Annotated in this window: 49 protein-coding genes and 1 tRNA gene (2 of these 50 running past the window's edge); 23 read left to right on the forward strand and 27 right to left on the reverse strand. The window is 70.8% G+C overall.

Features of this window, described 5'->3' with window-relative positions:
• The 4 genes from kdpA to ACQPXS_RS25690 form a co-directional block, all read left to right on the forward strand.
• Positions 1-927: the 3' portion of a potassium-transporting ATPase subunit KdpA gene (gene kdpA, locus ACQPXS_RS25675; protein WP_433451611.1), read on the forward strand. The gene continues 738 nt to the left of window position 1, outside the view; the window shows 927 of its 1665 coding nt (coding positions 739-1665); the start codon falls outside the window, past its left edge; it ends in the stop codon at positions 925-927.
• Entirely contained in the window at positions 924-3050 is a 2127-nt protein-coding gene (gene kdpB, locus ACQPXS_RS25680) for a potassium-transporting ATPase subunit KdpB (RefSeq protein ID WP_433451612.1), read from the forward strand. The genes kdpA and kdpB overlap by 4 nt, the downstream gene beginning before the upstream one ends.
• Positions 3051-3074: 24 nt before the next feature.
• Entirely contained in the window at positions 3075-3782 is a 708-nt protein-coding gene (locus ACQPXS_RS25685) for a potassium-transporting ATPase subunit C (RefSeq protein WP_433451613.1), read from the forward strand.
• A gap of 79 nt (positions 3783-3861) precedes the next feature.
• Positions 3862-4545, forward strand: coding sequence for a response regulator (locus tag ACQPXS_RS25690; protein ID WP_433451615.1), 684 nt, complete (start codon positions 3862-3864; stop codon positions 4543-4545).
• A gap of 135 nt (positions 4546-4680) precedes the next feature.
• On the opposite strand, the gene ACQPXS_RS25695 is transcribed toward ACQPXS_RS25690, so the two are convergent.
• Positions 4681-5247: a universal stress protein gene (locus ACQPXS_RS25695; RefSeq protein WP_433451616.1), complete on the reverse strand. Its 567-nt coding sequence runs from the start codon at positions 5245-5247 to the stop codon at positions 4681-4683.
• Positions 5248-5523: 276 nt separating this feature from the next.
• Between ACQPXS_RS25695 and ACQPXS_RS25700 the strand changes: the two genes are divergently transcribed.
• The 3 genes from ACQPXS_RS25700 to ACQPXS_RS25710 all read left to right on the forward strand — a co-directional run bounded on the left by ACQPXS_RS25700 (position 5524) and on the right by ACQPXS_RS25710 (position 8393).
• Positions 5524-5850 carry an SAV_915 family protein gene (locus ACQPXS_RS25700; RefSeq protein WP_433451618.1) on the forward strand — a complete coding sequence of 109 codons (327 nt, stop codon included), beginning with the start codon at positions 5524-5526 and terminating at the stop codon, positions 5848-5850.
• Positions 5851-5865: 15 nt separating this feature from the next.
• A complete protein-coding gene (gene lysA, locus ACQPXS_RS25705) occupies positions 5866-7191 on the forward strand; it encodes a diaminopimelate decarboxylase (RefSeq protein ID WP_433451620.1) in 1326 nt (441 codons plus the stop codon).
• Between the two features lie 77 nt (positions 7192-7268).
• Positions 7269-8393, forward strand: coding sequence for an MFS transporter (locus ACQPXS_RS25710; RefSeq protein WP_433455938.1), 1125 nt, complete (start codon positions 7269-7271; stop codon positions 8391-8393).
• Between the two features lie 58 nt (positions 8394-8451).
• Here ACQPXS_RS25710 and ACQPXS_RS25715 read toward each other — a convergent pair whose 3' ends face one another.
• The 3 genes from ACQPXS_RS25715 to ACQPXS_RS25725 all read right to left on the reverse strand — a co-directional run bounded on the left by ACQPXS_RS25715 (position 8452) and on the right by ACQPXS_RS25725 (position 11094).
• Entirely contained in the window at positions 8452-9396 is a 945-nt protein-coding gene (locus tag ACQPXS_RS25715) for a hypothetical protein (protein ID WP_433451621.1), read from the reverse strand.
• A gap of 96 nt (positions 9397-9492) precedes the next feature.
• On the reverse strand, positions 9493-10032 hold the full coding sequence (locus ACQPXS_RS25720) for a hypothetical protein (protein WP_433451622.1): 540 nt from the start codon (positions 10030-10032) through the stop codon (positions 9493-9495).
• 87 nt (positions 10033-10119) lie between these two features.
• Positions 10120-11094 (reverse strand): hypothetical protein, encoded by a 975-nt coding sequence (locus ACQPXS_RS25725; RefSeq protein ID WP_433451623.1) that lies wholly within the window; start codon positions 11092-11094, stop codon positions 10120-10122.
• A gap of 199 nt (positions 11095-11293) precedes the next feature.
• Between ACQPXS_RS25725 and ACQPXS_RS25730 the strand changes: the two genes are divergently transcribed.
• The gene (locus tag ACQPXS_RS25730) at positions 11294-11566 is read left to right on the forward strand and encodes a heavy-metal-associated domain-containing protein (protein ID WP_433451624.1); all 273 of its coding nucleotides are present in this window, start codon (positions 11294-11296) and stop codon (positions 11564-11566) included.
• 105 nt (positions 11567-11671) lie between these two features.
• Positions 11672-13936 carry a heavy metal translocating P-type ATPase gene (locus tag ACQPXS_RS25735; RefSeq protein ID WP_433451626.1) on the forward strand — a complete coding sequence of 755 codons (2265 nt, stop codon included), beginning with the start codon at positions 11672-11674 and terminating at the stop codon, positions 13934-13936.
• A gap of 131 nt (positions 13937-14067) precedes the next feature.
• Here the strand turns inward: ACQPXS_RS25735 and ACQPXS_RS25740 are convergent, their stop codons facing one another.
• Positions 14068-16722, reverse strand: a complete 2655-nt coding sequence (locus ACQPXS_RS25740; RefSeq protein ID WP_433451627.1) for a WD40/YVTN/BNR-like repeat-containing protein — start codon at positions 16720-16722, stop codon at positions 14068-14070.
• Between the two features lie 293 nt (positions 16723-17015).
• Positions 17016-17417: a hypothetical protein gene (locus ACQPXS_RS25745; RefSeq protein WP_433451629.1), complete on the reverse strand. Its 402-nt coding sequence runs from the start codon at positions 17415-17417 to the stop codon at positions 17016-17018.
• On the opposite strand from ACQPXS_RS25745, the gene folE reads away from it, so the two are divergent.
• Positions 17416-18072, forward strand: a complete 657-nt coding sequence (gene folE / locus ACQPXS_RS25750; protein WP_433451631.1) for a GTP cyclohydrolase I FolE — start codon at positions 17416-17418, stop codon at positions 18070-18072. The two genes, ACQPXS_RS25745 and folE, sit on opposite strands and share 2 nt — an antisense overlap.
• Before the next feature lie 148 nt (positions 18073-18220).
• Here the strand turns inward: folE and ACQPXS_RS25755 are convergent, their stop codons facing one another.
• The 8 genes from ACQPXS_RS25755 to ACQPXS_RS25790 form a co-directional block, all read right to left on the reverse strand.
• Positions 18221-19057 (reverse strand): hypothetical protein, encoded by an 837-nt coding sequence (locus tag ACQPXS_RS25755; RefSeq protein WP_433451632.1) that lies wholly within the window; start codon positions 19055-19057, stop codon positions 18221-18223.
• A 116-nt stretch (positions 19058-19173) separates the two neighbouring features.
• Positions 19174-21024: an alpha/beta hydrolase gene (locus tag ACQPXS_RS25760; RefSeq protein WP_433451633.1), complete on the reverse strand. Its 1851-nt coding sequence runs from the start codon at positions 21022-21024 to the stop codon at positions 19174-19176.
• 9 nt (positions 21025-21033) lie between these two features.
• Positions 21034-21486 carry a hypothetical protein gene (locus ACQPXS_RS25765; protein ID WP_433451634.1) on the reverse strand — a complete coding sequence of 151 codons (453 nt, stop codon included), beginning with the start codon at positions 21484-21486 and terminating at the stop codon, positions 21034-21036.
• A gap of 146 nt (positions 21487-21632) precedes the next feature.
• Complete coding sequence (mycP, locus tag ACQPXS_RS25770) at positions 21633-22997, reverse strand: type VII secretion-associated serine protease mycosin (RefSeq protein WP_433451636.1); 1365 nt, start codon at positions 22995-22997, stop codon at positions 21633-21635.
• Between the two features lie 1714 nt (positions 22998-24711).
• The gene (locus tag ACQPXS_RS25775) at positions 24712-25182 is read right to left on the reverse strand and encodes a hypothetical protein (protein WP_433451637.1); all 471 of its coding nucleotides are present in this window, start codon (positions 25180-25182) and stop codon (positions 24712-24714) included.
• A gap of 616 nt (positions 25183-25798) precedes the next feature.
• Positions 25799-25872 (reverse strand) — tRNA-Pro (locus ACQPXS_RS25780).
• 65 nt (positions 25873-25937) lie between these two features.
• Positions 25938-26714, reverse strand: a complete 777-nt coding sequence (locus ACQPXS_RS25785) for a Pr6Pr family membrane protein (protein ID WP_433451638.1) — start codon at positions 26712-26714, stop codon at positions 25938-25940.
• A 182-nt stretch (positions 26715-26896) separates the two neighbouring features.
• On the reverse strand, positions 26897-27823 hold the full coding sequence (locus tag ACQPXS_RS25790) for a metallophosphoesterase (RefSeq protein WP_433451639.1): 927 nt from the start codon (positions 27821-27823) through the stop codon (positions 26897-26899).
• A gap of 133 nt (positions 27824-27956) precedes the next feature.
• Here ACQPXS_RS25790 and ACQPXS_RS25795 point away from each other — a divergent pair, with 133 nt between their 5' ends.
• A complete protein-coding gene (locus tag ACQPXS_RS25795) occupies positions 27957-28424 on the forward strand; it encodes a GatB/YqeY domain-containing protein (protein WP_433451640.1) in 468 nt (155 codons plus the stop codon).
• A 139-nt stretch (positions 28425-28563) separates the two neighbouring features.
• Here the strand turns inward: ACQPXS_RS25795 and ACQPXS_RS25800 are convergent, their stop codons facing one another.
• The gene (locus ACQPXS_RS25800) at positions 28564-30894 is read right to left on the reverse strand and encodes a transglycosylase domain-containing protein (protein ID WP_433451642.1); all 2331 of its coding nucleotides are present in this window, start codon (positions 30892-30894) and stop codon (positions 28564-28566) included.
• Positions 30895-31387: 493 nt separating this feature from the next.
• Between ACQPXS_RS25800 and wblA the strand changes: the two genes are divergently transcribed.
• A complete protein-coding gene (gene wblA / locus ACQPXS_RS25805) occupies positions 31388-31726 on the forward strand; it encodes a transcriptional regulator WblA (protein ID WP_018547931.1) in 339 nt (112 codons plus the stop codon).
• 496 nt (positions 31727-32222) lie between these two features.
• Here wblA and ACQPXS_RS25810 read toward each other — a convergent pair whose 3' ends face one another.
• A complete protein-coding gene (locus tag ACQPXS_RS25810) occupies positions 32223-33626 on the reverse strand; it encodes an ArsA family ATPase (RefSeq protein WP_433451644.1) in 1404 nt (467 codons plus the stop codon).
• Entirely contained in the window at positions 33623-34600 is a 978-nt protein-coding gene (locus ACQPXS_RS25815; protein ID WP_433451645.1) for an ArsA family ATPase, read from the reverse strand. The genes ACQPXS_RS25810 and ACQPXS_RS25815 overlap by 4 nt, the downstream gene beginning before the upstream one ends.
• 161 nt (positions 34601-34761) lie before the next feature.
• On the opposite strand from ACQPXS_RS25815, the gene ACQPXS_RS25820 reads away from it, so the two are divergent.
• The 4 genes from ACQPXS_RS25820 to ACQPXS_RS25835 all read left to right on the forward strand — a co-directional run bounded on the left by ACQPXS_RS25820 (position 34762) and on the right by ACQPXS_RS25835 (position 37176).
• Positions 34762-34926 carry a DUF4177 domain-containing protein gene (locus ACQPXS_RS25820; protein ID WP_136744038.1) on the forward strand — a complete coding sequence of 55 codons (165 nt, stop codon included), beginning with the start codon at positions 34762-34764 and terminating at the stop codon, positions 34924-34926.
• Positions 34923-35387, forward strand: a complete 465-nt coding sequence (locus ACQPXS_RS25825) for a RidA family protein (protein WP_228624160.1) — start codon at positions 34923-34925, stop codon at positions 35385-35387. The genes ACQPXS_RS25820 and ACQPXS_RS25825 overlap by 4 nt, the downstream gene beginning before the upstream one ends.
• Before the next feature lie 77 nt (positions 35388-35464).
• The gene (locus ACQPXS_RS25830) at positions 35465-36349 is read left to right on the forward strand and encodes an NUDIX hydrolase (protein WP_433451647.1); all 885 of its coding nucleotides are present in this window, start codon (positions 35465-35467) and stop codon (positions 36347-36349) included.
• Positions 36346-37176, forward strand: coding sequence for an MBL fold metallo-hydrolase (locus ACQPXS_RS25835; RefSeq protein ID WP_433451648.1), 831 nt, complete (start codon positions 36346-36348; stop codon positions 37174-37176). Before ACQPXS_RS25830 ends, ACQPXS_RS25835 begins: the two co-directional genes overlap by 4 nt.
• Positions 37177-37180: 4 nt before the next feature.
• On the opposite strand, the gene ACQPXS_RS25840 is transcribed toward ACQPXS_RS25835, so the two are convergent.
• Both ACQPXS_RS25840 and ACQPXS_RS25845 read right to left on the reverse strand, forming a co-directional pair.
• Entirely contained in the window at positions 37181-38002 is an 822-nt protein-coding gene (locus ACQPXS_RS25840) for a nucleotidyltransferase (protein WP_433451649.1), read from the reverse strand.
• Positions 38003-38152: 150 nt separating this feature from the next.
• Positions 38153-38827: a Crp/Fnr family transcriptional regulator gene (locus ACQPXS_RS25845; protein WP_351618669.1), complete on the reverse strand. Its 675-nt coding sequence runs from the start codon at positions 38825-38827 to the stop codon at positions 38153-38155.
• Positions 38828-39103: 276 nt separating this feature from the next.
• Here ACQPXS_RS25845 and nth point away from each other — a divergent pair, with 276 nt between their 5' ends.
• The 3 genes from nth (at position 39104) to ACQPXS_RS25860 (ending at position 42198) form a co-directional block, all read left to right on the forward strand.
• A complete protein-coding gene (gene nth / locus ACQPXS_RS25850) occupies positions 39104-40132 on the forward strand; it encodes an endonuclease III (protein ID WP_433451650.1) in 1029 nt (342 codons plus the stop codon).
• Between the two features lie 54 nt (positions 40133-40186).
• On the forward strand, positions 40187-40882 hold the full coding sequence (locus ACQPXS_RS25855) for an NUDIX hydrolase (RefSeq protein ID WP_351807606.1): 696 nt from the start codon (positions 40187-40189) through the stop codon (positions 40880-40882).
• A gap of 116 nt (positions 40883-40998) precedes the next feature.
• The gene (locus tag ACQPXS_RS25860; protein WP_433451652.1) at positions 40999-42198 is read left to right on the forward strand and encodes a MarP family serine protease; all 1200 of its coding nucleotides are present in this window, start codon (positions 40999-41001) and stop codon (positions 42196-42198) included.
• Positions 42199-42241: 43 nt separating this feature from the next.
• Here ACQPXS_RS25860 and ACQPXS_RS25865 read toward each other — a convergent pair whose 3' ends face one another.
• From ACQPXS_RS25865 to ACQPXS_RS25890, 6 genes are all read right to left on the reverse strand, one after another.
• Positions 42242-42421 carry a hypothetical protein gene (locus tag ACQPXS_RS25865; protein WP_351807608.1) on the reverse strand — a complete coding sequence of 60 codons (180 nt, stop codon included), beginning with the start codon at positions 42419-42421 and terminating at the stop codon, positions 42242-42244.
• A gap of 201 nt (positions 42422-42622) precedes the next feature.
• The gene (locus ACQPXS_RS25870; RefSeq protein ID WP_433451653.1) at positions 42623-43543 is read right to left on the reverse strand and encodes an alpha/beta fold hydrolase; all 921 of its coding nucleotides are present in this window, start codon (positions 43541-43543) and stop codon (positions 42623-42625) included.
• Positions 43540-44028 carry a phage holin family protein gene (locus ACQPXS_RS25875; RefSeq protein WP_433455940.1) on the reverse strand — a complete coding sequence of 163 codons (489 nt, stop codon included), beginning with the start codon at positions 44026-44028 and terminating at the stop codon, positions 43540-43542. The genes ACQPXS_RS25870 and ACQPXS_RS25875 overlap by 4 nt, the downstream gene beginning before the upstream one ends.
• Positions 44029-44173: 145 nt before the next feature.
• Positions 44174-45616 (reverse strand): Na+/H+ antiporter NhaA, encoded by a 1443-nt coding sequence (gene nhaA / locus ACQPXS_RS25880; protein ID WP_433455942.1) that lies wholly within the window; start codon positions 45614-45616, stop codon positions 44174-44176.
• A gap of 187 nt (positions 45617-45803) precedes the next feature.
• Complete coding sequence (gene acs, locus ACQPXS_RS25885) at positions 45804-47759, reverse strand: acetate--CoA ligase (RefSeq protein WP_433451654.1); 1956 nt, start codon at positions 47757-47759, stop codon at positions 45804-45806.
• A 116-nt stretch (positions 47760-47875) separates the two neighbouring features.
• Positions 47876-50317 (reverse strand): SulP family inorganic anion transporter, encoded by a 2442-nt coding sequence (locus tag ACQPXS_RS25890; protein ID WP_433451655.1) that lies wholly within the window; start codon positions 50315-50317, stop codon positions 47876-47878.
• A 264-nt stretch (positions 50318-50581) separates the two neighbouring features.
• Here ACQPXS_RS25890 and ACQPXS_RS25895 point away from each other — a divergent pair, with 264 nt between their 5' ends.
• Complete coding sequence (locus ACQPXS_RS25895; protein ID WP_433451656.1) at positions 50582-51865, forward strand: hypothetical protein; 1284 nt, start codon at positions 50582-50584, stop codon at positions 51863-51865.
• A gap of 63 nt (positions 51866-51928) precedes the next feature.
• On the opposite strand, the gene ACQPXS_RS25900 is transcribed toward ACQPXS_RS25895, so the two are convergent.
• The gene (locus tag ACQPXS_RS25900; RefSeq protein WP_433451657.1) at positions 51929-52921 is read right to left on the reverse strand and encodes an ATP-binding protein; all 993 of its coding nucleotides are present in this window, start codon (positions 52919-52921) and stop codon (positions 51929-51931) included.
• A 101-nt stretch (positions 52922-53022) separates the two neighbouring features.
• Between ACQPXS_RS25900 and ACQPXS_RS25905 the strand changes: the two genes are divergently transcribed.
• Positions 53023-53847 (forward strand): oxidoreductase, encoded by an 825-nt coding sequence (locus tag ACQPXS_RS25905; RefSeq protein WP_433451658.1) that lies wholly within the window; start codon positions 53023-53025, stop codon positions 53845-53847.
• A gap of 376 nt (positions 53848-54223) precedes the next feature.
• On the opposite strand, the gene ACQPXS_RS25910 is transcribed toward ACQPXS_RS25905, so the two are convergent.
• Positions 54224-55054: an HAD family hydrolase gene (locus ACQPXS_RS25910; protein ID WP_390683501.1), complete on the reverse strand. Its 831-nt coding sequence runs from the start codon at positions 55052-55054 to the stop codon at positions 54224-54226.
• 591 nt (positions 55055-55645) lie between these two features.
• Here ACQPXS_RS25910 and ssd point away from each other — a divergent pair.
• Both ssd and ACQPXS_RS25920 read left to right on the forward strand, forming a co-directional pair.
• Positions 55646-56752: a septum site-determining protein Ssd gene (gene ssd / locus ACQPXS_RS25915; protein WP_433451660.1), complete on the forward strand. Its 1107-nt coding sequence runs from the start codon at positions 55646-55648 to the stop codon at positions 56750-56752.
• On the forward strand, positions 56749-56779 hold the start of the coding sequence (locus ACQPXS_RS25920; protein ID WP_390683503.1) for a TadA family conjugal transfer-associated ATPase. It continues 1169 nt past the right edge of the window; 31 of the gene's 1200 nt are visible here — the first part of the coding sequence; its start codon is at positions 56749-56751; the stop codon falls past the right edge of the window. Before ssd ends, ACQPXS_RS25920 begins: the two co-directional genes overlap by 4 nt.

The following is a 56779-nucleotide window of genomic DNA, read 5'->3' on the forward strand; positions in this document are numbered from 1 at the left end:
ACGCCCTTCACCAACCTCTTCGAGATCTTCCTGCTCCTGGTCATCCCGTTCTCGCTGACCCGCACCTTCGGCGTGATGGTCGGCTCGGTGAAGCAGGGTTACGCGATCCTCGCCACGATGTTCACCATCTGGCTGGGCTTCGTCGCCCTGATGATGTGGACCGAGTTCGCCCACCACGGCCCGGCGCTCCAGGCCGCTGGCGGCGCGATGGAGGGCAAAGAGGTCCGCTTCGGCATCGGCGGCTCCTCGATCTTCGCGGTGTCGACCACGCTCACCTCCACCGGTGCGGTGGACTCCTTCCACTCCTCCTTCACCGGCCTCGGCGGCGGCATCACCATGCTGAGCATGATGCTGGGCGAGATCGCTCCCGGCGGTACCGGCTCCGGCCTCTACGGCATCCTGATCATGGCGGTCATCGCGGTGTTCATCGCCGGTCTGATGGTCGGCCGTACGCCCGAGTACCTGGGCAAGAAGATCGGTGGCCGCGAGATGAAGCTCGCCGCCTGCTACATCCTCATCACCCCCGCCCTGGTGCTGGTGTTCACGGCCGCCTCCATGGCCCTGCCGACCCCGCCGCACTCGATGCTCAACCCGGGCGCGCACGGGTTCTCCGAGGTGCTGTACGCGTTCACCTCGGCGGCGAACAACAACGGTTCGGCCTTCGCCGGTCTGAACGCGAACACCGACTGGTACAACACCATGACCGGGCTCGCGATGCTGCTCGGGCGCTTCCTGCCGATGGTGTTCGTGCTGGCGCTGGCCGGCTCGCTCGCCGAGCAGCAGCCGGTGCCGGCGACCGCGGGCACCCTGCGCACCGAGAAGCCGCTGTTCACCGGCCTGCTGGTGGGCGCGATCCTGATCATCACCGGTCTGACCTACTTCCCGGCGCTGGCGCTGGGTCCGCTGGCCGAGGGGCTGGCGTCATGACGACCGACATCAAGAAGCACGAGGACTCCATGTCCACTCCCACCCTTGCGCCCCACCAGGACGCACCCACCGGGCACAAGCCCGCCGAGGGCCGTGTCGGAGCGGGCCTCTTCGAACCCAAGGCGCTGGTCAAGTCCCTGCCGGACGCCCTCCGCAAGCTCGACCCGCGGGTGATGGTCAAGTCCCCCGTGATGTTCGTGGTGTGGATCGGCTCCGTCCTGACCACGGTCTTCTCCTTCAAGGACCCGACCGATTGGTTCGGCTGGACCATCAGCGCCTGGCTGTGGCTGACCGTGGTCTTCGCCAACCTGGCGGAGGCGGTCGCCGAGGGCCGCGGCAAGGCGCAGGCCGACACCCTGCGCAAGGCCAAGACCGACACCGTCGCCCGCCGGCTGCTGACGGACGGCTCCGAGGAGCAGGTCCCCGGCACCGCGCTGACCATCGGCGACCTGGTGGTCTGCGAGGCCGGTGACGTCATCCCCGGTGACGGCGACGTCGTCGAGGGCGTCGCCTCGGTGGACGAGTCGGCGATCACCGGCGAGTCCGCCCCGGTCATCCGCGAGTCCGGCGGTGACCGCAGCGCCGTCACGGGCGGTACGAAGGTCCTGTCCGACCGGATCGTCATCAAGATCACGACGAAGCCCGGCGAGACCTTCATCGACCGGATGATCAACCTGGTCGAGGGCGCCGCCCGGCAGAAGACGCCCAACGAGATCGCGCTGAACATCCTGCTCGCCTCGCTGACCATCGTCTTCCTGCTCGCGGTGGCCACCCTGCCGCCGTTCGCGGACTACGCGGGCACGCACCTGACCATGGTCGTGCTGGTCGCCCTGCTGGTCTGCCTGATCCCGACCACGATCGGCGCCCTGCTCTCCGCGATCGGCATCGCGGGCATGGACCGCCTGGTGCAGCGCAACGTGCTCGCGATGTCGGGTCGTGCGGTCGAGGCCGCCGGTGACGTCTCCACGCTGCTGCTGGACAAGACCGGCACCATCACCCTCGGCAACCGCCAGGCCGCCGAGTTCGTGCCGGTCAAGGGCACCACCGAGGCGGAGGTCGCGGACGCGGCCCAGCTGTCCTCGCTGGCCGACGAGACCCCCGAGGGCCGCTCGATCGTCGTCCTGGCGAAGGAGAGGTACGGGCTGCGCGAGCGCCACCAGGGCGAGCTGGCCGGCGCCGAGTGGATCGAGTTCACCGCCCAGACCCGTATGTCGGGTGTGGACGTCGACGGCCGGAAGATCCGCAAGGGCGCCACCGCCTCGGTCATCGCCTGGGTCGAGGAGCGGGGCGGCACGGTCGCCGAGGACGCGGACGGCATGGCCGGCCGCATCTCCGAGGCCGGTGGCACCCCGCTGCTGGTCGCCGTCCACGACGACAGGGGCGCCCGCGTGCTGGGTGTCATCCACTTGAAGGACGTCGTCAAGGAGGGCATGCGGGAGCGCTTCGAGGAGCTGCGCCGCATGGGCATCAAGACGGTCATGATCACGGGTGACAACCCGCTGACCGCGAAGGCGATCGCCGAGGAGGCGGGCGTCGACGACTTCCTCGCGGAGGCCACTCCCGAGGACAAGATGGCCCTCATCAAGCGGGAGCAGGCCGGCGGCAAGCTGGTCGCGATGACCGGTGACGGCACCAACGACGCCCCGGCGCTCGCGCAGGCGGACGTCGGCGTGGCGATGAACACCGGCACGTCGGCCGCCAAGGAGGCCGGCAACATGGTCGACCTCGACTCCAACCCGACCAAGCTGATCGAGATCGTCGAGATCGGCAAGCAGCTGCTGATCACGCGCGGTGCGCTGACCACCTTCTCCATCGCCAATGACGTCGCGAAGTACTTCGCGATCATTCCGGCGCTGTTCGCGGCGGTCTACCCGGGCCTGGACAAGCTGAACATCATGCAGCTGTCCTCGCCCGACTCCGCGATCCTGTCGGCCGTCGTCTTCAACGCGCTGATCATCATCGCGCTGGTGCCGCTGTCCCTGAAGGGCGTGCAGTACAAGCCGGTCAGCGCCGACAGGATGCTTCGCCGCAACCTCGGGATCTACGGCATCGGCGGACTGATCGCGCCCTTCATCGGCATCAAGATCATCGACATGCTCATCTCCCTCATCCCCGGGCTGTGACCATTCAAAGGCGTGCTGATCACCATGAACAACTCCGTAACGAACACCGTCCGGTTGCTCGGGGCGGGCCTCAGGGCCCTCCTCGTGCTGACTCTGGTGACCGGCGTCATCTACCCGCTGGTCGTCACCGGCATCGCGCAGGGGCTGTTCGGCGACAAGGCGAACGGCTCCGAGATCAAGGCGGACGGCAAGGTCGTCGGCTCGTCCCTGATCGGGCAGTCCTACAACCTGCCGCTGAAGAAGGGGCAGCAGACGCCGGACCCGGACCTGAAGTGGTTCCAGGGCCGCCCGGCCAACGGCCTCGGCAGCAACAGCGTCAACACCCGGTACAAGCTGCTGCTGTCGGGGGCGACCAACCTCGCCGCCGACAGCGGCGCGGTGAAGGGCACGTGCCCGGCCAAGCCCGAGGAAGGCACGCTCTGCGCCCAGGTGCTCGCCGCCAAGGCCGCGGTCGTCAAGGACAACTCCGTGCCCGGCTACACCGTGAAGCCGTCCGACGTCCCCGCCGACGCCGTCACCTCCTCCGGCTCCGGCCTGGACCCGGCCATCTCCCCCGAGTACGCCGAACTCCAGGTGCACCGGGTCGCCGAGAAGAACGGGCTGCCGGTCGCCTCCGTGGAGAAGCTGGTGAAGGACCACACCCAGGGCCGCACCCTCGGCTTCATCGGCGAGCCGCAGGTGAACGTCCTCGAACTCAACATCGCGCTCAAGGACCTCGCGGCGAAGAAGTGACGGCCTTACGCGATTCGCGACGGGAGCCGGCACCCCGGGGTGCCGGCTCCCGCAGGCATGACAGGAAGGGCACACACCCATGACCAGGGTGCTCGTGGTGGAGGACGACCCGCAGCTGGTACGGGCCCTCGTCATCAACTTGCAGGCACGTCACTACGGCGTGGACGCCGCCCCCGACGGGGCCACGGCCCTTCGTCTCGCCGCCGCGCGTCAGCCCGACGTGGTGCTGCTGGACCTCGGTCTGCCCGACATGGACGGCGTCGACGTCATCAAAGGCGTACGCGGCTGGAGCCGGGTGCCGATCCTGGTCCTGTCCGCCCGGCAGGCGTCCGACGAGAAGGTGGCCGCACTCGACGCCGGCGCCGACGACTACATCACCAAGCCGTTCAGCATGGACGAACTCCTGGCCCGGCTGCGCGCCGCCGTCCGCCGCACCGAGGAGACGCCGCTGGTCCCCGAGACGACCCTGGTCGAGACGGAGCACTTCACCCTGGACCTGCTCGCCAAGAAGGCCGTACGGGACGGGCGGGACGTACGGCTGACCCCGACCGAGTGGCACCTGCTGGAGATCCTGGTCACCAACCCGGGACGGCTCATCACCCAGAAACAGCTGCTCCAGGAGGTCTGGGGCGTCTCGCAGGGCAACAAGACCAACTACCTGCGCGTCTACATGGCCCAGCTGCGCCGCAAGTTGGAGACGGACCCCGCCCACCCCCGCTATCTGATCACCGAGCCCGGCATGGGCTACCGCTTCGAGGGATGACATGGCACGCGGAAAGCGGCCGACGCGGGTGCCGCGCCGCAGGGGGCGGCCCGGCCTACGCCGTCGTCCGGGGGGCGCCGAGGCGGTGGGCGGCAAGCTGGGTTCGTTCGACACGGCCACCCGCCCCCGGCGCCCTCAGACCTCCGGCGGCACCGAGCGCAACTCCCGCTCCAGGTCTCCCGTGTTCAGCCGCAGCCGCCAGACGTTCCGGCGGTGTACCGACGCCAGGTCCGCCTGCAGCGGTGACGGCGGGACCGCGAGGACGGGGCACGTGGCGTGGGCGAGGCAGTGGCGGCCGACCGACGGCCACAGGGCGCGACGCAGCCGGCCCCGCCGGCCGGCGCCGATCACGAGCAGGTCGCCGGCCCGGCCGGCGGTCCGCACCAGCGCCGGTCCGGGTGCGCCCCGGACGACGAGCGCCTGGCCCGGCAGCCCGGTGTCCGTGCCGCCGAACATCTCGCGCAGGGCCTCGATCAGCCGCTCGCGCGCCAGCCGCTCCCACTCCTCGGCCATGTGGGCCGAGGCCGGGAACCTGCGGGAGACGACGTCCCCCTCCGGCGGCTCCCACGCCAGCACCGGCCAGAGTTCGGCTCCCCGGCTCCTTGCCTCGTACGCGGCCCGGCCCAGGGCGGTGGCTCCGCCCAGCGAGCCGCTGACTCCCACCACGACCCGGGCGGCCGAAGGCGGGCGGTTCTCGGACATCGGATCCTCCTCGGCATTTCCCGCCATGAGACCTCGCCGGGGAGCCCGCGAACAGGGCGTACGCCTGTTCTTGACGCCGTTCTGACGACCGCTCCGATGGCTTCCCACCAGCGGCGTCAGCGTGCCGTCAAGGCCGGCCGGATCGCCGTCAGCGTCACGTCAGGGCCCTTCCCGCACCCCCGCCGCCCGGGCATACCGTCGACACCGAGCCCCGGTCCGCCTCCCCGCTTCCGGGGCCTTCCAGAACCTCGCCCGCCGCCTTCCGGGAGGCACCCCATGACAGAACTCCGCTACGACGAAGACCCCGAGCCCTCCGATCCGTTCCCGGCCGGACCCCTGTACGTGCCGGTCCGGCCGGGGCCCTTCGGATACGCGGCCCGGATCTTCCGGACGCCGCTCGGCGACCGTACGGCCGTCGGCTTCACCTCCGAGCACCGCCTGGCCGCCACCCTCGGCGCCGGTCAGGCGTGGATCCGTCTCGCCGAGCCCGCCCTGCGCGCCCTGACCGCGCCGCTGGGTGTCACCGTCCTCACGGTGGACCCCCAGTTCACCGCGCCCGCTCCCGGCCCGGTGTCCGTCCCCGCGCCCGTTTTCGCAGCCTGAGAGGGGAGGACGACGATGACCACGGTCCACGAACCCGCCACCGCCGCCGACCTGTTGGTGTGGCCCGCGTCCACCGCCGAGCCGGCCCCAGGCGGCCTCGCCGTGGGAGGCGTGCCGCTCGCCGAGGTCGCCGACCGCTTCGGCACCCCCGTCTACGTCCTGGACGAGGCCGAGGTCCGCGACCGCTGCCGCACCTACCGGGACGCCTTCCCGGACGCCGAAGTGCTGTACGCGGCCAAGGCGTTCCTGTGCCGGGCCATGGCCCACTGGATGGACGAGGAGGGCCTCGGCCTGGACGTCTGCTCCGCCGGTGAGCTCGAACTCGCCGTCACCACCGGCTTCCCGCCCGAGCGGATCGTGCTGCACGGCAACGCCAAGTCCCCGCGCGACCTGGACGCCGCGCTGCGGCTCGGCGTGGGCCGGATCGTCATCGACAGCCCCGCCGAGATCGCGCGGCTCGCCGCCGCCGTCGGGCCGGACGGCCACCAGAAGGTCATGGTCCGGGTCGTCCCCGGGGTCAGCGCGGGTGGCCACGAGAAGATCCGCACCGGCACCGACGACCAGAAGTTCGGCCTGTCCATCTCCGACGGCCACGCCCAGCACGCGATCGCCCGCATACTCGACCAGCCGCAACTGGAACTCACCGGCCTCCACTGCCACTTGGGTTCACAGATCGTCGGTGTCAAGCCGTACCTCGTCGCCGTACGGCGCATGGTCGGGCTGATGGCCCGCCTGCACGAGCAGCACGGGCTGGTCCTGCCGGAACTCGATCTCGGTGGCGGCCACGGCATCGCCTACCGCCCCGGCGAGGCGGCGCTGGACCTGACCGCACTGGCCCGCAAGGTACGCGCGGAACTCGCCGGCTCCTGCGCGGCGGCCGGGCTCCCCGTACCGCGCCTGATCATCGAGCCGGGACGGGCGATCGCGGGTCCGGCCGGGATCGCCGTGTACCGCGTCCTGTCCGTGAAGCACACGGGCGGCCACGTCTTCGTGGCGGTCGACGGCGGCATGAGCGACAACCCGCGCCCGGCCCTGTACGGCGTCCGGTACGCGCCCCGCCTGATCGGCCGGCCCAGCACGGCGGACCGCGCCCGGGTCACCGTGGTGGGCCGGCACTGCGAGGCCGGCGACGTCCTGGCCGCCGACGCCGAACTGCCCGCCGACACCCGTCCCGGGGACCTGCTCGCCGTACCGGTGGCCGGTGCCTACCACCTGTCCATGGCCTCCGGCTACAACCTGGTCGGCCGCCCGCCCGTGGTCGCCGTACGCGACGGCCACGCCCGGCTCCTGGTCCGCCGCGAGTCCCTGGAGGACCTCCGCAGCCGCGACGTGGGCCTGTAACCCGGCCTGCTACGTTCGCCGGTGTGGTGAACCTGCGCAGAACCGGGGCGGAGGCCGCGCCGGCTTCGGCCCGGCGGATGTGGCCGCTGTACGCGGCCGGGTTCACCACGGCCTTCGGGGCGCACGGCATCGCCGCCAACCTCGGCGGTCACGCCCGGGGCGCGGTCACCTCCGTGCTGGTGCTGGGCGGGCTGCTCGCCCTGTACGACGGCGCCGAGGTGCTCCTCAAGCCGGTGTTCGGCACCCTCGCCGACCGGATCGGCGCCCGCCCGGTGCTGCTCGGCGGGCTGGCCGCCTTCGCCGCGGCGTCCGCGCTGTACGTCGTCGCGGACGACCCCGGCCGGCTCTGGGCCGCCCGGCTCGGGCAGGGAGCCGCGGCCTCCGCCTTCTCCCCGTCCGCCTCCGCACTGGTCGCCCGGCTCAACCCGGCGGCGAAACACGGGCGGGCCTTCGGCAGCTACGGCTTCTGCAAGTCCGTCGGCTACACCCTCGGTCCGCTCCTCGGCGGCGTCCTGGTGTGGGCCGGGGGCCTGCGGCTGCTGTTCGCCGTCCTGGCGGTGCTGGGCGCCGCGGTCGCCGTCTGGGCCGCGCTCGCCGTGCCCGTCGTACCCCCGCTGCCGAAGGCCCGGCAGACCGTGCTGGACCTGGCCCGCCGGCTCGCCGACCCGGCCTTCCTCGCCCCGACGTCCGCGCTCGCGGCGGCGACCGCCGCGCTGTCGGTCGGGGTCGGTTTCCTGCCGGTCTCCGGCCGGGCCGCCGGGCTGGGCACGGTCGCGACCGGCGCGGCGGTGTCGCTGCTCGCCGGCTGTGCGGCCGTGGTCCAGCCGCGTGCGGGGCGGGCCCTGGACGACGGGCGGCTCACCGCTCGCTCCGGTCTGGCGGCAGGGCTGCTGGTCACCGCCGTGGGCCTGGCCTGCGCCATGCTGCCGGGCCTGCCGGGCATCCTCACCGGAGCCGCCCTCATCGGCATCGGCACGGGTCTCGTCACCCCGCTCGGGTTCGCCGCGCTGGCCTCGTCGACGCCGCCAGAACGGCTGGGGCAGACCATGGGGGCGGCGGAACTCGGGCGTGAACTGGGGGATGCGGGCGGGCCGTTGCTGGTGGCGGCGGTCGCTTCCGGCGCCTCGCTGAACCATGGCTTCGGCGCGCTGGGGGTTCTCGTGGGCCTGGGGGCCCTGGTGGCGTTCCTCCATCGGGGCTGAGGACGGGCACCGCCTGCCGGCGAGGCCTCGGCGCCTGGGCGCCGAGGCCTCGCGGCCGTCAGCCGACGTGCAGGGTGAGGGACGCGGTGTGCAGCTTGCCGCCGGTCTGGAACTGGAGGAACATCCGCCAGTTTCCGGACTGGGCGAACTCGGCGTGGAAGCCCAGCGTCGGCCCGCCGTGGTCGCCGTCGACCTCGGTCTCCGGGTGGAGGTGGGCGAAGGCGAGGTCACCCTGGTGGAAGGCGGTCAGGTGGGCGTAGGTGTCGAGGTACGGCTGGAGGTCGGTGACCGGCTTGCCGTCCTTGGTGACGGTGGCGGTCAGCTGGTGCGCCATGCCCGCCATCGGATCGCCCTTCACCGACACGGTGTAGCCGTCGACGGTGGCGGTGCCGGACGCCTTCGGCAGGGGCGCGGCCATCGCCATGCCGGACACCTTCACGGTGCGGCTGAGCACGAAGCCCTTGCCCTTGCCGGCGCCGCTGTCCGGGGTGAAGGAGGCGTACAGCCGCCAGGTGCCAGGCTGCAGCGCGGCCAGCGGCACGGTCCAGGTGCCGTCCTGGGCCATGGTGGGGTGCAGGTGCTGGAAGCCGGTGAGGTCGGAGCGGATGGCGTAGAAGTGCATCCGCTTGGTCTGGTCGACGGCGAAGCCGGTGACCGGCTTGCCGTCCGGTCCGGTGATGGCGAAGCGGTACGCGATCGCCTTGCCGGCGGGGACGGTGGCGGCCGAGGAGGCCATCTTGTAGCCGTCCTTGGCGGCGGCCAGACCGTTGCCGGCGGACACGGGCTCCATGCCGGGCATGGACGCCATGTCGTCGCCCGGGGCCGAGGCCGAGGCCGAGGCGGAGACGGAGGCGGAGGTGGACGGCGTGGCGCTGTGGTCCATGCCGGACATGCCGGAGTCGGAGCCGGAGTCGGAGCCGCAGGCGGCGAGGGTCAGGGTGAGCGCCGCGGTGGCAGCGGCCGCCGCGAGGGCGCGACGGGAGGTGCGGAAACGCTGGGACATGGCTGTGTCTTTCCAGGTGGGCGCCGTGAGGCGGCGCGGCTGAACGTGGGGGAGCCGTGCGGGACCGCGGCGACGAGCCGGATCCCGGAGGTCTCGTCACGTCCGGGCGACGCACACCTGGAGCAGGAGTCGGCGCCCGCCGGCCGGTGGACCCCGGCGCCGGGTGCCGTCGGAACCCGGCCGGGTCCACGGCAGCAGGACGGCGGCCGGGAACACGAGCCCGATCGCGGCGAGCGGTGGCGCCGGGATCCCGGACCGGGGCGTCGTGGCCAGGCACAACGCGCCCCGCATGGCCTCGTCCGCGCGGGGGGTGGCCTTGGCGGCCGCGGCCGCCGGATGGCCGGTGGAGTGCGCGGCGGGTATCGCGGGTGCCGAGCGCATCTCGTCCGCGTGTGCGGCGACCTTGCCGCCCGTCGCCTCGACATGGCCGGCGGGGTGCGCGGCCATCGGCGCGTCTGCCGAGCTCATGACGGCGGCGTCGGTGGTCGGCATGGCCCCGTGGCAGCCGCCGGCGGCCGCTGCCGGGCCGCCGTGCATCAGGAACAGCCCGAGCAGGACGGCGACCAGAACGGAGGCCCGCACCGACTGACGGATGCGGGCCCCGGCCGTGCCGGCGGCGGGCTGCGCGAGAATCACGGCTCCACCTTACGGGGACGTACGAGCGGGCACGCGGGCAGCGGTCCGAACGGGGGAGGACGGGCCGGAGCGGTGGCTCGGCGCTGTTCAGTGGCCGTGCCCGGCGTGGTCTGAGGGCACCGGGGTGGCCGTTCCGGCGGCTTCCGGCCGCTGGGAGGGCCCGGCGGCCCGGACGGTGAACGCGGCGGTGTGGACCGCGCCGCCGTGCTTGAAGTCGAGGAACAGCCGGTAGGTGCCCGCGCTGGGCGCCGTGGCGGTGAACGGGATGTCCGGCCCCGCCTCGGTCGTGCCGTCGCCCACCTCGCCGCCCGGGTGTACGTGGAGGTACGCCAGGTCGCCCGCGCGCAGGGCCACCAGATGGCCGTAGGCCCCGAGGTAGGGCTGGAGGTCGCGCACCGGCCTGCCGTTCCTGCGCACGGTCAGCGTCAGCTCGCTGGCCTTGGCGGGTTCCAGACGGCCGCGGAGGGTCACCTCGTATCCGTCGACCTCCGCCGTGGTGCCGGGGGCGGGGAGCGCGGCGGGCTCGTACGACCCCGACGCGGTGAGGTCGGTGCCGAGGGTGAGCCCTTCGCCGCCGCGGGGCGTGAAGTCGGCGAAGACCCGGTAGGCACCGGCCTTGGGCAGCGTGACGGGTGCCGACCAGGTGCCGTCGGCCGCGCGGGTCGGGTGCAGATGCCGGTAGAGGGTCAGGTCGCGCGAGGCGATGATCAGGTGCAGTTCCTTGGTGTGCTCCCGCTGGTAGGCGGTGAGCGGGCGTCCGGTCGCGTCCTGTACGACCGTGAACCGCAGGTCGGTCGCCCTGCCCGCCGCGACGGCCGGGGTCTTCAGGGCGAGGGTGTAGCCCCGCTCGGACGTCTGGAGTCCTCCGGGGAGTGCCATGGACGGGTCGCCTGCGCCGTGGTGTCCGCCGTGACCGTCCCCGTCGTGCCCGCCGTGCGTCTCGTGTGCCGCGCGGTCGGGAGCGGGTGAGATCGCGCCGACGCCGCTGCCCACGCCGTAGGCGGTGCCGAAGGTGGCGGCGAGCGCGGCGGCAAAGACGGTGATCTTCAGTCCGGTGTTCATGGCCCCTCCTCGTCCGTTGGCCGCCCGGGTGGGCTGCTCGATGCACTTCAAAATACCCCTAGGGGGTATGAAGCAAGCCGAGGATTCCCTTGCGCCGGATACGGGTGGGGGGTATACATGGAGCCGCTGAAGGATACCCCCATCGGGTATCCGGCCAGGTGTCCGAGATCGATATCGCGACCGATACGAGGAGAAGCCCATGTCCGGCTGCTGCACGCCCGAGGGAACCTGCCACACCGCCGCCCAGACCAAGACCGTCTACAAGGTGGACGGCGTCGGCAGCGCCCACTGCCAGGGCGTCGTCACCAAGGCCGTGGGCGCGTTGGACGACGTCATAGACGTGGAGGTCGAGATCGGCACGGGACTCGTCACCGTGACCACCGCCGCCGCCCCCGACGAGGCGTTCGACGCGCTGCTCGCCGAGACCGTGGACGAGGCCGGCTACGACTACGCCGGCCGCGTCGACGCCTGACCGGCCGCCACCGGGCGGGGGCCGCCACCGGAACCGGCCCCCGCCCTCGCCCCCCCGCCCCGCGAACTCACACCCGCCGCGTCCACGAGCTGCGAGGAGCAGAGAATGACCACCACCACACCCGGTGCCGCCGAGGTCGAACTCGCGATCGGCGGCATGACCTGCGCCTCCTGCGCCGCCCGCATCGAGAAGAAGCTCAACCGCATGGACGGCGTCGAGGCCACCGTCAACTACGCCACCGAGAAGGCCAAGGTCACCTTCCGCGAGGACATCGCGGTCGCCGACCTGATCGCCACCGTCGAGGCCACCGGTTACACCGCACGCGAGCCCGAACCCGTCCGCACCGAGCCGGAGCCGGGCGGCGGCCCCGCGGCGCGGGAGGCCGACGAGCTGCGGCCGCTGCGGCAGCGGCTGACCACCGCGGTGGTGCTCGCCGTGCCGGTGATCGCGATGGCGATGGTCCCGGCGCTGCAGTTCGAGTACTGGCAGTGGCTGTCGCTGACGCTGGCGGCGCCCGTGGTGACGTATGCCGCCTGGCCCTTCCACCGGGCCGCCTGGACCAATGCCCGGCACGGCGCCGCGACCATGGACACGCTGATCTCGGTCGGTACGTCGGCCGCGTTCCTGTGGTCGCTGTGGGCCCTGTTCTTCGGCACGGCCGGCATGCCCGGCATGCGGCACCCCTTCGAGCTGACCATCGCCCGCAGTGACGGCGCCGGGAACATCTACCTGGAGGCCGCGGCCGGCGTGACCGCGTTCATCCTGGCCGGCCGGTACTTCGAGGCCCGCTCCAAGCGCAAGGCGGGCGCGGCGCTCAGGGCCCTGCTGGAGCTGGGCGCCAAGGAGGTCACGGTACTGCGCGGCGGGAGCGAAGTACTCGTGCCCGTCGCCGAGTTGAAGGCCGGAGACCGCTTCCTCGTCCGCCCCGGGGAGAAGATCGCCACCGACGGTACGGTCGTCGAGGGCTCGTCCGCCGTGGACGCCTCGATGCTCACCGGAGAGTCCGTGCCGGTCGAGGTGGGGGTCGGGGACACCGTCACCGGGGCGACCCTGAACGCGGGCGGACGGCTGGTCGTGGAGGCCACCCGGGTCGGCGCGGACACCCAACTCGCGCGGATGGCCCGGCTGGTGGAGGACGCGCAGAACGGCAAGGCGGCGGCCCAGCGGCTCGCCGACCGGATCTCCGGCGTCTTCGTCCCCGTCGTCATCGGCCTGGCCCTCGCCACCCTCGGCTTCTGGCTCGGCAACGGGGCGGGCCTGACCGCGGCCTTCACCGCCGCCGTCGCCGTACTGATCATCGCCTGCCCCTGCGCCCTGGGCCTGGCCACGCCGACCGCGCTGATGGTCGGCACCGGGCGCGGTGCCCAGCTCGGCATCCTCATCAAGGGTCCGGAGGTGCTGGAGAGCACCCGCAAGGCCGACACCATCGTCCTGGACAAGACCGGCACCGTCACCACCGGCCGGATGACCCTGCTGGCCGTGCACACGGCGGACGGCACGGCCGAGACCGACGTCCTGCGCCTGGCGGGCGCCCTGGAGCAGCCCTCCGAGCACCCGATCGCCCAGGCCGTCGCCGCCGGTGCCGCCGCCCGCGTCGGCACCCTGCCCACCCCGGAGGACTTCGCCAACGTGCCCGGCCTCGGCGTGCAGGGCGTCGTCGACGGACACGCCGTCCTGGTCGGCCGCGAGCAGCTGCTCGCGGACTGGGCCATGACCCTGCCGCAGCACCTCCGGCGCGCGAAGGCGGAGGCCGAGGCGGCCGGCCGTACGGCCATCACGGTGGCCTGGGACGGCGAGGCCCGCGCGGTCCTGGAGGTCGCGGACGCGGTGAAGGAGACCAGCCCCGAGGCGATCCGCCGCCTGCGCGCCCTGGGCCTGACCCCGATCCTCCTCACCGGCGACAACCAGGCCGTCGCCGAGGCGGTGGCCGCCGAGGTGGGCATCGACCCCGAGCACGTGATCGCCGAGGTGCTGCCGCAGGACAAGGTGGACGTGGTCAAGCGCCTTCAGGGCGAGGGCCGTTCGGTGGCCATGGTCGGCGACGGCGTCAACGACGCGGCCGCACTGGCCCAGGCCGACCTGGGCCTGGCCATGGGCACCGGCACCGACGCCGCGATCGAGGCCGGCGATCTGACCCTGGTCCGCGGCGACCTGCGGGTCGCGGCCGACGCCATCCGGCTCGCCCGCAAGACCCTCGGCACCATCCGCTCCAACCTGTTCTGGGCCTTCGCCTACAACATCGCCGCCCTCCCGCTCGCCGCGGCCGGCCTCCTCAACCCGGTGATCGCGGGCGCGGCCATGGCCTTCTCCTCGGTCTTCGTCGTCGGCAACAGCCTGCGCCTGCGCCGCTTCCGCGCGACCGGCCAGTGAGCGATCGGCCGGCCCCCACGTATCCGCAGCGGATGCGCACGCCGCCCGGCCAGGGAGGTCGTGAGGCGCCGGCCCACACGGAAGGGGCCCCGGACCGACCGGTCCGGGGCCCCTTCGCGCTGTCGACGGTGTTACGGCGTCCGGGTCTTCCAGATGCCGCGGCCGTGCGTGGCCACGTACACCTGGCTGCCGTCCGGGCTCGGCGAGAGGTAGACCGCCGGCGCGGTGGGCAAGTTCGTGCCCAGGCTCGCCCAGTGGCCCGCCGAGGTGCTGGTGAACACGCCCAGGTCGGTGGCGACCACCAGGGTGCCGCTCTTGGTGATCAGCGCCGCGTTGGCCGGGGCGTCCGGGAAGGAGTCCGAGGCGGCGGGGTCACCGCTGACGTCCGTCCAGGTCGTGCCGCCGTCGGTGGTCTTCCAGACGTGGCCGTAGCCGGCGCCGGGACCCTCGTTCCAGTGCCGCGAGAAGCCGTTGACCACCGCGTAGACCGTCTTGCCGGAGGCGTCGGACGGGGCGATGGCCAGAGAGGAGATGTAGCGGTTGGGGAAGGCGGCGGGCAGGCTCACCTGGTGCCAGGCGCCGCCGTAGTTGGTGGCGATGCCCCGCCCGAAGGTGCCGTCGACCTTGGAGCACGGTCCGCACCAGGCCGCCCACGTCACGTGGTTGCGGCTGGCGACCGCCGAGGCGGAGTGGCCGGCGCCCAGGTCGTACAGCTTGGTCCAGTCGGCGCCGGAGGTGCTGCTCCAGGTCTTGGTGTTGCCCCAGACGTACTGGCCGCCCGCGACCCACAGGCCGTTCGGGTCGGTCTCGTCCGCGCTGAACGGGGCGATGAAGCGGGCTCCCGGGTCGCCGGGCGCGATGTCCGTGATCACGTCCTCGGCGCCGTCGTCGCTCGCGGTGTAGCCGCAGTTGTTCGTGATCTGCAGCGCCAGGTCGACGTACTCGCCGACGGTCTGGCAGCCGTTGTCCGGGTTGACCAGCTGGTCGCCGCCGTCACCGCCGAACGGGGAGACCATCTCGCCGTTCGGGTTGAGCTGCTGCCCCTGGTAGGTGGCGCCCTTGGGGGCGAGCAGCGAGACGCCGTTGTCCTGCAGGCCGCCCCAGACGGCGTCGCCGCTGCCGTCGGTCATCTTCCCCGCGCGCACCGAGTAGTACTGCAGGTCGCGCAGGGTGCCGGACTCGTTGAGGTTGCGCCAGCCGGCGGTGGTCTGCGTGGTCGGACGGGCGTAGGCGCCGCCGTCGTTGCCGACGAACACCTCCGGCGTGCTGCCCTTCCACTGCGAGAAGGCGAGGGCGTGCTGGTCGGAGTGCATCACGTCGCCGTCGCAGGAGTTCTCCGCCGGGTCGTACGAGTAGCACTTCATGCCGAAGTTCCAGTACCGGCCGACCGCCTTCCAGGTGGCGCCGCCGTCGCGGGACTCGAACATCTCCTCGAGGCCCAGGTAGACGTGGTTCGGGTCGTTCGGGTCGACCGCGATGACCTGGTCGTACCAGGCCTGGGAGCCGGGCTGGTAGCCGCTGCCGATCTCGTTGACCTTCATCGCGGAACCGCTCGCCGACAGCGACGAGGGGGTCGCGATCTGCTTGAACGAGCCGTCGGCGTTGCCGCTCTGGCTTACGTACACGCCCGCGAGGACCGAGTACACGCCGGAACCGGACGCCTTGTTGAGGAGCTTGGGGGACTCCATCGAGACGTACAGCCTGCTGCCGTCGGCCGCGTACGCGAAGGCGGCGTTGCCGATCTCGGCGGGGTTGATGGCGCCGGTCGGGTTGGCGCGCTTCCAGGTGGTGCCGGCGTCCTCGGAGTAGTAGAAGCCGTTGTAGGCGGCGCCGCTGCGCCAGGCCACGTTGGCCAGCAGCTTCCTGCCGTCGCTGCCGGGCTGCACGGCGATGTCGTTGGCGATGTCGGCGTAGTGGCTGTCCACCCCGCAGGCCACGCCGCTGATGCCGATGCCCGCGCAGGGAGCGAGGACCTTGGACCAGGCGGCGTCCTGCCCGGCCGACAGCGGGCGCCGGAAGACGCCGTGCGAGGAGGCCGCGAAGACGTACCCGGCGGCCTTGTCGAAGGTGAGGGTGTGGATGGAGCTGGAGTCCAGCTCGGTGCCGCCCACCTTGTCGCTCTCGCCGAAGGAGCCGGTGACCGGGTCCGCGAGCCGGTAGACGCCGCTGCCCAGGTAGTTGTCGGAGGCGGTGGTCGCCTCGCCGGTGGCCAGCCACAGCGAGCCGTCGGGCGCGACCGCGAGGGCGCCCACGGACAGGGCGGGCAGCCGGTCGGCGATCGGCGTCCAGGTCTTCCCGTCGTCGGTGGACCGGAACACACCGCCGCCCGCGGCACCCGCGTACACGACCCCCTGGTGCGTCGGATCGGTGGCCAGGGCGGCGATGCGTCCGGCCGAATGTCCCGCGCCGCCACCGGAGTTGGAGGCAGACTGGTCGCGGTAGTGCAGGGCGTCCTCGTTGTACGGCGAGGTGGTGACCTCGCTCCAACTGCCGGACGCGACCGGCATGTTCTTGATGTGGGCCCATGCGCCGGCGTAGGCGCCCGGGGCGATCTGCCCGCTGGGCGAGAGCCTCGGCTCGTTGAACGAGTCGATGGACTCCATCAGTTCGTGGGACTCCTCGCCCGCCACGTCATGGCGGCCGGACCCCGAGTCGCTGTCCATTCCGTACGCGGCGACGGGTCCCGTCCCCGCTATCAGGAGCGCGGCGGCGACGACGGCGAACGCCGACCGACCCCCGCCCTCCGTCCCGCGGCGCGATCTGCGCCGTGCGGCATACACACGCATGGACTGTCTCCGGCTTCTTCGGCGTAAGTGGCAGCCGCCCCTACGGCCGCACTTGATCTCCTACTGCCGAGCGCCGGAACCGTACCTCCGCGCCGTGCCTCAACCCCAGAGGTTTACAGCGACTTTACAGCCCAACAAACGTAACGATTGTTAAAAACCGCCTCGTTCGCCCTCTCGCCTCTCGCGAGCGGCAGCACGCGCTCATTACGTGCAGCGCAGCGGCCCGCGTCTCCGTTACCGCCGCGGGCCGGCCCGCCGCACCGGAGCCGACGGGGCAGGCGGCCGGTGCGCCATCAGCGGTCCTGAGCCGCCTGGTCACCCGGATCGTCGTCGCCGCTCGGAGTCAGCCGCACGCAGCATTCCCCCGGCACGGGAGCGAGGACGGCCTGGAGCCCGTTGACCTTGAGACCGCCCAGGTAGCCGGCGAGGAAGGCGTGGTTCATCCGGCACACCAGGTCGGGGGCCTTCGCGGCCAGCGGGTGGAAGGGGCAGTTGCGCAGCCGGAGTTGGGTGGGGGTGTCCCGGACGGGTTCGTAGCCGTACCGGTCCAGCAGCCGCTCGCAGGCGGTCAGCCCGCGCTCGGGGCCCAGGCGGCCCGGGCGGGTCTCCTCCCGCGCGGCCTCGCCCAGCCGCCGGCCGCGGTCACCCTCGTCCTGGTCCTGCTCTCCGCCCTGGGTGTCGGGGGCAGCTGACATGACCGAGCGCCCCCACCGCAGCACGGCCCGCACAGACCCGCGCGCCGAGGAAGAAACGGCACCCGTACGGCCCGCCCTGCGGGTCGTCCACGAATCCGAAGGCATCGACCTGGCCGCCGCCGAGGCCGCGGCCGGCCAGTTCCTCAACGCCCTCAGCATCTCCACCGCCTCCGAGAGCCTGCGCGGCACACCGGGCCGGATGGCCCGCGCGTACGCCGAACTGTTCAGTCCGCGCCCCTTCGACCTCACCACCTTCCCCAACGACGAGGGCTACGACGAACTCGTCCTGGCCCGCCGCATACCGGTCCGGACCGTCTGTGAGCACCACCTGCTGCCGATCGTCGGCACCGCCCACGTCGGCTACCTGCCCGGCGCCCGCATCCTGGGCCTGTCCAAGCTGGCCCGCGTCGTCGAACACTTCGCCTGCCGCCCCCAGGTCCAGGAACGCCTGACCAAACAGGTCGCCGACTGGCTGCAGACACACCTGGAACCCAAGGGCGTCGGCGTGGTCATCGAGGCCGAACACGCCTGCATGACCCTGCGCGGCGTCCAGGCCACCGGCTCCAGCACCATGACCTCCACCCTGCTCGGCCTGCTGCGCTCCGACGCCCGAACCCGCAGCGAGTTCCTCGGCCTGACCGGAGCGACCTCATGACCGACGTGGCCGGGAGCCGCCCGAGGCGCGGGCCGGCGGGAGGGCGACGGCAGAAGATCCTCCTCCGAACTCGGCGTGACACTCGGCCCGGTCGAAGCACTCCGTGCGTGTGCGCTCGTTCCGAAAGCCGCCTCTCACCGTTGGTGATTCAGATCCTGGCGGACCGCCCGGGTGCGACCGGCGTCGTCACCGCGACGCGCAATGCGCCAGTGGTCGACGGGGCGACCTGGGCCACGCTCTCGTCCTCGACGTTACGTGCGATGAGTGCGGGAACGCCGGCTTCTGCCAGGACTTGACGCACGGTCCAGCCCGCACTCTCGAAGTAGGTCCGCCCGCGTGCCATCGCTTGAGCCGTCTCCTCCTCCGAGAGCGGCTGCGTCGACCAGGCATGGTGGACATAGGCGCCCTCGGCGTCCTGGTAGGCGCTGATTCCGTCTCCCCCCTGGCCTGGGGCGTGTCGTACGTGGAGTGCGTCGTAGATCCGGCTGGAGTGGGCGAGAGCCAGATGCTCGGCGTGTTCGTCGACCTGCGTGCGCTGGAAGGCTGTGGAGTCGGCCGTGGACTGATCACTGGCATTGCGCGAGAAGCACGGTGAGGTCACACCGATGGAGGCGAGCCCTTCGCCTGTGGTTCGGTTCACCACGCCGGTGATGGCGTCCATCCAGAAGTCATCGGGTTCGGTGCGCATGTTCACGTGGGGGAACGGTTTGGACCAGTCCGCATCCGACGACTGGAACTTGTAGCCCAGTTTCACCCAGGCGTCCCTGGCCTGCCGCACCAGCGTCTTGGCTTTGCTGCCCGGCACCCCAGTCAGCTTGTACGCGATACTGACCTGCAACCGGTCATCAGGACCGCCGTCGTCCCTGGCAATACAGGCCCCCACGGGCGCGGGGCCGATACGCTCGAGTTTCGGTTTCGGTGACATACCGTCCACCGCCTGGTGAATGATTTCCTCTGCGCGCTTGGTTGCCTGCTGCTCGTTCATCGCGACATGCTTCGGCGTTGTGGCGCCGTCTCCTTTCCCACCCCCGTGTGCCCCGCACGCCGTAACAGCAATCAGTGCGGTCAGCAGTGTCCCGATCGACATCAGGTTTCGCAGCTTCACGGGGTTCCTCCGGTTACGATCTCCGCCATATTGTCCAGGGAATCGCCCTCCCAGTATTGGGAGTGAGCGGGCATGCCTTCCAAATGCCAGCCCGGTAGATGTCCGTTGCCAACTTTGAAGGTATGCCCACCAAATTCGTCCGATGTCGGATCGGTCCCATACATGGCTGAGTGGTCGTCGAAGAGGCGCCTGTATGCGTTCGGATTCAGGGGGGCCAACACTCCGGCCTGCGGCGGGGCCATATTCACCAGGTCGTTCTGAGCGGTTGCCGCCCAGACGTGATCTGCGGGAATGTTCAGGTCCTTGGCATGATTGACTCCGGTGCCCGGGCTTCCGACCAGGATCGCGTTGTCCACCGGCAGGTCCGGGTGGTCGCGCATGGTCTCGCCGGCCACGAGGGAGCCGTAACTGTGGCCCAGGAGGGTCGAATTCGCGTGGCCTCCGTGGTGGGCTGTTTCGAGACCAGTCAGAAAGTTGCTCAGCGGCTCGCGGGCGTTGTCGGCCCAACTCGTCTTGTAAGTCGCATCAGGTGCGAGACTCTGCGGGGCGTCGTAGCCGAGCCAAAGGATCGATGCGGTCGAATGTGCAAAGTCCATTCGTGCCGCTTTACCCTGGAGTGCTTCGGTCCTCGAAATGAGACCATCGACACCACTCAGCTTCGACGTGGTTCCCGGCACATACGTCACCACATTATCGGCGGTGTCCGGATTTCCAATGGATACAACCGCATGCCCGATATTCTTGTTGTCGAATCCTAGTAGGTAAGGTCGAGTCCCCTCGTCCCCGGTGAAGTTTTCATAGCGTTTCTGGATCGCGTCCATGCCGTCGATCCGACCCTGCAATTCCTTGCGCTCCGCTTCCCATTTCTGCCATGCGGCTTCGCTTTCAGGGGTCCTGACTTGGACATCCACCTCCTCACCCGTGTTGGGGTTGAGTTGGTGAATGGTCTGAAAGCGGGCGGGTTCCTTGGCCATCCAGGCGTCCAGTTCGACCTGTGCGGTGCCTCGGGTCTCGGCAAGCACGGTTCGGTTCGCCTCATCACGCACGGCGGCGGGAAGGCCGTCCATCCACCCGATCGAGTCAGGGTGGACGGCCACGTAGTCGGCGCGCTGCTCGTCGGTAAGGTGCTCCCACCACTGCGCGTTTTGCTCGGGAGTGCCGTGCTTGGGCGGTTCCTTGATCGAATGCAGGTAGTCCTCGGCTCCCTGGAGAACGCCTGCGGTGTCCTTCTTGACGTCGACCCAGTCCCGGTCGGAGACGGTCAGGTCGTCGTCGGCCTTCAGCGCCCGCAGCTTCGGCGCCCACTTCTCGTCGGCCGCCGTGGCTTCCTTGAGCGCGTCGGCGATGCGGTCGGCGTACTCCTGTGCGTATCGGGCGTTGGGGTTGGGGTTGAATCTGGCCGCTTGGCGGCCGATCGCCTCCGCGGCCGGGTCCCCGATCAGGGCGGTCATGGTGCCGCCTTCCGGGATTCTGCCGTCGGTCTTCTCGCCGGCCGAAGGGTAGGTGACCGAGCCGTCGGAGTTCACGGTGAAGTTCTTGGCGTGCGCGTCCTCGACCGCAGCGTCCAACTTCCTTTTGGCCGCCTCCATGTCATACGCGAATCCGTCAAGCGCCGTGCTGATCACGCCGCATTCGACCTGCGTGTAGTGGAAGTTCTTGGCCAACTCCTGTAACTGGCCGTCAGCCGCAGTCGCGGCCTCCCCCTCGTTGGCAGACTTCATGGCAACGAGGATCTGCAGGTCGATGCGGTCCTTGGCCGCGCTGGCCATGCCGCTCACCGCACGGAACCCGTTCGCCGCATCTGAGTACTCGGACGGCTTCAGGGCCTTCAGCGTCGTGTAGTCCATGAGATCCGATCACCGGCCCTTTGGCTGACCGCCGACCGCGGGCGTGTCCTTGTACTCCGTCTTCAGCTTCGCGATCTCGGCGCTGATGGCTTCGTCCGTCCTGAGTTGGTCGTCGCCCACCTTCTCCAGCAGACCGGACAGCTTCTCGCAGCGTCCGCTCACGTTCCCGACGTAACGCTCCCAGGATGTGTGGACCTCTCGCTGGGCAGCGGCGGTCAGGCACCCGGAGTCCTTGCCGAGGCCCTTCTGAGCGTCCTCCAGTTTCGCCAGCGCCTTGCTGATGTTGTCCCGCAGGCCGCCGACGTCGGCACCTGCCTTGGACCACGCGGCCTTGTCGGACCTGAGTTTGCCGGGCACGGCGCCTCCCCCACCCACGGGGTCAGCCAAGTGGTCGATCTGCATCCGACCGGTGCTCCGTTCTGCCGCGTCGGCTTTGAGCTGCTCCCACTCGTCCCACGCCATGCGTGGCCCCTTCCCGTTTCTCGTCGTACGTGACCGAGATGCTGTGAACGCGCGATCGCAACGCTGTGGTGGTCGAGAAGCACGGTAGCGACGCCGCACGTCGTGCCCCATCCGCATCGGCCACCAGCCTGTCTGAGTACGCGTACTCAAACGGCACCCGGTCCTCGATCGGACGGGGGGAGGCTGTTCGGTGGAACCGGGGGTGCGTACGGTGGGGGCGTGGACCCCGGGGCCGCGTAGTGCGATTGGCCGGGTGCTGGGAGGGGCGTAGGGAGCGGTGCTGTGGTCGACCGACGCCTGTGGGCGAGGGCGGTAACCGTGATCGCGGCTCCGAGGAGTACGACAGCTCCGACGCCCAGCGCGATCCAGAGGGTGTCGGCATCGGATGAGGCGGATGCCACAGCTGAGTTGTCGTTCCTTGCCGGCGCGGCGGCGCTTGCGGTCTGGGACGCCTTCGGAGACGTGGGCTTCGATGCCACATCCTTGAGGTCCGGGAGTGGATACACGTTGGCGGGGCCCGGGTCGCCGGGGTTTTGGAGGGCGATTCGTGGACGGACGATGCCGTAGCCGATGGAGTCGTTGCGCTTGGCGCCGTCCGTGGGAGCGCCGATGGTATTGAGCATGACGCGGAGGACCTGGTTGTTGGTCCAGTCAGGGTGTTTGGACCAGATCAGGGCGGCGCTGGCGGAGGCGACAGCAGTGGCGTCGCTGGTGCCATCGGTCTTGCAGAAACCCGTTGTGCTGGTGCAGGCGGCGACCATGTCATCGCCAGGAGCGGACATGTCCACCTGAGGACCGTACTGGGACCATGAGGTACGCCGGAGGTCCTTACCCACCGCGGCCACGCCGACGACACCGGGCGTCGCTGCGGGGTACTCGACCGGATTTCCCTTGTCGCCGCTGTTGCCGACGCCCGCGAAGATCAACGTGCCTTTCCCCAAGGCGTACTTGACCGCGGCGGTTACGTCGGGCGAGCCCCCCTCGGCTGCCATCGAGATGTTGATGACCTGTGCACCCACGTCTGCGGCGGAGCGGATCGCCTTCGGGAGCACCTGGTTGAACTGCTCGATGGACGCTGCTTCGTTGGCCGCTGTTGTGGATTTCGGCATACGTACCGGAAGGATCTTGGCCCCCGGCGCGAGCCCGAACGTGCCGTCTCCGCCGTCAGCCGCCCCGGTCCCGGCGATGAGACCAGCCATGCCCGTTCCGTGACCGTCGTAGTCGGTGTGCTCGTCTCCAGGCTGGCCTTCGGCGAAGTCCTTCCCGCGCAGGACGCGCCCCTTCAGGTCAGCGTTGTCCGCGTCCACTCCGGTGTCGATCACGGCAACCGTGATGCCTTTGCCGGTGCTCGTGCGCCACATGTCCTCCGCCTTCATGGCGTCGAGGAACCACTGGTGCGCGCGCATCCCTTCGGCATGTGCCGGCTGGCCCGCAGCGCCTACTAGGAGGAGGCCCAGTACGGCTGATGCTGCGGCCTTGCAGCGCCCCAGTCGGGTCCTCTGGAAGAGCATGGGCTTTCCTTCGCTGTTCGCGGACGATCATTCGGCGGGCGGACGAGCGGAACGGCGGTCGTCCGCCCGATTCCGCTGCTCCTTTGCCTGGCGGCCGCCAGGGGTGGCCGCGGGGCTGGGCAGTCGGTCAGAAGGTGCTGAAGACGTCTCGCGCGACGTCGCACTGGCGCTGCTGTTGCCTGACCGCTTGGAGGTGGGCGCACCACCAGTGATGCCCCTTCGCACAGGAACTCCCGAGTTCAGGGAGCCATTGGCGTTTCCCACGGCTGGCGGGCGACCCGTGCGAGACGAGTACTGCGTGGTGCCACCGACGACTCCTCTGTTGGGAGACGCGGTGCGACCACCAGGGATCCCGGCCGCGCGACCAACTGGCTGGGGCGCAGGGCCACCGCTGCCTGTCGTAGGACAACCCACTGGGCCGCGGGCAGCCGCAGTCGGGCCCTCCGTACCCACCACTGTTCCCCGAGGGACGGCCCCTGTCGACCGAGCCGTAGGAAGCACGGTCGGCCGGCCCCCGACAATGCCGTTGCCGTCGCCGCTCGGCACTCGTCCGGGATTCGGCGTCACGACTTCCTCGCCTGGCGCCAGGGGCGTCCGTCCGGGAATCGCCCGTCGCCCCGGCCTTGCCGGACCGGATGGCGTTCCTCCTCGTTGCAGAGGACCAGTTACGTCTCTACCCGGCGTCACCGAGCCGGGTACCGGCCTGACCGGCCCCACCGGACCCGCAGATCTTCTGCTGCTGCTCCCGAACGCAGGGGGAATGATCGCAGGCTGCGCTGGAGCCGGGGCGTCGGCCCGACCGACGTCAGGGAGACCATTAGCCGGGACCACCGGCGTGTGCGACGCATGGGGCAGCGTGCCCACGGAGTCGATGCCCATCCGGAAAGGTGGCTCGGTCTCGCTCAGCCGAGGATGCTGCGACAAGCTCGCGTGATCGTGCGAGGTCGCCGACCGCGATACGGAGCCGGAGTTCGAGTGCGTTGCCGGTCCCTGGTCGGCTGCATACGAGGACAGACCAGTCGCCGCGGGAACATGAGCGAAGCCGTTTCTCGCCGGGCCGACGACGCTGCTGTCCCGGCCCACGGTGAGGGATCCTGACGGCGGCACGATCGCTTTCGGCGGCGGCGGAAACTCCGGCCGTTCCAGCCTGTTCATCTGCGTGGCCGACCATGCGTAGGTCTGCCCCAGCTTCCGCATCTGCGCCGCCGCCTCCAGGCGGACCTTCTCCTGGTGTGCCGTCAGCGCAGCAAGCTCGCTCTTGGACTTGGCGCTGACCGCGGTCGCGTCCGGGTCGTTGTGCGCCGCGTTCGCAGCGTCCAGATTCGCCTGGGTGCCCTTGGTATCACGCGGAATGGATGCCTGCGCCTGCTTGATCGCCGCGGAAGTCTCCCTCAGCCACTTTCCAGCGCCTTCGCAGAAGTCACCAAGCCGCAGAGTGGAGTTGGCCATGTCGGCAGACCAGGTGCGGAACGCGTGGGCGCCCTCGCCCTTCCATTCGACCCACTGCGGGCGGACCTTGAGTTCCTCGGCGATTTTGCGGATTTCATCGGCGGCCACGGCGAGCCGGTCCGCAGCGGCCTGCACCGTGCCGGCGTCGGCCTGGTCGAGCCACTCCAGCATCTGCTCGTGGCTCATGTCCTCGAAGGATGTACCGCCGCCGGGTCCCTTGCTAGGCATCAGGACTCCCCCGTCCCCGTCCGCTCCCCCAGATCCATCAGATCGAGCCGCCCGCGTCACCACCCGTCGGCGCCGGCTGCCGCGTTTGCGTCCCGTTCCGGCCGTCGTGGTGCTCGCTCGGCCCCTCAGGGTCGTAACTGCCGCCGAAGAACTTCGTCGTCTCCGCGCTGATCGCCGCCATACGGTCGCGGACGTCCAGGTCGACGTTCTGGTAGCCCTTGTGCGAGGCCATGACCGCGATGCCCATGCCCTCCATGGAGTCCGACAGCAGCTTCGACAGCGTCTCCAGCTCGCTGATCACCGTCTCGTACGCCCTGAAGAGCCCGGCCGCCTCCGCCCACGCACCGGCCCCGCCCCCGAACTGATGGCGTACGAGTTGCTCATGCCCGATCTTGTCCGGACCTGCCTGTGAACCCTTCAGGTCGTGGATCAGGGCGTCGAGGCGCGTCTGGAACGTGGTGAAGGACGAAAGTTCCGTGGTCACATCGGCGACGACGTCACGTGCCACGTCGAACAGACCGGACACCCACGACGACGTGCCTGACGCCGACCCGCTATCGCTCGGCAACAAAACGCTCCCCCGCATCGTCAGAACAACCGGACGCCCGAACTCGCACCAACAACTCTAGCTACTGTCAGTGACACTCAATGGTCGGACCGTAGTGAGGAGTGGCCGAGAAAAGTCCCTCCACGCAGGACCGCTCCGCCCGCTGACGGGAGGCCGGAGACTCGTCAGGCACGTCACCACCCAACACCCCGGCGTGATGAAGCACATGAGCGCTTGTACTCAGATGCGGGCGTTCGGCCATTCTGAATGGCCGATACCCGACAGTGGGTGGCGCAGAGGTGACCTCGACCGAGTCCGTAGCGCGGCTGGTCCGCTAACTGCGATGGAGCGTCGAGATCAGCGCGATCCGGCGTGTGTACATGATCTGGGTACACCTTTATGTGCCGTGCCGACCAGCTCGCTACTCACTCCTGCACCGCGACACGCAGGGTGCCTAGGTCGGCCCCGCGGGATGGGGATACGCCGCCGAGCGGTAGTCACCCAGATAGACGTGCAAACAGAAACAGGCGAGGCACCTACCCGATGTTGGTAGGTGCCTCGCCTGGTGTTTCGGCTGTCGGGGTGGCGGGATTTGAACCCACGACCTCTTCGTCCCGAACGAAGCGCGCTGCCAAGCTGCGCTACACCCCGATGTCGCTGCTCTCGCGGCGACGACGTTTACTTTAGCCCACTGGTGGCTGTAGACGAAATCCGGTTTAGACGCGGCGGCGGACCGGGGTCGGGCGGGTGTGGTCCAGGGCCACGAGGAGGACGGCCAGGGCGTACATGGCGAGGCCCAGGAGGAGAGCGTTGGCCAGGGCGCTGCGGTAGCCGTGGGTGGCCGCGTCCAGGAAGGGATAGAGGTAGCGGGCGGGGTTCGTGGGGGTGAGGCAGGCCCCTCGGATCAAGTAGAAGGCCAGGTAGGCCAGAGGGTAGAGGAGCCAGGCGGCCGCCTGGCGCAGGTGCAGGCGGGCCGCGGGTGTCAGCAGCAGCCAGTCCAGCACGGCCGCCGCCGGCGTCAGCGTGTGCAGGATCTGGAGCGTCGCCCACGAGCCGTGCCAGCGCTCCGGAACCGTCGTCGCGCCGGTCATGGAGAACGGGGGCGTCGTGTGGGCCAGCAGCAGGTGGTAGGCGAGCGCCGAGATCAGGATGTAGAGCAGTGTGGCGCCTGTCACGGCGGAGGGGAGGGGGCGGCGGGCGCGCCAGGCCCTCGATGCCGACATGAGCATGGTGATGCTCAGCAGGATGCCCGCCTGGATGCCGAAGTAGCTCAGGACGCGGTCCGGGGTGCCCAGCAGGATCTCCAGGGCCACGCCGCCCGCCGCCGCCAGGGCGGTCAGGAGGCGGAACAGCGCGGCCATGGGGCGGCGGACCGGCGCCACCACGGCCGTGGCGGGGACGGGGGACGGCAGCAGGATGGGCGGGCCCGGGACCGCGGGCAGGTCCGGAATGTCCCTGGGTATCGGGGGTATCGGGGGGATCGAGGCGGTCATGGCCTCACGCTAGGAGCGGGGGAGGAGAGCGGCTATTCGACCTAGTCCGGGTGGGTTACGGCACCGGTCCCCGGCCCCAGTTCCCGGCCCTGGCCCCAGTCCCAGTTCCGGCCCCCGCCCCAGCGCCACACTGTGCGTCCCGGCCGGCCCTCCCCAGCCAACCCCGGTCCCCCCAGAACCCCCTACTCCCGCCCCACCAACGTCAGCAACGTCGCCTCCGGCGGACACGCGAACCGCACCGGTGTGTAGCGGTTCGTGCCGCAGCCCGCCGAGACGTGGAGGTAGGAGGTGTGGCCGTCCGCCGTGTGGGTGGACAGGCCCTTCACCCGGTCCGTGTCCAGGTCGCAGTTGGTGACCAGCGCGCCGTAGAAGGGGATGCACAGCTGGCCGCCGTGCGTGTGGCCGGCCAGGATCAGGGGGTAGCCGTCCGCCGCGTACGCGTCCAGCACCCGCAGGTACGGCGCGTGCACCACGCCCATCGAGAAGTCGTACGTCTGTGTGGGGCCGCCGGCCACCCGGGCGTAGCGGTCGCGCTTGATGTGGGGGTCGTCGAGGCCCGTCAGCTCGATCGAGGCGCCCTCGACCTTCAGGACACCGCGGGTGTTCGTCAGGTTCAGCCACCCGGCCTCGTCGAATCCGTCGCGCAGGTCCTCCCACGGGTTGTGGATGACGCCGACGGCCGGCGGGTTGCCGTTCAGGCCGTGCCTGCCGCTCGTCTTCTCCAGCAAGTAGCGGGCGGGGTTGCGGAGTCTGGGGCCGTAGTAGTCGTTGGAGCCGAAGACGTACGCGCCCGGGAACTCCATCAGCGGGCCCAGGGCGTCCAGGACCTCGGGGACGCCCTCGGGGTCCGACAGGTTGTCGCCCGTGTTGATCACGAAGTCCGGGCGCAGGCCCGCCAGCGACTGCAGCCACCGCTGCTTCTTGCGCTGGCCGCTCACCATGTGGATGTCGGAGACCTGGAGCACGCGCAGCGGACGTATGCCCGGCGGGAGGACCGGGACCGTCACCCGTCGGAGGCGGAAGGAGCGGGCCTCGAAGCCCGCCGCGTACGCCAGACCGGCGGCGCCGGCCGCCATGATTCCCAGGGGTACTCCGTATCGCGCGCGCATGCGTCCATCGTGTCAGACGGGGACACCGACGAGACGGGGCGTCTGTCGATCGACGGGCGTTCGCCTTGACTCAACGGGCGTTCCCCTTAAATCAACGGGCGTTCACGGCAGCACACCTGCGACAATCGACCCCATGACCACCACGCTCAAGTCGAAGCTGCACGACGACCTCAACGCCGCGATCAAGGAGCGCGACGAGCTGCGCTCCTCGACGCTCCGGCTGACGCTCGCCGCGATCACCAAGGAGGAGGTCGCGGGCAAGGAGAAGCGGGAGCTCTCCGACGACGAGGTCCTCAATGTGATCACCCGCGAGGCGAAGAAGCGCCGGGAGGCGGCCGATGCCTTCGCGCAGGGCGGTCGTCCCGAGTCGGCCGAGCGGGAGAAGGCGGAGGGCGAGGTGCTCGCCGAGTACCTGCCCAAGCAGCTGTCCGACGACGAGCTGAACGCGATCGTCGCCCAGGCCGTGGAAGAGGCGAAGGCGGCCGGCGCCGAGGGGCCGCGGGCCATGGGCGCCGTCATGAAGATCGTGAACCCGAAGGTGGCCGGTCAGGCCGAGGGTGGCCGGGTGGCCGCCGCGGTGAAGAAGCTGCTCCAGGGCTGACCCCGGGCACTACGGGCAGTAAGAGCACCACGTGTACCTCTGGCACCTCTGGCACCACAGGCGGATATGTACGGCGGCGGGGCCGCACCCTCGGTCGAACCGAGCGGTGCGGCCCCGCCGCCGTACTCACGTCAGGGGGTCACCCCCGCCAGCCCCCGTTTCCGTTCCCGTTGCCTCCGCTGTTCGTCTGCCCCTGGACGAAGTTGCCCGGGAGGGAGAAGGACGGTGTCGGGAAGGCGCCGCCGGTCGCGTCACCCGTGGTGCCGCCGTTGACCGTTCCGCCGTCAACCGTTCCGCCGTCCGTCAGTCCGCCGATCAGTCCGCCGATCCCGCCCGTGTCCCCGTTCGTCCCCCCGTCGGTCCCCCCTTGTCCTTTTCCCTGACCATCCCCCTTCTTGTCGTCGGGGATGTCGATCAGGTTGAAGTCCTCCACGGGTTTGCCGCTGAGCGCGCCGGTCATCATGTCGCGCCAGATCGGGCCGGGAACCTGGCCGCCGTAGACCTTGTCGTTGTAGACGCCGCCGATGGTGATGTTCTTCATATGGCGCTTGTGGGCCGGGTCGCCGACCCAGACCGCGCCCGCCATGTTCGGGGTGTAGCCGACGAACCAGGCCGCGTAGCGCTCGTCCGTCGTACCCGTCTTGCCCGCGCTCGGGCGGTCGCCGAGGCCGGCCTGCTGGCCCGTACCGTCCTCGACCACGCCCTTGAGGATCGTGCTGATGGTGTCGGCGGTCTTCTCCGACATCGCCCGCGAGCAGGTCGACTTCGGCACCTGGAGGGACTTCTTCTCGCTGCCGATCTTCCGGGTGATCGACTCTATGGCGACCGGGGTGCAGTACATACCGCGCGAGGCGAAGGTGGCGTACGCGTTCGCCATCGTCAGCGGCGACATCTCCTGGGTGCCGAGCGCGATCGAGGGGGCCTGGTCGATCGCCCGGCCGTCCGCGCGCTGCACGCCCATCTTCTTCGCCATCTCGGTGACGGGGCAGATGCCGATGTCGCTGATCAGCTGCACGTAGTAGGTGTTGACCGACTTGGCGGTCGCCTCCTTCATGCCGTACGGGCCGTGCTCCGACTCGTTCTCGTTCGTCAGCTTGGCCGGGTCGTTCGGGTCGTTGCGCCAGACCTTGCCGTCGCACGCCTGCACCGGGCTCGGGTACGTCATCTCGTACGGCGACGAGTAGTGCTGCGTCGGGGACTTGCCGCCCTCGATCGCGGCCGCCGCGACGATCGGCTTGAACGTCGAACCGGGCTGGTAGCCGGCGCCGCCGCCCATGTCGGAGTTGACCGAGAGGTTGATCTGCGTCTCGTTCTTGCCGAAGCCGTACGGACGGGACTGGCCCATGGCGAGGATCTTGCCGGTGCCCGGCTCGACGATGGTCGCGGCCGTCGCCACCGCGTCGGACTGGTAGACGTGGTTCTTTATGGACGCCTGCACCGAGTCCTGCGCCTGCGGGTCGAGCGTCGTACGGATCGTCAGGCCGCCCTGGTTCCACAGCTTGGCCCGGGACTCCTTGGTCTTGCCGAAGACCGGGTCGTTCAGGACGACGTCGCGGACGTAGTCGCAGAAGAAGCCGGCGCCCTTGACCGCGGTGATGCAGCCGTTCCTGGGCTGGCTCGGGTGCAGTCCGAGCGGCTTCTCCTTGGCCTGGTCGGCCTCCTTCTGGGAGATGTCGCCGACCTCCGCCATCCGCTGGAGCACGGTGTTGCGCCGCTTGGTGGCCTCCGCCTCGTCATTGACCGGGTCGTAGCGGCTCGGGGACTGCACGATGCCGGCCAGCAGCGCCGCTTCCGGGAGGCTCAGGTCCTTGGCGTGCTTGGAGAAGTAGCGCTGGGAGGCGGCCTCGACGCCGTAGGCCTGCTCGCCGAAGAAGGTGATGTTCAGGTAGTTCTCGAGGATCTTCTTCTTGCCGAGCTTCTCCTCGATCTGGATCGCGTACTTCAGCTCCTTGATCTTGCGACCGAGGGTCTGCTGGGTGGCCTGGGCGACCTTGGTCGGGTCGTCGCCGGCCTCCTCGATGAAGTAGTTCTTCACCAGCTGCTGGGTGAGCGTGGAGGCACCCTGGGCAACGCCGCCTTCCTGCGCGTTCTTGTTCAGGGCGCGCAGGACGCCCTTGAGGTCGATCGCGCCGTGCTCGTAGAAGCGCGCGTCCTCGATCGCGACGATCGCCTTCTGCATGTACGGCGAGATGTCCTTGAGGTCCACCACCGTGCGGTCGCGGGAGTAGACGCTCGCGATCTGCTGGCCCTGGCTGTCCAGGATGGTCGTGCGCTGACTGAGCTGGGGACTCTTGAGGTTGGCCGGGATCTCGTCGAAGCTCTGGACCGAGCCCTTGGCCGCGAGGCCCAGCGCGCCGGCCGCGGGCAGCGCGATGCCCGCCATCACGGCTCCGGCGAGCACACTGACACCGAGGAACTTGGCGGCCTGCTGCGTTGGCGACAGACCACCACCCGAGCGCTTCTTTGGCATGGGGGCAGCCTAATCCGTACTGATGAGCGTTCCGAAAGAGTGACCGCATCACGGCACGGCAAAGGGGGACGCCGACGTTCCCATTCGCCGGACACGCGCGCAGGCCTTGGCCTAAGCTGCTCTCAACTGTCACAGCAGTGCGGTCACGTATCAATACGTCCGGCGACCCCGAATCGTTCCGGGCGTACCGCGTTTCTTCACGCGGAGGCGGGACCGGTTCCTGAGGAGGACGTGTCCGAATCCGCCTCGTGTGTCACTCGGCGTCCGTTGTGACGTATCACAGCTGTCCCGGTTTGCCGGGATGGTCGCATATGTCGCCAGCTCACTCCCGCGGGTGATCTGCCGTTAACCCATAGTCCGTTCGGGCCATTCAAGATTGGGCCCGAAGGGGGTGTTGCGCTGTGTCCACCTTCCGTAACGTCCTCAACTGGCGGCGGTGAATATGCCGCTGCCGCCGTGGGGGAGCCTCGATTCGGGAGAGGACGGCGCCGGTATGGGCTGGGTTACCGACTGGAGTGCGCAGGCTGCCTGCCGCACTACCGATCCGGATGAACTGTTCGTGCAGGGAGCAGCGCAGAACAGAGCCAAGGCGGTGTGCACCGGATGCCCGGTACGCACGGAATGCCTGGCAGACGCGCTGGACAACCGCGTGGAGTTCGGCGTGTGGGGAGGCATGACGGAGCGGGAGCGTCGCGCGCTGCTGCGCCGCCGGCCCACCGTGACCTCCTGGCGCAGACTGCTGGAGACCGCCCGCTCGGAGTACGAGCGCGGGGCGGGCATCGTGCCCCTCGACAACGACGAGGTGTACGAGAACTACGCGGCCGTGAGCTGAGGGAGCGGAGGGCGTTTCCTCCGGCACATCCACCCGGCACAAGGCTCCGGCCCGGCACACGCCGAGGGCAACGTCAGGCGTGCGCCACGGGAAGCAGGGTCGACACAGGCCCTGGGGCGCCGAGTGCGAGCGGGCATGCCGGGGCGCGCGAAGCGGTGAGGTGGGGAAGCGCCGGTCGGGCCTACGCCTGGGGAAGCCACGATCGGCCTTGCGGCCCTGCCTGCGGAGACGGTGATCGGCCTCGCGTCCACGCGTGAGCCGCCGTCGCCGTCCGTCCGTACGCGCAGCCGACGCCGTTCATATGCGCGTGTGTCACCCACCCCGTCCGCATCTGTGACGCACGCTGTCCGCGCATGCCTTGTTCAGGTCGGCCGCGCGTGTGCCACCCACGCGCGCACGACGGTCGCCTGTGCCCGTACGGCCGCTCGCCGCGCGCGGAGCCGCGCAGGCCACAGCCCCGCAGTCGGCAGCCCGCGGCCGTCGGCCCCTGGGCGCGCTACGGCAGCACCGTCTGCCCTGTCGCGCCCGCTGCCAGCAGGGTGCCGATGTCGCGCAGGCCGGTGAGATCGTGGACATCGCCGGGCAGCGCGGGTACTTCGACGACCGCCACCTCGGGGTGGCGGGCGGTGAAACGGTCACGCGTGCGCTGCTCGCGCGAGAGCAGCTGCATGCGATCGGCGTGCAGTCGCAGCAGTCCCGCGGTGAGCCGGTCGACGGAGTGCTCCTTGTCGGCGGGGGAGCCTTCCTCGGAAGCCGGGGCGTCGGTTGCGGCCTCGGATGCGGGAGATCGCGAACTGCCGTATGTGTCGGGAGAGTTACGAAGTCCAGCTTTCCCGCCCCCCTGATCCACAATGCGGGAGTCCTCAAGATTTTCGGCGGCGGCGAGCGCCCGCTCGGCCGACAGCCGGCCGGCACCGCTGCCATGGACCCGGTTCAGCACCAGGCCCACCAGCGGCATCTTCTCCGCGGCCAGTCGCTCCACGAAGTACGCCGCCTCGCGCAACGCGTCCCGCTCCGGGGCCGCGACCACCAGAAAGGCCGTACCGGGCGCCTGGAGCAGCTTGTACGTGGCGTCCGCGCGCGTACGGAACCCGCCGAACGTGGTGTCCATCGCCGCCACGAACGTCTGGACGTCCTTCAGCAGCTGACCGCCCAGCAGCTTGCCGAGCGTGCCGGTCATCATCGACATGCCGACGTTGAGGAAGGCCATGCCCGCGCGTCCGCCGAGCTTGGCGGGGGCGGTCAGCAGACGGATGAGGCGGCCGTCGAGGAAGGAGCCGAGCCGCTTCGGCGCGTCCAGGAAGTCCAGTGCCGAGCGGGACGGCGGGGTGTCGACGACGATCAGGTCCCACTCGTCCTTCGCCCGCAGCTGGCCCAGCTTCTCCATCGCCATGTACTCCTGCGTGCCCGCGAAGCCCGCCGAGAGCGACTGGTAGAAGGGGTTCGCCAGGATCGTGGCCGCCCGCTCGGGGTCCGCGTGCGCCTCCACGACCTCGTCGAAGGTGCGCTTCATGTCGAGCATCATGGCGTGCAGTTCGCCCTCGCCCTCGGTGCCCTTCACCCGGCGCGGGACGTTGTCGAGGGAGTCGATGCCCATCGACTGGGCCAGCCGCCGGGCCGGGTCGATGGTCAGCACGACCACCTTGCGGCCCCGCTCGGCCGCCCTGAGCCCGAGGGCCGCCGCGGTCGTCGTCTTGCCGACCCCGCCCGAGCCGCAGCACACCACGATCCGGGTCTTCGGGTCGTCCAGCAGCGGATCGATGTCCAGCACGCGCGCAGGGGAGAGACCGTGGGCCTTCTCCAGCCCGTCGGCCTTCCTCCGCCCCGCGGTCTTCTCCGCCCCGGCGGCCGTCTGTGCTGTTTCGAGTGCCTCGGGTGCCTCGGCCGGGTCCGGACTCATGTCAACCCCTGCTTCCGCAGCTCGGTGGCGAGTTCGTACAGGCCCGCCAGGTCCATGCCCTCGGCGAGCAGCGGCAGTTCGCCGAGCGGCACACCCAGCTCACCGAGAACCGCGCGCTGCTCCTGCTCCAGCGCGTAGCGCTCGGCGTACTCCGCGGCCTGCCGCAGCAGCGGGTCCACCAGCTTCTCCGCGTTGCCGCCGCGCCGGGCCCCGCCCAGCCCCGCGGCCGAGAGCGCCTGTGCGACGGAGGAACGCTCCACGGTGCCTACGAGTTCCAGGTCGGCCGCGTCCAACACCTCCGGCCGGACCATGTTCACGATGACCCGGCCCACCGGCAGCCGTGCCGCGCGGAGTTCGGCGATGCCGTCGGCGGTCTCCTGGACCGGCATCTCCTCCAGCAGCGTCACCAGGTGCACGGCGGTCTCCGGCGACTTCAGCACCCGCATCACCGCCTGCGCCTGATTGTGTATCGGGCCGATCTTCGCCAGGCCCGCCACCTCGTCGTTCACGTTCAGGAAGCGGGTGATGCGGCCGGTCGGCGGGGCGTCCATGACGACGTAGTCGTACACGAACCGCCCGGAGCGGTCCTTGCGGCGCACGGCCTCGCACGCCTTGCCGGTGAGCAGGACGTCCCGGATGCCCGGTGCGATGGTGGTGGCGAAGTCGATCGCGCCGAGCTTCTTGAGCGCCCGGCCCGCGCCGCCGAGTTTGTAGAACATCTGGAGGTAGTCCAGAAGGGCCAGTTCGGCGTCTATGGCGAGGGCGTACACCTCCCCGCCGCCGGGGGCGACCGCGATCTTCCGCTCCTCGTACGGCAACGCCTCCGTCTCGAAGAGCTGGGCGATGCCCTGCCGGCCCTCGACCTCCACGAGAAGCGTCCGCTTCCCCTCGGTCGCGAGGGCCAGCGCCAGTGCGGCGGCGACCGTCGTCTTTCCGGTCCCGCCCTTGCCGCTGACGACCTGGAGCCTGCTCACGTCTTCGAGCCTAACCAGTCCGCTCGACACTCACGCGCGAGGCTGTGGATAACGCAGGTCACAGTCCCGAGGTCACAGGTCACGGTCCCCGGCGTCACAGGTCGCTGACCCGGGGGCCGCGGGTGGCCGTACCCGAGACCACAGCGGCTACAGTCGGCCCCATGACCAAGAAGTGGGAATACGCCACCGTGCCGCTGCTCGTCCATGCCACGAAGCAGATCCTGGACACCTGGGGCGAGGACGGCTGGGAGCTCGTCCAGGTCGTGCCCGGGCCCAACAACCCCGAGCAGCTCGTGGCCTACCTGAAGCGGGAGAAGCAGGCATGAGCGCGGTCGAGGCCAAGCTGGCCGAACTGGGCCTGACCCTGCCGGAGGTCGTACCGCCGCTGGCCGCGTACCAGCCGGCCGTGCAGTCCGGTGTGTACGTCTACACCGCCGGCCAGCTGCCGATGGTCGAGGGCAAGCTGCCGGTCACCGGCAAGGTCGGCGCCGAGGTCACCGCGGAGGAGGCCAAGGACCTGGCCCGCACCTGCGCGCTGAACGCGCTGGCCGCCGTGAAGTCCGTGGTCGGCGATCTGGACCGCATCGCGCGCGTGGTGAAGGTCGTCGGCTTCGTCGCCTCCGCCTCCGACTTCACGGGGCAGCCCGGTGTCGTCAATGGCGCCAGCGAACTGCTCGGCGAGGTCCTCGGCGACAAGGGTGTGCACGCCCGCAGCGCGGTCGGCGTCGCGGTGCTGCCGCTGGACGCGCCGGTGGAGGTCGAGATCCAGGTGGAGCTCGCCCAGTAGCCCACCGGAACCCACCGGAACGCCTCTGACCTCGGACACCTCTCGAACATTCGCCCTACACGGGATAGCCTCCGCCCATGGCGAACGGTCAGTGGTACCCCCCGGAGTGGCCGGACCGCATCCGCGCGCTCGCGGACGGCACCCTCACCCCGGTGTCTCCCAGGCGCGCGGCCACGGTCCTGCTCCTGAAGGACACACCGGACGGCCCCGCGGTCCACATGCTGCGCAGACGCGCCTCCATGGCCTTCGCTGGAGGCGCGTACGCGTATCCCGGAGGCGGTGTCGACCCCCGCGACGACGACCGTCTGGTGCGCTGGGCGGGCCCCACGCGCGCGTGGTGGGCGGACCGGCTCGGCGTCGACGAGTCGGGCGCCCAGGCCATCGTCTGCGCGGCCGTGCGGGAGACGTACGAGGAGGCCGGCGTCCTGCTCGCCGGGCCCGACGCGGAGTCGGTCGTCGGCGACACCACCGGGGAGGACTGGGAGGCGGACCGGGCCGCGCTGGTCGCGCGCGAGCTGTCCTTCGCCGAGTTCCTGGACCGGCGCGGGCTGGTGCTGCGCTCGGACCTGCTGGGCGCCTGGACCCGCTGGATCACCCCGGAGTTCGAGGCCCGCCGCTACGACACCTGGTTCTTCGTGGCCGCCCTGCCCGAGGGCCAGCGCACCCGGAACGCCTCCACGGAGGCCGACCGCACGGTGTGGATCCGCCCCGCCGAGGCCGCCGCCCGCTACGACAAGGGCGAGCTGCTGATGATGCCGCCCACCATCGCCACCCTGCGCCAGCTGACGCCGTACACCACCGCCGCCGAGACCCTCGCGGCGGCCCCCGGGCGCGACATGACGCCGGTGCTCGCCCGCGCCCGCCTCCAGGACGGCGAGATTGTCCTGTCCTGGCCGGGGCACGAGGAGTTCACGAAGCACATTCCGACGGCTCCGACGACCCCCGGTGGAGGCCCCGCATGACCGACGCAGCCACCCTGCCGGGCCAGCCCCGCGGCCAGGTGCTCTCCGGCCCGGCCACCGAACGGGCCGTCAACGTCCTCGCTCCCAACGCCTCCGCGATGACCCTGGACGGCACCAACACCTGGATCGTCGCCGAGCCCGACTCCGATCTCGCCGTGGTGATCGACCCGGGCCCGCTGGACGAGGGCCATCTGCAGAACGTCGTCGACACCGCCGAGAACGCCGGCAAGCGCGTCGCCCTGACCCTGCTCACCCACGGCCACCCCGACCACGCCGAAGGCGCCGCCCGTTTCGCGGAACTGACCGGCACACGCGTGCGTGCCCTCGATCCGGCGCTGCGCCTGGGCGAGGAGGGACTGGCCGCCGGCGACGTGATCACCGTCGGGGGCCTGGAGCTGAGGGTCGTCCCCACCCCCGGCCACACCGCGGACTCGCTCTGCTTCCACCTCCCGGCCGACCGGGCGGTGCTGACCGGCGACACCATCCTCGGGCGCGGGACGACGGTCGTGGCGCACCCCGACGGCCGCCTGGGGGACTATCTGGACTCCCTGCGCCGGCTGCGCTCCCTCACCGTCGACGACGGCGTGCACACCGTCCTGCCGGGCCACGGGCCGGTGCTGGAGGACGCCCAGGGCGCCGTCGAGTTCTACCTCGCCCACCGCGCCCACCGGCTCGCCCAGGTGGAGACGGCGGTCGAGGACGGCTACCGCACCCCGGCCCAGGTCGTCGCCCACGTGTACGCCGACGTGGACCGCTCCCTGTGGCCGGCGGCGGAACTGTCGGTGCGGGCCCAGCTGGACTACCTGAGCGAGCACGGGCTGATCTGAGCCGCTAGTCCGGTCTGGGCGCCTTGACGCCGTGCACGCCCGCGTACTCGTCGGCGAGCCAGGGCCCGAGGTCGTCCACATACGACCGCAGCACCTCCGGATCGCCGACGGGCTCGTGGCCGTGGAGCGCCGCCGTACGCAGCTGTGCGCCTCGTTCCGGGTAGTACGCGCCGAACACCTCGGCCATCTCCCCCAGATCGCTGGTCCAGCCGTTCCAGCGGGGCATGACCAGCGTGAAGCCGGTGCGGACGAGGTGCCGGGACATGAAGCGCACCAGCGGCCGCCGGGCCTCCTCGGTGTCCTCGGCGTCCGCGATCCGCTTGCGCCAGCGGGGCAGCCACAGCGCCAGGTCGCCGTTGGTCTCGCGGGCGAGCAGGGAGTCGGGGCGATAGCGCGGCAGGTACTCGGCGAGGTCCTCGCCGAGCAGCGGGGTGCACAGACAGGCGACGAACCAGCCCAGGTCGTACCGCTCCAGGTCGCTCAGCAGCCGGTCCCTGCCGTACAGCAGCGTGCCGACGCCGTCGATCTGCGGGAACTCCTTGTCGACCGCCTCACTGAGTGCCCGTACGGCGTCCCGGTCGGTGTCGGCCGGCTCGTCCCCGAGCGCGACCAACAGGTCCAGGTCGCTGCGGCCCACGCGCGCGGTGCCGCGCGGGATCGATCCGTAGAGGTAGGCGCTGTGCAACCGGGCCCCGAAGACCTCCAGCAGCCCGTCGCGCGCTGCGGCCACGGCGGAACGGAAAACGCCGGGCACGCGCGCGAGGGAGCCTTCGCGTGCGATGAAGCCCTGGCCGTCGAGCCCGGGCCGACGGATCGTTTCAGCCATGGGGCAACTGTGCCGCCATCCGTGGCGGCGGCGCGGCACATTTTCGGCGCGGCCGGCATCGGCGGCCCGTGCGGCGGTCCCCGGGCGGCAACGACAGCGGGGCCCGGCTCGCGAGGAGCGGACCCCGAGGTCGTACGGCCAAGACCGGCGTCAGCGGGACCGCTTGGCCAGCCTCTCCACGTCCAGCAGGATCACGGCCCGTGCCTCCAGGCGGAGCCACCCGCGCTGGGCGAAGTCCGCCAGTGCCTTGTTCACGGTCTCGCGCGAGGCGCCGACCAGCTGGGCCAGCTCTTCCTGCGTGAGGTCGTGGACGACGTGGATGCCCTCCTCGGACTGCACGCCGAAGCGGCGCGACAGGTCCAGCAGGGCGCGCGCCACGCGGCCGGGGACGTCGGAGAAGACCAGGTCGGACATGGCGTCGTTGGTCTTGCGCAGACGGCGGGCGACGGCGCGCAGCAGGGCGCCGGCCACCTCGGGGCGCGCGTTCAGCCAGGGCTGGAGGTCGCCGTGACCGAGACCGAGCAGCTTGACCTCGGTCAGCGCGGTCGCGGTCGCCGTACGGGGGCCCGGGTCGAAGAGCGCCAGCTCGCCGATCAGCTCGCCGGGGCCGACGACGGCGAGCATGTTCTCGCGGCCGTCGGGCGAGGTGCGGTGCAGCTTGACCTTGCCCTCGATGACGACGTACAGCCGGTCCCCGGGGTCGCCCTCGTGGAACAGGGAGTCGCCGCGTGCGAGGGTCACCTCACTCATGGAGGCGCGAAGCTCCGCGGCCTGCTCGTCGTCGAGAGCCGCGAAGAGCGGGTTGCGCCGCAGAACGTCGTCCACTGAGTTCTCTCCTTGTCGACCTGCTCAGGGGATCTTGCTCCCCCGAGTGCCAGGGGACCGTGTTCCCCATTTTGCCGGACGGTCCAAACAGTGTGATCTGTCACAAGGATGCCGCACCGATGTCCCGAGGTAAGCGTCAGGGGTCCAATCGGGGTCCGATCAACCGGGTCCGGGGCGGATGTCGGTGCCGGGCTCTAGGCTGGCCGGGTGTCCAAATCGCCGGTGAGAGCACAGGCCAAGGGGGCTTAGCGGGTGGTTGTACGTCGCGATTCCGCCGTGGGCGAACAAGGCTCCGGCGGTAGTAAGAAAACCGCAAAAACGACAAAAAAGGCCGCGCCGGCCAAGAAGGCGGTCTCGGCGAAGAAGGCGGCTCCGGCCAAGAAGGCGGCCTCCGCCAAGAAGGTCGCCTCCGCCAAGAAGGTCGCCCCGGCCAAGAAGGTCGCCCCGGCCAAGAAGGTCGTGGCCACAGGGAAGGCCGTGGCCGTGAAGGAGGCGGCGCCCGCCAAGAAGGTCGCCGTCAAGCCGCCGAGGGACGAGTCCCGCACGGCCCTGGTCCGCCGCGCCCGCCGCATCAACCGCGAACTCGCCGAGGTGTTCCCGTACGCCCACCCCGAGCTGGACTTCGAGAACCCCTTCCAGCTGCTGGTCGCCACCGTGCTGTCGGCCCAGACCACCGACCTGCGCGTCAACCAGACGACCCCGGCGCTCTTCGCGAAGTACCCCACCCCCGAGGAGCTGGCCGCCGCCAATCCGGAGGAGGTCGAGGAGATCCTGCGGCCCTGCGGGTTCTTCCGGATGAAGACCAAGTCGGTCATGGGACTCTCCAAGGCCCTCGCGGAGGACTTCGGCGGCGAGGTGCCCGGCCGGCTGGAGGACCTGGTCAAGCTGCCCGGCGTCGGCCGCAAGACCGCCTTCGTCGTGCTCGGCAACGCCTTCGGGCGGCCGGGGATCACCGTGGACACGCACTTCCAGCGGCTGGTGCGGCGCTGGCAGTGGACCGACGAGACCGACCCGGACAGGATCGAGGCGGCCGTCGGCGCGCTGTTCCCGAAGAGCGAGTGGACCGATCTCTCCCACCACGTGATCTGGCACGGCCGCCGTATCTGCCACGCCCGCAAGCCCGCCTGCGGCGCCTGCCCGATCGCCCCGCTCTGCCCGGCCTACGGTGAGGGCGAGACCGACCCGGAGAAGGCGAAGAAGCTCCTGAAGTACGAGAAGGGCGGCTTCCCCGGCCAGCGCCTGAAGCCCCCGCAGGCCTACCTCGACGCGGGCGGCAGGCCGGCCCCGCCACTGGGGGCCGCGTGACGGAACGATCTCGGGGTCCTCGGGCGTTGGACAGGCAGAGCGAGGGGGGTGGCGATGGCGAGGGCCAGTGAGACGCGGGGCGGATCGGTGACGCTGAGCAAGGAGGGGCTCCCGGAGTGGCTGGCGCCGGTGGTGCGGGCCGCCGAGACGATCGAACCGCTCCAGCTGAGCCGCTTCCTGCCCCCGGAGAACGGCTCGGGCCGCAAGTCGGCCGTGCTGATCCTGTTCGGCGAGGGCGAGCGCGGCCCGGAGCTGCTGCTGATGGAGCGGGCCGGCTCCTTGCGCTCGCACGCCGGGCAGCCGTCCTTCCCCGGCGGCGCGCTCGACCCCGAGGACGGCGATCCGCACACCGACGGGCCGCTCAGGGCCGCGCTGCGCGAGGCCGAGGAGGAGACGGGCCTGGACCCTGCGGGCGTCCAGCTCTTCGGTGTGCTGCCCGCGCTGTACATCCCGGTCAGCGGCTTCGTCGTGACGCCCGTGCTCGGCTGGTGGCGCGAGCCCAGCCCGGTGGGCGTCGTCGATCCGAACGAGACGGCGCGGGTCTTCACGGTCCCCGTGGCGGATCTCACGGACCCCGCCAACCGCGCCACCACCGTCCACCCCAGCGGCCACCGAGGTCCGGCATTCCTGGTCGAATCGGCCCTGGTGTGGGGCTTCACGGCCGGAGTGATCGACCGCCTGCTGCATTTCGCGGGCTGGGAGCGCCCCTGGGACAGAGGGAAGCAGGTCCCACTCGACTGGCGGTCATGACAGGGTGATCCCGCGCGGTGTTTTCCGGGGGACGCTGGGTCCCTGTGCCACCGCGTGGCGGGCCGGACCCCCGGCCGGGCCGCGGGGACCGGAGTGAGTAGGCGAGGCCTGAAGCGGTGAACGTGCTGGACATCCTGTTGCTGGTCGCGGCCGTGTGGTTCGCGGTCGTGGGTTACCGCCAGGGCTTCGTCGTCGGCATCCTGTCGGTGATCGGGTTCCTGGGCGGCGGCCTCGTCGCCGTGTACACGCTGCCCGTGATCTGGGACGCCGTCACCGGCAACGCGGACGTCGGCACCACCGCCGCCGTGGTCGCCGTGGTCGTCGTCATCGTCTGCGCCTCCGTCGGCCAGGCCCTGACCACCCACCTCGGCAACAAGCTGCGCCGGTACATCACCTGGTCGCCGGCCCGCGCCCTGGACGCCACCGGCGGCGCCCTGGTCAACGTCGTGGCCATGCTGCTGGTCGCCTGGCTGATCGGTTCCGCCCTGGCCGGCACCACCCTGCCCACGCTCGGCAAGGAGGTCCGCGGCTCCAAGGTGCTGCTCGGCGTCTCCCGGGCGCTGCCCGCGCAGGCCGACACCTGGTTCGCGGACTTCTCCTCCGTCCTCGCGCAGAACGGCTTCCCGCAGGTCTTCAGCCCGTTCGCCAACGAGCCGATCAAGGACGTCCAGCCGCCCGACCCGGCCCTCGCGAACAGCCCGGTCGCGGTGCGCGCTCAGCGCTCCATCGTCAAGGTGACCGGCACCGCCGAGAGCTGCGGCAAGGTCCTGGAGGGCACCGGTTTCGTCTTCGCGAACCGCCGGGTCATGACCAACGCGCACGTCGTCGGCGGCGTCGACTCGCCCACCGTGCAGATAGGCGGCGAGGGCCGCAAGTACGACGCCAAGGTGGTCCTGTACGACTGGAAGCGCGACATCGCCGTGCTCGACGTACCCGACCTCAAGGCGAACGCCCTGCGGTTCTCCGCGAGGGACGCGGCCGGCGGGGACGGCGCGATCGTCGCGGGCTTCCCGGAGAACGGCTCCTACGACGTGCGCGCCGCGCGCGTGCGCGGGCGCATCTCCGCCAACGGCCCGGACATCTACCACCACGGCACCGTCCGCCGCGACGTCTACTCGCTGTACACGACCGTCCGCCAGGGCAACTCGGGCGGCCCGCTGCTCACCCCCGACGGCCGGGTGTACGGCGTGGTGTTCGCCAAGTCCCTCGACGACGCCGAGACCGGTTACGCCCTCACGGCGGACGAGATCCAGCCCGACATCCGGCAGGGCCGTACGGCGAACGAGCAGGTGGGTACCGACAGCTGCGCCCTGTGAGCCTCCGGAGAGCCCATGGCCCCCCGGAAGGCCTGCGGCAGGCTCAGCCGCGCGGGTGACGCAGACGCACCGAGACCCAGCGGGCCCGGCGGCGCAGGATGCGCGGAATCCCCACACGGAGGTCGGTTTCCGCGAGTTGCGGATTGCCTCGCTGAGAGGTGCTCACACCGGCACCGGAGCGGCGGTTGCGGGGTGCGTCACTGTAGTCGTGCGTCCAGCCCATACCCCGACGTGTGCCCCCGCCCGAAGGTCGATAACCGCCTGGGCGCCGCCCAATTGGCCTATGCGGCGGGCATGTGGCCGTTCGGCGGACAACTGTTCAGGAACCGGATACTCCACGCATCGAACCGTCACCGCACGGTCACCGGTGTCCATCACCGATCCGGGTGAACATCACCCCAGTGCGTGACCGGTGGGGCGGGTGTCACCGGTCCGGCTCGGGATCCTTCAGCCAGTTGACGAGCTCCGTGGAGAGGGCGACCGGATCCTCCTCGTGCGGGAAGTGCCCGAGGCCGTCGAACAGGCGCCAGCGGTACGGGGCTTCGACGTACTCACCCGAACCGGCGGCGCTGCGCGTGCGCGTCACCGGGTCCAGCGAGCCGTGCAGATGCAGCGTGGGCACCCGCACCGGCCGCTTCATCCTGCGGTTGAACTGGATGCCGTCCGGGCGGGCCAGTGAGCGCACCAGCCAGCGGTAGGGCTCGATCGAGCAATGCGCCGTCGACGGGATGCACATGGCCCGCTGGTAGGTCTCCAGCGCCTCGTCCTCCGGCGGCCGCGGACCGGACCAGTCCCGGATCAGCCGGCCCACCATCGCACCGCCGTCCGCGGTGAGTTGACGCTCCGGGATCCACGGCCGCTGGAAACCCCAGATGTAGGAGTTGGCGGCCGTCTGCCGGGCGTCCCGCAGCATCGCCGCGCGCCAGCGCCGCGGGTGCGGCATCGAGACGACCGCGAGCCGCCGGACGAGCTTGGGCCGCATCGCCGCCGCCGTCCACGCCAGATAGCCGCCCAGGTCGTGGCCGACCAGCGCCGCGTCCGGTTCGCCGAGCGAGCGGATCACGCCGGTGACGTCGAGGGCGAGGTTGGCGGGGTCGTACCCGCGGGGCGTGCGGTCGCTGCCGCCGACGCCCCGCAGGTCCATCGCCACTGCCCGGTAGCCCGCGTCCGCGAGCGCGACCAGCTGGTGTCGCCAGGTCCACCAGAACTGCGGGAAGCCGTGCAGCAACAGCACCAGGGGGCCGTCGCCGAGTTCGGCGATGTGGAAGCGCGCGCCGTTCGCGGCGACGTCCCTGTGCGTCCAGGGACCATCGATGCGTACGGCCGAGGGGGCGGGGTCCGTCATGACTGTGAGCGTGCCACAGCCTCGATGGCCGCGGGGGCCCGATCCTCGGGCAGCTCCGCGCGCGGGTGCGGCTTGGCGTTCTGCAGCACGCCCGCCGTCAGCTTCATCGAGGCGGCCACCTTCTGCGGACCCCGGTCCTTCTTGGCCTTCTTCGCGAACACCATGCCGATCAGCGCGAGGAGGCCGGCGATGAGCACGTTCGCCGCGAAGGACAGCACGAAGCAGATCGCGAGGTTCCAGCCGCTCCAGGTCCGGATGCCGTAGGCGAGGGCGAAGTTGAGCATCGGGAGCGAGAAGACGAGCAGCACCAGGGCCGCCGTGAACGCGCCGCCGCTGGTCGCGCCGCGCCTGACGTCCTGCTTCAGCTGGGCCTTGGCCAGGGCGATCTCGTCGTGCACCAGCGCCGACAATTCGGTCGTCGCCGAGGCGAACAGCTGGCCGATGCTGCGTTCGGCGCCGACCGGGCTGCCGTCGGGTGCGCTCATCGCGTTCTCCCTCAGATGTCTCTTGTGCCGCGGGCGTGCCGTGCCGTCGTACGTCATACGCATGCCGTCGTACGTCATGCGCGTGCCGTACGCGGCCGGCCCGGCCCGCTCGTGTGGCCGTCTTGTTTTGTACCGTCTCGTCAGATCATGCCGGACGGTCGTCCTCATCGCCTGCCCCGCCCGGTACTTCCTGAAGCCCGTGGCGGGCGGCGGCCGCCTTCTCGGCGGCGATCCGGCGGTGTTCGGCGGCCTTGCGCTCGTGGATCCGGGCCATGCGCAGGTGGTAGGCCGGGTCGTCCTGCTCGTACACGTCCGGGATGCCGTCGAGGTCCTCGTCGCGCTCCTCTTCCTCGCACAGCCTGCGGTACTTGGCGTTGCGGACCTTCAGCAACGCCGTCGCGCACAGCGCCGCGAGGAGCGATCCGGTGAGGACGGCCGCCTTGACCTCGTCGGTGAGGACGGCGTCACCGGCGAAGGCGAGTTCGCCGATGAGCAGGGAGACGGTGAAGCCGATGCCGGAGAGGGAGGCCACCGCGAAGACGTCGGCCCAGGCGAGGTCCTCGCTGAGGGAGGCGCGGGTGAAGCGGACGGTCAGCCAGGTGCCGCCGAAGATGCCGATCGTCTTGCCGACGACCAGACCGAGGACGACGCCGAGCGTCTCCGGTTTGGTGAACACGTCCCCGAGCGCCCCGCCGGAGACCGCCACCCCTGCGCTGAAGAGCGCGAAGACCGGCACGGCCAGCCCGGCGGACAGGGGCCGCACCAGGTGCTCGATGTGCTCGCCCGGCGAGTGCTGCTCACCCTCCCGGGTGGTGCAGCGCAGCATCAGGCCCATCGCCACGCCCGCGATGGTGGCGTGCACGCCGCTGTTGTACATCAGGGCCCAGATCACCACGGCGAGCGGCACGTACACGTACCAGCCGCGCACGCCCTTGCGCAGCAGTAGCCAGAACACCGCCAGTCCGGCGGCGGCACCGCCGAGCGCGGCGAAGTTCAGCCGGTCGGTGAAGAAGACCGCGATGATCATGATCGCGAAGAGGTCGTCGACCACCGCGAGGGTGAGCAGGAAGGCGCGCAGGGAGCTGGGCAGGGAGGTGCCGATGACCGCGAGGACGGCGAGCGCGAAGGCGATGTCGGTCGCGGTGGGCACCGCCCAGCCCTGTGCCGAGCCGTGGCCGGTGAGGGCGGTGAGGGTGTAGACGAGCGCGGGGACGGCCATGCCGCACAGCGCGGCCACCACGGGCAGTACGGCCGCCCTGGGTTCGCGCAGGTCCCCGGCGACCAGTTCCCGCTTGAGTTCGATACCGGCGACGAAGAAGAACACCGCGAGCAGGCCGTCGGCGGCCCAGTGCGCCACGGACAGGTTCAGGCCGAGCGCGCCGGGGCCGAGGTGGAAGTGGCTGACGGACTCGTAGCTGTGGTGCAGGGCGGGGATGTTCGCCCAGATCAGCGCCGCCACGGCGGCGAGGAGCAGCAGGACACCGCCGACGGTCTCGGTCCGCAGCGCGTCCGCGACGAAGGCCCGCTCGGGCAGGGACAGACGTCCGAGGACCTTGCGAGGGGCTTTCGGGGTACGGGGCGCGGCCACGGTGGGAACCTCCGGGGTCGGTACGGCGATGATCACGCCGTCGCCCGGGATCGCCGACGGCGTCGCCGACCAGACTTCCCGGCACACCCTGAGATCGCCATTTTACCCGATTTTGACACCGGAGGTTAGTGAGCCGAACGAAAAGGCGCCCGGTGCTGACACCGGGCGCCCGTTGCCGCCGGTTCGCCTAGTCCTCGCTGGGCGCCGCGGGCAGCTTCGCCTGGATGAGGTCCATGACCGTGCTGTCGGTCAGGGTGGTCACGTCACCGAGCTGGCGGTTCTCGGCCACGTCCCGCAGCAGCCGGCGCATGATCTTGCCGGAACGGGTCTTGGGCAGCTCGGCCACCGGCAGGATCCGCTTGGGCTTGGCGATCGGGCCGAGCGTGGCGCCCACGTGGTTGCGCAGCTCGCCGACGAGCGCCTCGGTCTCCGCGGCCGTACCGCGCAGGATGACGAACGCGACGATCGCCTGTCCGGTGGTCTCGTCGGCGGCACCGACGACGGCCGCCTCGGCGACCGACGGGTGGGAGACGAGGGCCGACTCCACCTCGGTGGTGGAGATGTTGTGCCCGGACACGAGCATCACGTCGTCCACCCGGCCCAGCAGCCAGATGTCGCCGTCGTCGTCCTTCTTCGCGCCGTCACCGGCGAAGTACCTGCCCTCGAAGCGGGACCAGTAGGTGTCGATGAACCGCTGGTCGTCACCCCAGATGGTGCGCAGCATCGACGGCCACGGCTCGGTCAGCACCAGGTAGCCGCCGCCGCCGTCGGGCACCTCGTTCGCCTCGTCGTCGACGACGGTCGCGGAGATGCCGGGCAGGGGGGTCTGCGCGGAGCCGGGCTTGGCCTCGGTGACGCCGGGCAGCGGCGAGATCATCATCGCGCCGGTCTCGGTCTGCCACCAGGTGTCCACCACGGGCGTCCGGTCCGCGCCGATGTTCTTGCGGTACCAGATCCACGCCTCGGGGTTGATGGGCTCGCCCACCGAGCCCAGCACGCGCAGGGAGGACAGGTCGAACTTGGCGGGGATGTCGTCGCCCCACTTCATGAACGTCCGGATCGCCGTCGGCGCGGTGTAGAGGATCGTGACCTTGTACTTCTGCACGATCTCCCAGAACCGGCCCTGGTGCGGGGTGTCCGGCGTGCCCTCGTACATGACCTGCGTCGCGCCGTTGGCCAGCGGGCCGTAGACGATGTACGAGTGCCCGGTGACCCAGCCGACGTCGGCCGTGCACCAGTACACGTCCGTCTCCGGCTTGAGGTCGAAGACCGCCCAGTGGGTGTACGCCGTCTGGGTGAGGTAGCCGCCGGAGGTGTGCAGGATGCCCTTCGGCTTCCCCGTCGTGCCGGAGGTGTAGAGGATGAACAGCGGGTGCTCGGCCTCGAACGCCTCCGGGGTGTGCTCGGCGGACTGCCGCTCGACGCTCTCGTGCCACCACACGTCCCGGCCCTCGGTCCAGGCGACCTCCTGGCCGGTACGGCGGACCACGAGCACGTGCTCGACGTTGTCGACCTTGTCGATCGCCTCGTCCACGGCCGGCTTGAGCGCGGACGGCTTGCCGCGCCGGTAGCCGCCGTCGGCGGTGATGACGACCTTGGCGTCCGCGTCCTGGATGCGGGTCGCGAGCGCGTCCGCCGAGAAGCCGCCGAAGATCACCGAGTGCGCCGCGCCGATCCGGGCCGAGGCCAGCATCGCGATGGCGGTCTCCGGGATCATCGGCATGTAGATGGCGACCCGGTCGCCCTTGCGGACACCCAGCTCCAGCAGGGCGTTGGCCGCCTTGCAGACCTCGTCCTTCAGTTCGGCGTAGGTGATCGAGCGGCTGTCGCCGGGCTCGCCCTCGAAGTGGATGGCGACCCGGTCCCCGTGCCCGGCCTCCACATGCCGGTCCACGCAGTTGTAGGCGACGTTCAGCTCGCCGTCCTTGAACCACTTGGCGAACGGCGGGTTCGACCAGTCCAGCGTCTCGGTCGGCTCCTTGGCCCAGGTCAGCCGGCGGGCCTGCTCGGCCCAGAAGCCGAGCCTGTCAGCCTTGGCCTGTGCATACGCCTCCGCGGTGACGTTGGCATGCGCGGCCAGGTCGGCGGGGGGCGCGAACCTGCGTTCTTCCTTCAGCAGGTTGGCCAGGCTCTCGTTGCTCACGACATCTCCCTCTCGCAGGGTGTCCGTTGTGTCCCAGGCCACAGCTCATCAGACACGGGGGTCCGATGACAAGAGTCCACGGCCAAATTGGTTTAGACCTCTCTGGGGTCGATCGTTCACACCGGACTGCGCAGCTCCTCCGCCGCGCTCCCGTCCCCTCTCACGTCCGCGAACACCGTCCCGGTTCGACCGAGCAGATACGCCTGCGCCTCGCCCACGTGGAAGTACATCCCGTGCAGCTCCAGCTCCCCGGCCGCCAGCGCCCGCGCTACCGGGGCGTGCGCCCGCAGGTGCTCCAGTTGCTGGACGACGTTGGTCAGGCACAACTGCTCCACCGCGTCGGCCGGGGCGCGCCCGGCCAGCCGGGGCCGGGCGCGCCGTTCGTCGGCCAGCCGCTCCAGGCTCGGCAGGCCGTGTCTGAGCCACCGCCCCAGCGGCGTGGCCGCACCCCCGGGCTCGGCGGTCAGCAGGGCCTGCATCGCCCCGCACCCGGAGTGCCCGCACACCGTGATGGACCGCACCTTCAGTACGTCCACGGCGTACTCGACGGCGGCCGCCACCGAGTCGTCGCCGTACTCCTCGCCCGGCGCCGGCACCAGGTTGCCGACGTTGCGGACGACGAACAGGTCACCTGGACCGCTAGCGGTGATCATCGACGTGACGAGCCGGGAGTCGGCACAGGTGAGGAAGAGCTGCGCGGGGCGCTGCCCCTCCCGTGCGAGCCGCGCCAGCTCCGCCCGCACCAGCGGCGCGGTGTTGCGCTGGAACGAGCCGATCCCACGGGCGAGTTCCCGTCCGGCCTCCCGCCCCGTGGCCCCTCCGGCCTCCCGTGCGGCGTCCTGGCTCGCCGGGGCGGCGGCTTCCGGTAGGCAGGACCGGTGATTGCGCCAGGGCGTCCAGGGACGGCAGCGGCACCGGGCGGGCGGGGGCGGCCCGGTCGGTGTGGCCGGTTCGGTGGGTGGGGCTTGTCCGGCAGCCGGAGTCGGCCCGGTGGTCGTGGTCGGTTCGGCGGTCAGGGTCGGTTCGGCGGTCCGGATTCCGCCGCGCCGGCCCGTCAGCTGGGCCGTACCGCCGTGCGCGGTGTGGGAGGTGCGCCAGTCCTGCAGTGACTCGTACGCCGCGTGGTCCATGAACGAGCCGTCCAACTCCACAACGACGTGGGTGCCTTGGGGTACGAGATGCAGGGACCGGCTGAGCCGGGGCACCGCGAGGAACGTCAGCTGGCCTCGGATTCTTACGTGATGGACTCCTTCCTTGTCCTCATGGGTGATGCGGGTGCGGGTGAGGCGGCGCAGGGCGAGGGCGACCGCCACGGCGATCCCGAGGAGCACGCCCTGAAGGACGCCGAGGAGCACCACACCGAGTGTGGTCGCGGCGTAGACCAGCACTTCGCGGTGGCGCGTCACCGTGCGGATGTGGTGCAGGGACACCATCTGGATACCGACGGCCATCACCAGGGCGGCGAGGGAGGCGAGCGGGATCTCCTCCAGGGCCGGGACCATCAGCAGCGCGGCGACTACTACGAGAACGCCGTGCAGCATCGTGGAGTTCCGGCTCACCGCACCCGATTTCACATTGGCGGTACTGCGCACGGCCACCCCGGCCACCGGCAGTCCGCCGAGCGCCCCGGAGACCATGTTGGCGGCGCCCTGGCCCAGCAGCTCCCGGTCCAGGTCGGAGCGGCCGACGCGGGGGACCGGGCCGGGGCGGGCGGCGACGAGTTTGTCCACGGCCACCGCGCCGAGAAGCGACTGCACGCTGCACACCAGGGTCGTGGTGAGCACGGCGGCGGCCAGGCCCGGCGCCGGGCCCTCGGGCAGCCCGGCCAGGGCGTGGCTGCGCCAGGACGGCAGGTCGACCCGGGGCAGCGCCAGACCGGTCAGGGCGGCCGTGCCGGTGGCCCCGGCGACGGCGACGAGGGCGGCCGGTACGCGTCGGAGCACCTGGCCGGTGCGGCCGGGCAGGCGCGGCCAGGCCAGCAGCAGGGCGAGCGTCAGCACGCTCATCGAGACGGCAGCCGGCTGCAGGTGGGCCAACTGGGCAGGCAGAGCACGCAGGTTGGCGAGGACGGAGCTGTCGGGAGTGCCGCCGAGGACGATGTGCAGCTGGGCGACGGCGATGGTGATGCCGATCCCGGCGAGCATGCCGTGTACGACGGCCGGGCTGACCGCGAGCGCGCCACGCGCCACGCGCAGGCAGCCGAGGCCGAGTTGGGCGAGTCCGGCGAGGACGGTGATGCCACAGGTCGTCCGCCAGCCGTAGCGGTGGATCAGGTCGGCGGTGACCACGGTGAGTCCGGCGGCAGGGCCGCTGACCTGGAGCGGGCAGCCGCCGAGCCGGCCGGCGACGAGTCCGCCCACGGCGGCGGCGACGAGGCCGGCCTGGAGCGGGGCACCGGTGGCCAGGGCGATGCCGAGGGACAGGGGAAGGGCGATCAGGAAGACCGCGACGGACGCCGACAGGTCGGCGCTTGCGACGGGGAAGCGGCGGCGTCCGCCGGGCGGCGGGCCGTGCGGTGGGTGCGGGTGCTGGGTGTGCGGGGGTGCGCAGGCTGACATGGTCCCGTCTCCTCCGGGGCGGCGGGATGGAGCAATGCTTGGCAAAGGAAACGTAATCCCGCGTAAAGGCCATGCATAACTTTTCGCGGCAAACAGCCCAAACGATCCCTCGCATGAGCGAACGAATCGATGGATCGGCTTGTCGTACTAACTCCTTCTCGGTCCCGTGCGACCTTGGCGGCGTTGTCGGTTCAAGCCCGGCGCATCACCAGAGAACGGCCCTCGCCGGCGTTTGCCTGAGAGAAGGAAGAAGGTGGGCGGAACATGGCCGCCACCCAGAGGATCGCCGTCGGTGCCATGGTCGCCGCGGCCTGTGCCTCGTCGCTCGCCGGTTGCGCGACCGGCGCCGACGGATCCCACGGTTCTCACGGTGCCAAGCAAGCTGCGCCCGGCCCGCAGAAGGGGGCCCCGGCTCCGGGCAGCGTGTTCCGGCTGATCGGCGACGGATCCACCGCGTACACCGGCGGGCAGCCGCACCTGCCCAGACCCGAGCGGCTGAAGCCCGGTGAGAAGCCCCCGCAGTTCGTGGTGTTCTCCTGGGACGGCGCGGGTGAGGACAGCCAGAAGCTGTTCTCGCACTTCCGCCAGGTCGCCAAGGGCAACCACGCGACCATGACGTACTTCCTCAGCGGCGTGTACATGCTGCCGGAGGAGAAGCGCGACCAGTACAAGCCACCCCGGCACTCGCCGGGCAGCTCCGACATCGGTTTCAACGACGCTAAGGGCATCGCCGACACCGTCAAGCAGGCACGGCTGGCCTGGCTGGAGGGCAATGAGATCGGCACGCACTTCAACGGCCACTTCTGCGGGGCCGACGGCGGGGTCGGCACCTGGTCGGTGGAGGAGTGGGAGAGCGAGATCGCCCAGGCCAAGCAGTTCGTGAAGACCTGGAAGACCAACACCGGCATGAGGGAGTCGGCCCCGCTGCCCTTCGACTACGACAAGGAGCTGATCGGCGCCCGCACCCCCTGCCTGGAGGGCCAGAAGAACTTCGTGAAGGCGGCCCGTCGGCTGGGCTTCCGCTACGACTCCAGCGGGATCGGCAACCAGGTCTGGCCCAAGAGGAAGGACGGGTTGTGGGACCTGTCGATGCAACTGGTGCCGTTCCCGGGGCACACCTATGAGCAGTTGACCATGGACTACAACTTCATGGTCAACCAGTCCGGCACGAAGACCCAGGGCGACCCGGACATGTTCGACTACTGGGGCGACCAGATGCGCGACGGCCTGCTCAAGGGCTTCTACCGGGCCTACGACGGCAACCGCGCCCCGCTGATCATCGGCAACCACTTCGAGTCCTGGAACGGCGGCACCTATATGCGCGCCGTCGAGGAGACGGTGAAGGAGGTCTGCAACAAGCCCGAGGTGCGCTGTGTGTCCTTCCATCAGCTGGTCGACTGGCTGGACGCCCAGGACCCGAAGGCCCTTGAGAGGCTGCGCACCCTGGAGGTGGGCGAGGCCCCCAGGCAGGGCTGGGCGTCCTTCCTCTCCGGCCGCCCGGCCCCGGCGCCCAAGGGAGTGCCCGGGGCACCGGCGTTCAGACCGTAGGCGTCACGCGCAGGCCGGAGGCGCAATACGCAGGCCGGAGGTGCCATACGCAAGTCGTGGGTGTCACAAGGCGGTTGCGGCCTGCGCGCCGAGGCTTTCGCCGAGCACGAAGGCCGGGTCGACCTGCGCCGCCAGGTCGGCCCCGGTGCGCTCATTGCCCCACGCCTCGGCGTTCTTCAGGTGGAAGTGCACCATCTGGCGGGTGTAGCGCTCCCAGTCCCGCGCCTCGTACGTGGCGTCCACGGTGGTCCGAAGGGTGCGCAGGGCGCGGGCGTTGGCCTCCTCCAGCAGATCGAACCGGGGCGGCCGGCCCTTCTCCACGGCACGCACCCAGTCCGAACGCCCGACGGTCACGAGCAGGTCGTCCCCGACCTCCGCCTGCAGGAAGTCGACGTCGTCCGGTTCCTGGATCTTGTTGCCGACGACCTTCAGGGCGACGCCGAAGTCGCTGGCGTACTCCTTGTACTGGCGATAGACGGACACCCCCTTCCGGGTCGGCTCGGCGACGAGGAACGTCATGTCGAAGCGGGTGAACATGCCGGAGGCGAAGGAGTCCGAACCGGCCGTCATGTCGACCACGACGTACTCGTCGGGGCCGTCGACGAGGTGGTTCAGGAACAGCTCCACCGCTCCCGTCTTGGAGTGGTAGCAGGCGACCCCCAGGTCGGCGTCCGTGAAGGGGCCGGTGACCATCAAACGGACGGCGCCGCCGTCGAGTTCCACCGGACGCGCACAGGCGTCGTAGACCGGATTGGGCTCCCGCACCCGGACCAGCCGCGAGCCCTCACCGGGCGGGGTCGTCTTGATCATCGTGGCGGCGGAGGCGATGCGCGGGTTGCCGCCGCGCAGATAGTCCTTGATCAGTGGCAGCCGTTCGCCCATGGCGGGCAGCGCGGCCGCCTCCGCCTCGTCGAGTCCGAGCGCGGGCCCGAGGTGCTGGTTGATGTCCGCGTCGATGGCGACCACCGGGGCGCCGGTGGCCACGAGGTGGCGGATGAAGAGGGAGGAGAGCGTGGTCTTGCCGCTGCCGCCCTTCCCGACGAAAGCAATTTTCATGTTCACCAACGGTAGTCGGGTGATAGCTGTAAGTGGCAGTCGGACGTGAAGAAGACCACTCCTTCGAGGGGTCGGCCGAAGGGATGCGTAGTGTCGTACTCATGAGTACGACAGGCGCGAACGCCGACCCGCTCGCGGCCCTGGGCTCGCTGCCCGGTGTGGCCGACTCCGTGGAATCCGTGCGCAAGGCCGTGGACCGGGTCTACGGGCACAGGATCATGCGGCGCCGCAGCGCCGAGATCACCTCCGAGGCGGCCCTGCGCGGTGCCCGCGGCTCCGCGGCGCTGTCCGGAGCCGACTGGGCGCTGGAGGAGGTGCGGCGGCGTACCGACTTCGGCGGCGACGCCGAGGCGCGCGTCATGGGTGCGGCCCTCCGGCTGTCGGCGGAGGCGGGACAGCTGCTGTCCATCTGGCGGCAGTCGCCCCTCAGGGTGCTGGCCCGGCTGCATCTGGTGGCCGTGGCGAGCAAGGGCGACGAGGTCGGCAGGCCGCGCCAGGCCGGCGAGCCGGTCGACGAACCGCTGATCGAGGTGCTGCTGCCGGACGCCCAGGAGGTCTCCGGGCGGCTGGAGGGGCTAGCGGACCTGATCATCACGGGGACGTCCGCGCCCGCGCTGGTCACGGCCGCCGTGGTGCACGGCGAGCTGCTCGCGCTGCGGCCCTTCGTGTCGCACAACGGCCTGGTCGCGCGCGCGGCCGAGCGGATCGTGCTGATCGGCAGCGGCCTGGACCCGAAGGCGATCTGCCCGCCCGAGGTCGGCCACGCCGAACTGGGCCGCGCCTCCTATCTGGCGGCGCTGGACGGATACGTCTCCGGCACCCCCGAGGGTGTGGCGGCCTGGATCGCGCACTGCGGCCGGGCGATCGAACTGGGTGCGCGCGAGTCGACGGCGGTGTGCGAGGCGCTGCAGCGCGGCGCGGCCTGAGAGAACGTCCGGGAGCCGCGGACACGAAATGCGGCGGTACGAGTGCTCGTACCGCCGCTGGCATGTTCACCGGGTTACCAAGCGTCCTCGATATCTGCCCATCAGGTCGGGGACTTTGCCCGTCACCTGGTGCGGCTGGCCCGTAATCGACGGGTCGACGTCGCGTGGGTGCTCGGTGTCCATGCGTGGTCCGTGGGCCAAGTGCGTAGTGGTAGGTGATCCTCTCGGATGTCCTTTGGTCTCGCGGGCCTAAGGTCTTTGTACCGCGAGCCCGGGGGAAGCGAAACCCCTGCCTCCGGTTCTTTACTTTTAGGTTCGAACGAGGGCGAAACGGGCCTCGGCCGGACCGCGCCAGGACGTGAGGCGGTGCTCGGCGTCAGACGGTGCCTCGGCGCCGGCTGGCGTACCAGACGAGGCCGGCGGTCGCGGCCGCCGCTCCTATGGCCGCCGCCGCGACCAGTGTGGGACGGGCAGGGACGGACAGCGTGGGCAGCCGCTTCTTCAGCGGGACCGGCCGGCGGAACTCCAGAACCGGCCAGCCGCGCGCGAGTGCCTCGCGGCGCAGGGCGCGGTCCGGGTTCACCGCGTGCGCGTGCCCGACTGCCTGGAGCATCGGCAGATCGGTCGCCGAGTCGCTGTAGGCGTAGCACCGGTCGAGGTCGTAGCCCTCGGACGCGGCCAGCTCCCGGATCGCCTCGGCCTTGGTCGGGCCGTAGGCGTAGTACTCCACCTCCCCGGTGAAGCAGCCGTCCTCGCCGACGACCATGCGGGTGGCCACCACCCGGTCCGCGCCGAGCAGTTCGCCGATGGGCTCGACCACCTCGGCGCCCGAGGTCGACACGATCACCACGTCCCGGCCGGCCGTGTGGTGCTCCTCGATGAGGGAGGCGGCCTCGTCGTAGATGATCGGGTCGATCAGGTCGTGCAGGGTCTCGGCGACGATCTCCCGCACCTGCTGCACGTTCCAGCCGCGGCACAAGGTGGACAGATACTCGCGCATGCGCTCCATCTGGTCGTGATCCAGCCCCCCGACCAGGAAGACGAACTGGGCATATGCGGTACGCAGCGCGGCCCTGCGGTTGATCAGCCCGCCTTGGTAGAAGGACTTGCTGAAGGTGAGCGTGCTCGACTTCGCAATGACCGTCTTGTCCAGATCAAAGAAGGCTGCTGCGCGGGGCAAGGAGTGGTTTTCCACGCCCCAGAGCATAGGCGCCCACCATTCGGCGTAAGGTGGGGCGCGTGGGTTTGCCTGAGAGGGCTCTCGGGTACACCATGGAAGTCACGGATCGTTCGCGACCGTGCTAACCCGGTCCGACTCCTCCCCCCCCGAGTCGGCCGTGGGGACGACCCCCGCTCTCCCCCCCGGCGGGGGTCGTCGCATGTCCGGACGGGTTTTCTCCTCCCTCCCCCTTTTTCACGCGACCGCGGGGTCGGTACGACGCCGCCGCGGCCGCCGCTTCTGCGCGCCCGCGATCCGTTACTGGGGGTAATCGTCGCGCTGCTCTGTGGAAGTCGCACAGGGATCGGTACAGAGCTCACCGGTATGGGTGACGGCGATATTCACAGGGCCCGAGTTGTCCACAGTTTTCGTCCAAGATCCACATGATTTCGCGGATCGCTGCACCGTGATTCCAGCGCGCTCGGCCGCGGCGAGTTCATGGCCGGTTCCGATTGCCGGGGCGCCTATGGCCGGTTTCTGTCGGCCGTTCATATGGGGGCCGCTTGCCGGTTCTTCACACCTTTGGGAATCGCGTGGCCGCAGAGGCTGCGCGGCCCATGCAGCGAAGGGGGAACACCCGTGACCGCAGCCGTCACCCATGATCCGCCGCCCGGCGCCCCGGACCGGCCGGGCAGGCCGCTCATCGTCACCGAGGACGCCGAACTCCTGGACGACCTGCTGCGCCTGTGCGCGGCGGCCGGCGCCACGCCCGAGGTCCACCACGGCGTCCCCGCACACGGCGACGGCTGGGAGGCGGCCCCGCTGGTGCTGGTGGGCGACGACGCCGTCCGCCGGGTCGGCGGGGCCACCCGCCGCCGTGGAGTGGTGCTGGTCGGCCGTGACCAGGACGACCCGGGGGTGTGGCAACGCGCCGTCGAGATCGGCGCCGACCACGTCCTGATGCTGCCCGACGGTGAGCAGTGGCTGATCGACCGCATCGCCGACGTGGCCGAGGGAGTCGGCCGCCCGGCCCTCACCGTCGGGGTGATCGGCGGCCGGGGCGGGGCCGGTGCCTCCACGCTCGCGTGCGCGCTCGCCGTCACCTCCGCGCGCGAGGGCCTGCGCACCCTCCTCGTGGACGCCGATCCGCTCGGGGGCGGACTCGACGTACTCCTCGGCGGCGAGAGCGCCGACGGACTGCGCTGGCCCGCCTTCGCCGCCTCCCGCGGCAGGGTCGGCGGCGGCGCCCTGGAGGAGTCGCTGCCCGAACTGCACTCCCTGCGCGTGCTGAGCTGGGACCGCGGCGACTGCGTCGCCGTCCCGCCACCGGCCGTGCGCGCGGTGCTCGCCGCCGCCCGGCGACGCGGCGGCACGGTCGTGGTGGACCTGCCCCGCCGTCTCGACGACGGGGTCGCCGAAGTCCTCGCCCAGCTCGACCTGGCGCTGCTCGTCGTCCCCGCCGAACTGCGCGCGATCGCGGCCGCCGGGCGGGTCGCCTCCGCCGTCGGCATGGTCGTGCGCGACCTGCGCGTGGCGGTACGCGGGCCGTACGCACCGGGCCTGGACGACCAGGAGGTGGCCCGGTTGCTCGGCCTGCCGCTGGCCGGCGAGGTGCCGGTCGAACCGCCGCTGCTGCGCCCGCGGGGCGGTGCGAAACCGCCCGCCGCGACCGGACGCGGCCCGCTCGCCCGCTTCTGCGCGAACTTCTGGGAGCGCGCGCTGGTCGAGGCCGGAGGCACCCGATGACCCTCCCCGGACTCGACCGCGCGGACG

It is taken from the genome of Streptomyces sp. CA-142005 (assembly GCF_050942335.1).
GTDB lineage: Bacteria > Actinomycetota > Actinomycetes > Streptomycetales > Streptomycetaceae > Streptomyces.

Excerpts from the sequence above, each read along its gene's own strand:
- lysA (WP_433451620.1), top strand. The coding sequence starts at position 5,866 with ATGACCACGGTCCACGAACCCGCCACCGCCGCCGACCTGTTGGTGTGG.
- wblA (WP_018547931.1), top strand. The coding sequence starts at position 31,388 with ATGGGCTGGGTTACCGACTGGAGTGCGCAGGCTGCCTGCCGCACTACC.
- ACQPXS_RS25795 (WP_433451640.1), top strand. The coding sequence starts at position 27,957 with ATGACCACCACGCTCAAGTCGAAGCTGCACGACGACCTCAACGCCGCG.
- ACQPXS_RS25810 (WP_433451644.1), bottom strand. The coding sequence starts at position 33,626 with ATGAGTCCGGACCCGGCCGAGGCACCCGAGGCACTCGAAACAGCACAG.
- ACQPXS_RS25800 (WP_433451642.1), bottom strand. The coding sequence starts at position 30,894 with ATGCCAAAGAAGCGCTCGGGTGGTGGTCTGTCGCCAACGCAGCAGGCC.
- ACQPXS_RS25835 (WP_433451648.1), top strand. The coding sequence starts at position 36,346 with ATGACCGACGCAGCCACCCTGCCGGGCCAGCCCCGCGGCCAGGTGCTC.
- ACQPXS_RS25740 (WP_433451627.1), bottom strand. The coding sequence starts at position 16,722 with ATGCGTGTGTATGCCGCACGGCGCAGATCGCGCCGCGGGACGGAGGGC.
- ACQPXS_RS25870 (WP_433451653.1), bottom strand. The coding sequence starts at position 43,543 with ATGACGGACCCCGCCCCCTCGGCCGTACGCATCGATGGTCCCTGGACG.
- ACQPXS_RS25710 (WP_433455938.1), top strand. The coding sequence starts at position 7,269 with ATGTGGCCGCTGTACGCGGCCGGGTTCACCACGGCCTTCGGGGCGCAC.
- ACQPXS_RS25910 (WP_390683501.1), bottom strand. The coding sequence starts at position 55,054 with ATGCTCTGGGGCGTGGAAAACCACTCCTTGCCCCGCGCAGCAGCCTTC.
- ACQPXS_RS25700 (WP_433451618.1), top strand. The coding sequence starts at position 5,524 with ATGACAGAACTCCGCTACGACGAAGACCCCGAGCCCTCCGATCCGTTC.
- ACQPXS_RS25690 (WP_433451615.1), top strand. The coding sequence starts at position 3,862 with ATGACCAGGGTGCTCGTGGTGGAGGACGACCCGCAGCTGGTACGGGCC.
- ACQPXS_RS25755 (WP_433451632.1), bottom strand. The coding sequence starts at position 19,057 with ATGAACGAGCAGCAGGCAACCAAGCGCGCAGAGGAAATCATTCACCAG.
- ACQPXS_RS25695 (WP_433451616.1), bottom strand. The coding sequence starts at position 5,247 with ATGTCCGAGAACCGCCCGCCTTCGGCCGCCCGGGTCGTGGTGGGAGTC.
- ACQPXS_RS25685 (WP_433451613.1), top strand. The coding sequence starts at position 3,075 with ATGAACAACTCCGTAACGAACACCGTCCGGTTGCTCGGGGCGGGCCTC.
- ACQPXS_RS25865 (WP_351807608.1), bottom strand. The coding sequence starts at position 42,421 with ATGGGCTGGACGCACGACTACAGTGACGCACCCCGCAACCGCCGCTCC.
- ACQPXS_RS25830 (WP_433451647.1), top strand. The coding sequence starts at position 35,465 with ATGGCGAACGGTCAGTGGTACCCCCCGGAGTGGCCGGACCGCATCCGC.
- ACQPXS_RS25900 (WP_433451657.1), bottom strand. The coding sequence starts at position 52,921 with ATGAAAATTGCTTTCGTCGGGAAGGGCGGCAGCGGCAAGACCACGCTC.
- ACQPXS_RS25825 (WP_228624160.1), top strand. The coding sequence starts at position 34,923 with ATGAGCGCGGTCGAGGCCAAGCTGGCCGAACTGGGCCTGACCCTGCCG.
- ACQPXS_RS25765 (WP_433451634.1), bottom strand. The coding sequence starts at position 21,486 with ATGGCGTGGGACGAGTGGGAGCAGCTCAAAGCCGACGCGGCAGAACGG.
- ACQPXS_RS25730 (WP_433451624.1), top strand. The coding sequence starts at position 11,294 with ATGTCCGGCTGCTGCACGCCCGAGGGAACCTGCCACACCGCCGCCCAG.
- ACQPXS_RS25760 (WP_433451633.1), bottom strand. The coding sequence starts at position 21,024 with ATGGACTACACGACGCTGAAGGCCCTGAAGCCGTCCGAGTACTCAGAT.
- ACQPXS_RS25895 (WP_433451656.1), top strand. The coding sequence starts at position 50,582 with ATGGCCGCCACCCAGAGGATCGCCGTCGGTGCCATGGTCGCCGCGGCC.
- kdpB (WP_433451612.1), top strand. The coding sequence starts at position 924 with ATGACGACCGACATCAAGAAGCACGAGGACTCCATGTCCACTCCCACC.
- ACQPXS_RS25785 (WP_433451638.1), bottom strand. The coding sequence starts at position 26,714 with ATGACCGCCTCGATCCCCCCGATACCCCCGATACCCAGGGACATTCCG.
- ACQPXS_RS25840 (WP_433451649.1), bottom strand. The coding sequence starts at position 38,002 with ATGGCTGAAACGATCCGTCGGCCCGGGCTCGACGGCCAGGGCTTCATC.
- ACQPXS_RS25725 (WP_433451623.1), bottom strand. The coding sequence starts at position 11,094 with ATGAACACCGGACTGAAGATCACCGTCTTTGCCGCCGCGCTCGCCGCC.
- ACQPXS_RS25790 (WP_433451639.1), bottom strand. The coding sequence starts at position 27,823 with ATGCGCGCGCGATACGGAGTACCCCTGGGAATCATGGCGGCCGGCGCC.
- ACQPXS_RS25745 (WP_433451629.1), bottom strand. The coding sequence starts at position 17,417 with ATGTCAGCTGCCCCCGACACCCAGGGCGGAGAGCAGGACCAGGACGAG.
- folE (WP_433451631.1), top strand. The coding sequence starts at position 17,416 with ATGACCGAGCGCCCCCACCGCAGCACGGCCCGCACAGACCCGCGCGCC.
- ACQPXS_RS25735 (WP_433451626.1), top strand. The coding sequence starts at position 11,672 with ATGACCACCACCACACCCGGTGCCGCCGAGGTCGAACTCGCGATCGGC.
- ACQPXS_RS25905 (WP_433451658.1), top strand. The coding sequence starts at position 53,023 with ATGAGTACGACAGGCGCGAACGCCGACCCGCTCGCGGCCCTGGGCTCG.
- ACQPXS_RS25855 (WP_351807606.1), top strand. The coding sequence starts at position 40,187 with ATGGCGAGGGCCAGTGAGACGCGGGGCGGATCGGTGACGCTGAGCAAG.
- mycP (WP_433451636.1), bottom strand. The coding sequence starts at position 22,997 with ATGCTCTTCCAGAGGACCCGACTGGGGCGCTGCAAGGCCGCAGCATCA.
- ACQPXS_RS25820 (WP_136744038.1), top strand. The coding sequence starts at position 34,762 with ATGACCAAGAAGTGGGAATACGCCACCGTGCCGCTGCTCGTCCATGCC.
- ACQPXS_RS25890 (WP_433451655.1), bottom strand. The coding sequence starts at position 50,317 with ATGTCAGCCTGCGCACCCCCGCACACCCAGCACCCGCACCCACCGCAC.
- ACQPXS_RS25715 (WP_433451621.1), bottom strand. The coding sequence starts at position 9,396 with ATGTCCCAGCGTTTCCGCACCTCCCGTCGCGCCCTCGCGGCGGCCGCT.
- ACQPXS_RS25875 (WP_433455940.1), bottom strand. The coding sequence starts at position 44,028 with ATGAGCGCACCCGACGGCAGCCCGGTCGGCGCCGAACGCAGCATCGGC.